This window comes from Pseudomonas beijingensis (genome assembly GCF_030687295.1).
GTDB classification, from domain to species: domain Bacteria; phylum Pseudomonadota; class Gammaproteobacteria; order Pseudomonadales; family Pseudomonadaceae; genus Aquipseudomonas; species Aquipseudomonas beijingensis.
In genome coordinates this window covers 518,037-574,603 of record NZ_CP117425.1, presented here as the reverse complement: position 1 = coordinate 574,603, position 56,567 = coordinate 518,037, and the positions used below count along the sequence as shown (strand labels likewise).

The window sequence follows — 56,567 nt, the reverse complement described above, 5'->3', positions numbered from 1 at the left end:
ATGTCTTCCAACTGCTTGGACTTGAACTCTTCGTGGACGATGCAGGCTCCGTCCCAGAGCAGCATGTCAGCGCCGGTCTTGCGCTGGATGTACGTGCCCAGGTGCTTGTCCGGCCCCCAGATGATCGTCTCGCCGTTGTCCATCAGGCTCTCGACGATTTCCAGCGCGCAACTGGACGTCACCACCCAGTCAGCCCGGGCCTTGACCGCGGCCGAGGTGTTGGCATAGACCACCACGGTGCGCTCCGGATGCTGGTCGCAGAATGCCGAGAACTCGTCCACCGGGCAGCCCAGGTCCAGGGAGCAGGTGGCTTCCAGGGTGGGCATCAACACTCGTTTTTCGGGGTTGAGGATCTTGGCGGTCTCGCCCATGAACTTGACCCCAGCCACCACCACGGTCTTGGCTGGGTGGGCATTGCCGAAGCGGGCCATTTCCAGGGAGTCGGACACGCAACCACCGGTTTCTTCGGCCAGGGCCTGGATGATCGGGTCGCAGTAGAAGTGCGCGACCAGCACCGCGTCCTGAGCCTTGAGCTCGGCGGCGATGGCGGCGCGGTACCAGGCCTCTTGCTCGGCGGTCAGCGGCTTGGGCTGCTTGGCGTCGAGGTGGGCTTGGACCAGAAGGCGTTCTGAAATTTGCGTCATGTTCGCAAGACCTGCAAGCGCGTTTAGCGCGAAAGTCGAGTATACACCCGGCTCCGGACCACTCGGGTACCGCCGGGAAAGTGGGTATCAATCAGGCACGGGACAGCGTGAAGCCGGCAAGGCTACAGAATATCCCGCCGATGCAAAAGATCATTCTGACCTGTGCCCGACTTGCCTGTTACAGGCAGTCGAGCCGAACACAAAACCTGTGGTGACCGATTATCTGTGGGAGCAAGGCTTGCCCGCGATGAACGCGATGGGATTTCTCAGAAATCGAGGCGCCTGTTTCGCGAGCAAGCTTTGCTCCCACAGGTAATCCACTCGCCACAAGCTGACTGAAATGTAATCACCCGCCCCGCCGGCTTATGTCATCTTCTTTTCAACGCGACACCGGGGAACCGGTGTTCGCTGCGAATCGACGGACGGACTTTCACCCCATGCAAACAAAAACTTCCCGGCGAACCTTCGTAAAGGGCCTGACTGCCGGCGGCATCCTCGGTGGCCTGGGCTTGTGGCGCGCGCCCGTCTGGGCTGTCACCGGCCCGGGCCAGCCCAACGTACTGAGCGGCACCGAGTTTGACCTGTTCATCGGCGAAAGCCCGGTCAATTTCACCGGCAGCCCCCGCACCGCCCAGACCATCAACGGCGGTATCCCCGGCCCGTTGCTGCGCTGGCGTGAAGGCGACACCGTGACCCTGCGGGTGCGCAATCGCTTGCAGGACAGCACCTCCATCCACTGGCACGGCATCCTGCTGCCGGCCAACATGGACGGCGTTCCAGGGCTGAGCTTCAAGGGCATCGAGCCCGGCGGCCTGTACGTGTATCAGTTCAAGGTCCGGCAAAACGGCACCTACTGGTACCACAGCCATTCCGGTTTCCAGGAACAATCCGGGGTCTACGGCCCGCTGGTGATTGACGCCAAGGAACCCGAGCCCTTCCAGTACGAACGGGACTACGTGGTGATGCTCACCGACTGGACAGATGAAGATCCCGGCGCCGTCCTGCGCAAGCTCAAGAAACAGTCGGACTACTACAACGACAACAAACGCACCGTCGGCGACTTCATCGACGACGTGGGCAAGAACGGCTGGGCCAGCACCGTGGCCGATCGCAAGATGTGGGCCGAGATGAAGATGAACCCCACCGACCTGGCCGACGTCAGTGGTGCCACCTACACCTACCTCATGAACGGCCAGGCGCCGGACATGAACTGGACGGGCCTGTTCAAGCCTGGCGAACGCCTTCGTCTGCGCTTTATCAATGGCTCGTCCATGAGCTATTTCGACGTGCGCATTCCCGGCTTGAAGATGACGGTGGTGGCGTCCGACGGCCAATACGTCAAGCCAGTGAGCGTCGATGAGCTGCGGATCGCCGTGGCCGAAACCTATGACGTCATCGTCGAACCGACCCAAGAGGCCTACACCCTGTTCGCCCAGTCCATGGACCGCACCGGGTACGCCCGCGGCACTCTCGCGACCAGGGCCGGGTTGTCGGCACCGGTACCGCCCCTGGACCCACGGCCCTTGGTGACCATGGACGACATGGGCATGGGTGGCATGGACCACGGTTCGATGCAGGGCATGACGGGAATGGACGACAGCTCGATGCAAGGCATGAATCACAGCCAGATGCAGGGCATGGGCCACATGGCCGGGATGGATCACGGGGCCATGCAGGGCATGGACAGCATGCTCACGCACCCCGACACCGAGAAAGACAACCCCCTGGTGGACATGCAGGCCATGAGCGTCAAGCCCAAGCTCGACGACCCCGGCATTGGCCTGCGCAACAACGGTCGCAAGGTCCTGACCTATTCGGACCTGCGCAGCACCTTCCCCGATCCGGACGGCCGCGAGCCCGGTCGCACGATCGAACTGCACCTGACCGGGCACATGGAGAAATTCGTCTGGTCGTTCAACGGCGTGAAATTTTCCGACGCCGCACCGCTGCTGCTCAAGTACGGCGAGCGACTGCGCATCGTGCTGATCAACGACACCATGATGACCCACCCCATCCACCTGCACGGCATGTGGAGCGACCTGGAGGATGAGAACGGCCAGTTCATGGTGCGCAAGCACACGATCGATGTGCCACCGGGCGCCAAGCGCAGCTACCGAGTCACCGCCGATGCCCTCGGGCGCTGGGCGTATCACTGCCATCTGCTGTATCACATGGAGATGGGCATGTTCCGTGAAGTTCGGGTGCAGGAATGAGGAAGCGACCATGACCCGTATCGTGAAATACCCCTTGGCCATTCTTGCCTTTGGCAGCAGCCTCTCGGCCTGGGCCGCGAGCAATGACATGCCCGGCATGGATCACAGCCAGATGCCGGGAATGGACCACAGCCAGATGCAAGGCATGGACTCGATGCAAGGCATGGAGCCCATGCAGACGGCCCCTGCCACCAGCCGCACGCCAATCCCGGCACTGACCGCCGCCGACCGCGCCGCCGTCTACGAGGATCATGGCGGACACGCGGTGCATGACAGTGCCATCCACTCGTTTTTCCTCATCGACCAGTTGGAATGGCAAGACGCCGATGATGGCAGCGCCCTGAGCTGGGATGCCTCCGGCTGGATCGGTGGCGATATCGACCGGTTGTGGCTGCGCTCCGAAGGTGAACGCCTCAACGGCAAGACCGAAGAAGCCGAATTGCAGGCCCTGTGGGGCCACGCCGTCAGCCCCTGGTGGGATGTGGTGGTCGGCGTGCGCCAGGACTTCAAGCCAGGCGATCCGCAAACCTGGGCCGCCTTCGGCGTACAAGGCATGGCGCTGTACAACCTCGAAGCCGAGGCCACCGCGTTCATCGGCGAGGGTGGCCAGAGCGCGGCGCGCCTGGAGGGCGACTACGACATCTTGCTGACCAACCGCCTGATCCTGCAGCCCACCGCCGAAGCCAACTTCTATGGCAAGAACGATCCCGCCCGTGGCGTCGGCTCGGGGTTGTCGGACACCGAGCTCGGCGTGCGGCTGCGCTATGAAATACGCCGCGAATTCGCACCCTACATTGGCGTCACCTGGAATCGGGTCTACGGCAACACCGCCGACTACGCCCGGGAAGAAGACGAAGACCGCAGCGAAGCGCGCCTGGTGCTGGGCGTACGCATGTGGTTCTGACCTGTTCACTAAAACTAAAAACCGAGCTGTAGGAGTCCTTGCATGTCATTCATCAAAACCGCCGTCGCCTTGTCCGCCGGCCTGTTGCTCAGTGGCCTGGCCCAGGCCCATCCGAAACTGCTGACCTCCACCCCCGCCGATGGCACCGAAGGGGCGGCGCCGGCCAAGATCGAGCTGCATTTTTCCGAAAACCTGATGACCCAGTTTTCCGGCGCCAAGCTGATGATGACCGCGATGCCGGGCATGGCGGCGCATTCGCCAATGCCCATGCCAGCCAAGGTGTCCGGCAGCGACGATCCGAAAACCATGCTCATCACGCCGAATGCACCGCTTACCGCCGGCACTTACCAGGTCCAATGGCGCGCAGTGTCGTCCGACACTCACCCGATCACCGGCAACGTCACGTTCAAGGTGAAGTGAGTTGATGAGCGACTCGATCAACATCGCACTACGCTTCACCCTGTACCTGGATTTGATGTTGCTGTTCGGCCTGGCTGCGTTTGGCCTTTATGGCCTGCGAGGCCAGGAGCGGATGTCGGGAGCGCAGTTGCCTTTCACGCCGCTACTGCTGATCTCGGCGGTGCTGGGCGGGTTGCTCTCCCTGGCAGCCATGGCGTGCATGGCCTGGGCCATGAGCGGTGTTTCGGCGTGGGCCGAACTGTGGCCACACATTGAAATGATGGTGATGGAGACCGAGGTCGGCGTGAGTTGGACGCTGCGCATGGCGGCGCTGCTGCTGGCCGGTGTCGCCGTGACGCTCAATCAGCGTTGGCCGACCGCCAGCCTCGTCCTGGTCGCGCTGGGCGGGGCGGTGGCTTTGGCAACCCTGGCCTGGGCAGGCCACGGCGCGATGGACGAAGGCGCCCGCCGTAACTGGCACTTCATCACTGACTTCCTGCACCTGTGGGCGGCGGGTGGCTGGGTCGGTGCCTTGGCCGCGTTTGCCCTGCTGCTTCGCCAGGCCGAACCTGCGTTGGCGGTGCTGGCCCGGACATTGACCGGGTTCGAAACCGCCGGGGCGCTGATCGTGGTGGTCATCAGCGTGACAGGGGTGGTCAATTATCTGTTCATCGTCGGCCCCAGTGTCACAGGGCTGCTGGACAGCACCTACGGTCAGTTGCTGGCGCTCAAACTCATCTTGTTCGCGGCCATGCTGGTGTTCGCCGCGCTGAACCGTTTTCATCTGACGCCACTTCTGGCTCAGGCCCGACAGACCGGCGAGCACAAGGTCGCGGTGAAAGCCCTGCGGCGCAGCATGGTGCTGGAATTCTCTGTGGCGGTGGTCATCCTGGGGTTGGTGGCTTGGCTGGGGACGTTGAGCCCGGGGATGGGCGCTTAGGAGGCGGCCAGAGGAACTCCAACCACACAAAAAACCTGTGGGAGCGAGCTTGCTCGCGATGAGGTCATGACTTCCAACATTAATATTGCCTGTTATGCCCCCATCGCGAGCAAGCTCGCTCCCACAGGGTCTGCGTTGTGACCATAATCTGTGTGCTATTTAGTTTTTCAATATACAACGCCAGTTTTCAGTTTGCCCCATCGCAGCTCCCCAGCCTAAATGATGCATTGTTTTAGCCAAGGCTCTGTTATGGAAAACGTTCGAACATCAAGCACTCACGCCGTCTGGCTGATGGTCAGCATCGTGTTGGTGGCGCTGAACCTGCGGCCCTCGATGGCCGCAGTCGGTCCGTTGCTGTCGGCCATTCGCGGCGAGGTCCCCCTGAGCTTCAGCACCGCCTCACTGCTGACCATGTTGCCGGTCATGGCCATGGGCCTGGCGATGTTCCTGGGCATGCGCATCGCCCTGCGCATCGGTGAGCACCGCACCATCGTTCTGTCGTTGTTGATCATCGGTATCGCCACGGCCTCACGCTTGTACCTGGACAGCGCCGCCGAGTTGATCATCAGCGCGGTGTTGGCCGGGCTCGGCATCGCGCTGATCCAGGCAGTGATGCCGGCGCTGATCAAGTCGCGCTATGCCGACAACGTCTCGCTGTTCATGGGGCTGTATGTCACGTCGATCATGGGCGGGGCGGCGCTTGCCGCATCGTTTTCGCCTTTTGTCCTGGCGCAAACCGGCAGTTGGCGCATCGGTCTGGCGATCTGGGCACTGTTGGCGTTGGTCGCCCTCGGTTGCTGGTACGCCCAGCGCGCAGCCGTGACGCCACTGCCCGAAGCCCAGATCCGGCAGCAAGCGTCATTCTTCAGCAATTCCCGGGCTTGGCTGCTGGCGATTTTCTTCGGCCTGGGCACCGCCTCCTACACCTGTGTACTGGCCTGGCTGGCCCCGTACTACGTGGAAAAAGGCTGGAGCGAACAACACGCGGGCCTGCTGCTGGGGTTCCTCACGGCCATGGAAGTGCTGTCCGGCCTCGTCACCCCGGCGATTACCAACCGCAGCCAGGATAAACGCCTGGTCCTCGCGGTGTTACTGGCATTGATCATGGCTGGCTTCTGCGGCCTGATCCTCAGCCCGGAACGCTTCAGCCTGTTGTGGCCCTGCCTGTTGGGACTGGGCATCGGCGGCCTGTTCCCGATGAGTTTGATCGTCTCCCTCGACCACTTGGACAACCCGCGACGGGCCGGTGGCCTGACGGCCTTCGTGCAAGGCATCGGCTACCTGATCGCAGGGCTCTCGCCCTTGATTGCCGGGATGATTCGCGATCAGTTGGGCAGCTTCGAATGGGCGTGGTGGTCGCTCACCGCCGTCATGGCGCTGATGATCCTGATAGTCCTGCGTTTCGATCCCAAGCAATACACGCGACATATTGACTAGGCAGCGCTTGTCGCGAGCCCAGCACCCTGTTTGAAGGATAAAAACCCCAGGCTCATGTATAAATGGAGACTTTCGTCAGGACAAAGAGAGACGCAGGGATGACGCCGAGAATAGCCGATGCTGGTCAGTAACCTGCTCAGAAAGCTGGACATGCAGGACCTGATGGTATTTGTGGCAGTGTACGAACAGGGCAGCGTCACCCAGGTCTCCGAGGCCTTATGCGTCAGCCAGTCAACCGTGAGCTACTGCCTGAAGAAACTGCGCACCAGTTTCGAAGACGATCTGTTTATCAATACCCGCTCCGGCATGAGCCCCACTCATAAAGCCACCGCCATGTACGGCCAGATACTGGGGGCCCTCGAGGCAATCAATAAATGCCATTCCGGTTTCCAGACATTCGATCCGAATCAGGAAGAAATCACGTTCAACCTCTGTGCGCCAGAATACTTCGAACTGCTGATCCTGCCCAAATTGCTCAAACGCTTCATCGGCAAGCGCTTTGCGGTGGTCATCAACACGACGAAATTTAATCGGGATATTCCAGCTGATGCACTGCGGGATGATCGCTTCGATCTTGTCGTCTGTTTCGGGCCGCACTTCCATGGCGATGTCAAAGGTCTGCGATCACAGGTGTTGCTCGAAGACGAGTTGGTGTGCGTCCTCGATAAAAGTTTCCCAGCGCCGCAAGGAGACTTCAGCGTGGAAGCGTTTGCCGCCCGCCAGCACGTATTTCCAACACCGTGGACGTCTGACACCAACATGATCGATGGCTGGCTCGCTCGACAAGGTTATAGCCGCAAGATAGTCGCAAGAGCCAACAGCTACGTAGCAGCGTTGAACCTGATCGCTGGAACCGACTTTATCCTGACATTGCCCCGGCGCATCCAGGCATTGATTTGCGATCAAGAACGATTCGGCGAACGCCAGCCACCAACGGGTTTACCGAACTTTACCCTGGACATGATGTGGAGCGAGAAAGCGAGCCAGGACAGCGCAAACATCTGGCTTCGCGAGCAGATCATGAAAGTATGCGCCGAGGAGGGCCTGCTCTGAGGGTCACTTCGGTTGGTGGACTTTTTCACGGACAAAAAAAATCCGGAAATCCTCACTTTCGTGGGCCTTCCAGACTTTTAAAACAGCTAAAAATGGTGGGTCGTGTGGGATTCGAACCTACGACCAATTGGTTAAAAGCCAACTGCTCTACCAACTGAGCTAACGACCCGCTGTGTGGTGGCGCGTATAATACTGATTTCTAAGGACTATTCAACACTTAATTTGAAATAAATCAAAAATAACGGGTTGGATCGCTCACACCCGCCGCCGCGAAGCCTTCTGCACGCAGGCGGCAGCTGTCACATTTGCCGCAAGCGCGGCCCTGATCGTCGGCCTGATAGCAGGAAACGGTGAGCCCGTAGTCCACGCCAAGCTTCACGCCCGCCTTGACGATGTCGGCCTTGCTGAGATTCTGCAACGGCGCCTGGATGCGGAAACCCTGCCCTTCGACGCCGGCCTTGGTCGCCAGGTTGGCCATGCGCTCGAACGCTTCGACGAACTCCGGGCGGCAGTCCGGGTAGCCGGAATAATCCACGGCATTGACGCCAATGAAAATGTCACGGGCGCCCAGCACTTCGGCCCAGCCCAATGCCAGGGACAGGAACACCGTGTTACGCGCCGGCACATAAGTCACCGGGATACCCTCGCTAGGCGCCTCGGGCACGTCGATGGAACTGTCGGTCAGGGCCGAGCCGCCGATACCGTTGAGGTTCAGGCCGATCACTTTGTGCTCCACCGCGCCCAGGTCCCGGGCAACCCGCTCAGCGGCGTGCAGCTCTGCGCGGTGGCGCTGGCCATAGTCGAAACTCATGGTGTAGCAGCGGTAGCCTTCGGCACGGGCCATGGCCACGACCGTGGCCGAATCCAGGCCACCTGACAACAGGATGACCGCACGTTTTTCAGCCATGTTCGAATGTTCAGTCATCTCAGCGCCCCGGCTCGTCGTTCCAAAGATATTTATGCAGCTGCAATTGCAGGCGCACCGGCAAGTTATCCGCCACCACCCAATCCGCCAGTTCCCGGGCGCTCAAATCGTGATGACTCGGCGACAACAACACTTCGCCAGCCCGCTGGTCGAGCCCGTACTGGATCAACTTGGACACAGCCCAGTCGTAATCCTCTCGCGAACAGATCACGAACTTGACCTGATCGTTGAACGTCAGCAGTTCGATATTCTCATAGCGGTTGCGGTGCGCTTCCTTGGAGCCTGGGGTTTTCAGGTCCACGACGCGGCTGACACGCGGGTCGACGGCCGAGATATCCAGGGCGCCGCTGGTTTCCAGCGACACCTCGTAACCGGCATCACACAACTGCTTGAGCAAAGGGATCGCGTTGGGTTGCGCCAAGGGCTCGCCGCCCGTGACACAGACATAACGCGGACGATAACTGGCCACTTGCTCCAGGATATCGTCGAGGGTACGCACGGTGCCGCCGCTGAAGGCGTAGGCGCTGTCGCAGTACTGGCAACGCAACGGACAACCGGTGAGGCGCACGAATACCGTGGGCAGCCCAGCCGTTCGCGTTTCACCCTGCAACGAGTAAAAAACTTCGGTGATTCTCAATGTGTCTTGCATAGTCGCCACGGGCGTAACAGCTAAACAGGCTGTCCGCCTCCGTCAGGCACTTCGAGGAACCCCGCCAACGCACAGATCCCAAAAAGCGTGTTTCATAAAAAGGGCGTGAATTCTAACGAAAAAACCCGCGACAGGCGCGGGTTTCTTCAAAACAGCTCAAGCCGGCTTACATGCGTTGCAGATCACGCTGGGCCAGTTGGGCGGCGGATGTGCCCGGGTATTGGGCCACCACCTGCTGCAAAATGCCTTTGACCTTGTCGGTATGACCGAGGCGGCGCTCTACGTCAGCCAGCTTGTACAGCGAATCCGGCACTTTGGCGTGCTTGGGATACAGTTGCGACACCTTGGCGAACGCCTGGCCGGCGCCTTGCAGGTCGCCCTTGGCCAGGTTCACTTCGCCCAGCCAGTATTGGGCATTACCTGCGTACTGGCTGTTTGGGTATTTGCGCAGGAAAGCGGCGAAGGCCTGGCTGGCCTTGTCGAAATCCTTGGCCTTGATCAGATCGAAGGCAGCATCGTAATAGAGCTTTTCCTTCGCCGGATCAGCCGGCTCGCCACCGGCGGCCGGTGCTGGAGCAGTAGCCCCAGCGCCTGCGGCTGCACCGGGGGCATTCAAGTCGCCACCGGCAGGAGAATTCTCAGGAGTCGCGGCAGGTGCAACACCGGTTCCTATGCGCCGATCAAGATCCTGGTATCGCTCCAGGTTTTCCTGCTTCATGCGCGAAATATCATTTTGCAGAACTTCAATCACGCCTTGCTGGCGCGACAGCTGATCCTGCATTTGTTGGAGCTGGTTGAACAGCTCGCCCTGTGCCGAGACAGGGGCCGAAACCCCTCCCCCGGCATAGGCGCCGTTCGTACCGTAACCTGCAGGCGGATAACTACTCCCGCTATTGTTATAGCCGGCATCGTTATCGACCACAGGAACCGCAGCCCACGCCGCAAGCGGCGCAAGGCTGAGAGCCAGAACAGTTACAGCACGACGGCACGTTCGCATGACGAATTACTTACGCAGTTCGACGCGACGGTTTTGAGCCCAGGACTGCTCGTCGTTGCCGGTAGCAACTGGACGCTCTTCGCCGTAGGAAACCAGTTCCAGCTGAGCTGGGGAAACACCTTGCAGTACCAGGTAGCGTTGAACGGCTTTCGCACGACGCTCGCCCAGTGCCATGTTGTACTCACGAGTACCACGTTCGTCGGTGTTGCCTTCCAGAACAACGCGAGCGCCGTTCGACTTCAGGTCTTTGGCGTGAACGTCCAGAGCGCGCATGGCTTCTGGCTTCAGGTCCGAGCTGTCGTATTCGAAGTAGAAGGTGGTGATTGCGCGCAGAGCAGCTTCTTCGCTCAGGGAGCCGTCAACTGCACCAGTGTTAGCGCCGTAACCAGCGTTTGGATCAACAGCGCCTTCACCGGCATTGTCGCCGCCTTTGGACGAGCAACCTACAGCTACAGCCATGGCCAGAGCCAGCGCAGCAAATTTACCAAACTTCAGCATTTCCATCGTGAAACTCCTAATGAACCCCAGTGTGTTAAGTAAAACGTATTGCGCCGCGTCAGTTCAGGTAAGGGGACCAGGACGGTTCTCTGACTTCGCCTTGTGCGGTAGGAAGCGGGAGCCTCACGCGTCCATTAATGGACACGAGCATCAAGACTCCCCGGCCCTGCTGGCGGGTGGCGTAGATTACCATGGTGCCGTTGGGCGCAACAGTGGGTGACTCGTCCAGAGTGCTATCAGTGAGGATTTTTACGCTACCGCGCTGCAAATCCTGGGCCGCCACCTTGAAATTGGTGAAACCGTCCTGGCGATGGATCATCACCAGAGTCTTTTCGTCCGCCGACAATTTAGGGTTGGCGTTGTAGTTACCGACGAAGGTCACGCGTTCGGCACCGCCACCACCGGCACTGGTCTTGTAGATCTGTGGCTTGCCGCCGCGGTCGGAGGTGAAGTAGATGGTCGAGCCATCCTTGCCCCAGAACGGCTCGGTGTTGATGCCCGGACCGTTGGTCACACGGGAGATCGAACGCGAGGCCAGGTTCATCACGTAGATGTCCGGGTTGCCGTCCTTGGACAGCACGAACGCCAGGCGCGAACCATCCGGTGACCAGGCTGGCGCGCCGTTCAGGCCTTCGAAGTTGGTGATTTGCTCACGACGACCGGTGTCGATGTGCTGCACGAAAATACGCGGACGCTTCTGCTCGAACGAGACATAGGCGATGCGCTTGCCATCGGGGGCGAAGCGCGGCGACAGGATCGGCTCGCGCGATTTGCAGCAAGGTCACCGCCCGCGCGCCGTCATAGTCGGAACGCTGCAGGGTGTAGCGGGTGTTGTTCTCGGAGAAACGCTCGGCCGTCACGTAGAGCATGCGGGTGGAGAACGCGCCCTTGATGCCGGTGAGTTTCTCGAACGACTGGTCGGCGATGTAGTGCGCCATGTCGCGCAACTGATCGACGCTGCCCGACACGCTGCCGGTCAGCACTTGCTGCTCGGTGGCGACGTTGAACAGGGCGTACTGCACCTGCAGGCGACCGCCGGCCGGAACGATGCTGCCGACCATGATGTACTGGGCGCCCAGGGCCTTCCAGTCACGGTAGATGACTTCGCTGGCCTGGGTTGGCAGGCTGATCATGTTCTGCTTCGGAATCGGCGCGTAGTAACCCGAGTTGCGCAGGTCGTTGCCGATGATGATTTCCGCCATGTCGTCCGGCAGGACGTTACCGCCCTGCCAGCCGAACGGTACGACGGCGATCGGGGTGGCCCGGTCGCTGCCGCTGGTGACCAGGATGTTCTTTTCCTCTGCTACCGCTATCCCTGCCAGGCAGCAGATAACGACCAGCATTGATCGAAGAAGGTTTCTCACAAGGCTAGATCCTCAGGTGTGAATGTCATCTTGAATGAACGATAGGGAGCAAAGTCGCTCGGTTTCATTCCTTGCATTTCCGTCAAACGCCCAATGTTCTTGACCGCAGCGACCGCCGAAGCGTCGAACGGACCGTCACCACTGGACTTGGCGACGCTGACCGAGGTAACCGTACCATCGGGCAACATGCCGATTTGCAATACTACCGTCATGCCTTTGCGCGCCGAAGGTGGACGAGCCCAGCCTTCTGCCGCTCGGGCGCGAATCAGATCATCGTAGCTGCCGGCGACTTCATCGCCCTGCTCATCGGCCAAGGCCTGCTGGCGCTCCGGCGTGTCGGAAAGCAAATCTGCCAAGGCCTGGGCCTTTTTGTCTTCGGCGGATTTACGCGCTGCGTCCTGGGCCTTTTTCTTGGCGGCGTCGGCGGCGGCTTTCTTCTTCGCGTCTTCGGCGACTTTCTTTTTCGCCTCGTCAGCTTCAGCTTTTTTCTTGGCGTCTTCGGCCGCTTTTTTCTTCGCGTCCTCGACGATCTTTTTCTTCGCTTCTTCAGCGGCCGCTTTCTTGGCCTCTTCTTCAGCGGCTTTCTTGGCTTCTTCTTCGGCTTTCTTCTTGGCTATATCAGCCAATTGTTTCTCTTCTGCCTTTTTGGCCTCGGCGGTTTTCTTCGCTTCGTCGGCTTTCTTGGCTTCGTCAGCCTTTTTCGCCTCGTCCGCTTTCTTCGCCTCATCGGCCTTCTTGGCTTCCTCGGCTTTTTGAGCCGCTTCCTCTTTCTTTTGTTCCGCAGCCTTTATCGCTTCCTGCTCGACCTTCTTCTGCTCCATCTGCTCGACTTCGGTCTGGCGCGCGGCGGATTTCTTCGCCTCACCGGCAAGCTTCTGGTTGGTCTGGGTGGTGGCCTGGCTTTTCGATTTGAGCTGGTACAACGTCGCCTGCACGATCGGCTTGGCCGGTGGCAGCTCCGGGGTCATGGCAAAACTGACGAACAGCATGCCGAACACCAGCACATGCAGGCCGATGGCCAGGACACTGGGCCAGAAATAGCTTTCCGAGGCGGACGGCTCTCGCTGTTGCTGCATCAGGGGGCCTCGGTGATCAAGCCAACATTACCGACCCCGGCTTTCTGCAGGCCGCCCATGGCGCCCATCACGGCACCGTAGTCGACAGTCTTGTCGCCACGAATGAACACCTGGGTGCGCTTGCCGGCGTCGTTGCCGACACGAATGATCTTGGTCACCGCATCGGTCATCTGCGGCAAGGTCATGGCCCGGTCCTGCTGCTTCTCGGTGTCCACTTCACTGCCAAGGTTCCAGTAGTAGGTCTTGTCAGCCTTGATCGAAATGGTCAGTACCTGGGTGTTGTTGTCCTGCGGCAAGGCTTCGCTGGAAACCTTGGGCAGATCGACCTTCACGCCCTGATTAAGCATGGGCGCAGTCACCATGAAGATGACCAGCAGCACCAACATCACGTCGATGTAGGGCACCACGTTCATCTCGGCAACCGGCTTGCGCTTTTTTCGGGCTCGAGCGATTAAAGCCATTGGGAAATACCTGCTTATTCTTCGCTGGTGTGCACTTTACGGTGCAGGATCGCCTGGAATTCATCGGCGAAGGTGTAGTAACGGCCGGTCAGCATTTCGCTGCGGGCAGCGAAGCGGTTGTAGGCGATAACGGCCGGGATGGCCGCGAACAGACCGATGGCGGTGGCGATCAGTGCCTCGGCGATGCCCGGGGCCACGGTGGCCAGGGTCGCTTGCTGGGCGGAAGCCAGGCCGCGGAAGGAGTTCATGATCCCCCACACGGTACCGAACAGACCGATGTACGGGCTGACCGAACCAACGGTGGCCAGGAACGACAGGCCCTGCTCGAGCTTTTCTTCCTCGCGGGAAATGGCGACGCGCATGGCGCGAGCCACACCTTCCATCACCGCCTCAGGGTCGACGCCCGGCTGCTGGCGCAAGCGGGAGAACTCCTTGAAGCCGGCACGGAAGATCTGCTCGACGCCCGAATCCGGGTCCGGGTTGCTGCCAGCCTGGCGATAGAGCTTGGACAGGTCGATACCGGACCAGAAGCGCTCCTCGAAGCTCTCCAGGGCACGGCGACCGGCGCGCAGCATGTTGCTGCGCTGAAAGATCATGATCCATGAGGTCACCGATGCGGCTACCAGGGTCAGCATTACCAGTTGCACCACGACGCTGGCATTGCTGACCAGGCTCCACATGGAGGAATGGTCGACGACGTTAGCTTCCACGCTTTATCTCCTGCTCTGAGTGTGTACCCGCGCCGCTCACGCCGGCAAAGGCCGCGCGTAGAGCTTCGGGAATGGCCCGGGGTTTCAAACTATGGGTGCGCACACAGGCCACCAAAAACTGCCCTTCGCAGAGCAGCACATTATCCGTAGCCCGCCTGACCTGCTGCTTGAAACGCAGGCTGACACGGTTCAATTCGATGACATCGGCACTTACCACCAGTTCGTCGTCCAGTCGCGCCGGCGCGTGGTAACGCGCTTCGCTGGAATGCACGACGAATAACAGGTCCTCCCCTGCGAGTGCGGATTGGGCAAAACCCAGTTCCCGCAGCCGTTCGGTTCGAGCCCGTTCCATAAACTTGAGGTAATTGACGTAGTAGACGATGCCGCCAGCATCGGTGTCCTCGTAATAAACGCGACAGCGATGTGCGAACGACTCCAGCCCGTTTTGCGCGCGCATACTCTAGTGCTTACTCCTCAGGTTGCCAATCGGCCTGGCAACTGTTTTTTCATTCTCGAACGCATTGACGCTCCAGACGTCGTCTGGGACAGCACGAACCGGAAAAAAGTCGGCGAACAGAGCTCGTTCAATCGTCCACGGCATCGAGGAATTCGTCTACCACCGGCATCTCGCCCATTCGTGTCGGGATGTTTAAGCCAAAGTGCAGATAAGCATGGCGGGTCACCACTCGTCCACGGGGGGTGCGCATGATGTAGCCCTGTTGGATCAGATACGGTTCCAGCACATCTTCAATGGTGTGACGCTCTTCGCTGATGGCCGCCGCCAGGCTGTCCACGCCCACCGGGCCACCGTCGAACTTCTCGATCATGGTCAGCAGCAGACGCCGGTCCTGGTGATCGAAACCACGCTCGTCGATGTCCAGAGCAGGTTCAACGCCAGGTCGGCAATCGGTTTGGTGATGTGGCCTTTGGCCCGAACTTCGGCAAAATCCCGGACCCGGCGCAGCAGACGGTTGGCGATCCGCGGCGTACCCCGGGCACGCCGGGCGATCTCATACGCACCGTCCGGGTCCAGCGGCAACCCGAGGATGCCCGCCGAGCGGCTGACAATCGTCGCCAGGTCGGCGTTGTTGTAGAACTCCAGGCGCTGGACGATACCGAAACGGTCGCGCAACGGGTTGGTCAGCATGCCGGCACGGGTGGTGGCGCCCACCAGGGTGAACGGCGGCAGGTCGAGCTTGATGGAGCGCGCCGCCGGCCCTTCGCCGATCATGATGTCGAGCTGAAAATCTTCCATGGCTGGGTACAGCACTTCCTCGACGATCGGCGACAAACGATGGATTTCGTCGATGAAGAGCACGTCATGGGGCTCAAGGTTGGTCAGCAGCGCCGCCAGGTCGCCCGGCCGTTCAAGCACCGGCCCCGACGTGCTTTTGATCGAAACACCCATTTCCTGGGCGATGATGTTGGCCAGGGTAGTCTTGCCCAGGCCCGGCGGGCCGAAGATCAAGGTGTGGTCCAGGGACTCGCTACGCCCACGGGCCGCCTGGATGAACAGCTCCATCTGCTCGCGCACGGTCGGTTGGCCGATGTAGTCGGCCAGGCTGACAGGACGAATCGCGCGGTCCTGGATTTCCTCGCGGTCACGGGGCGCGCCCGTGGCAGCGATCAGACGGTCAGCTTCAATCACTTAAATCATTCCCTTCAGGGCACGGCGAATCATGTCTTCGGTGCTCAGGCCTTTTTCCTTGATGGCGGAAATCGCCTTGCTGGCCTCCTGCGGCTTGTAGCCCAGGGAGATCAGCGCAGTGACCGCATCGTTTTCGGCGCTGACCGCAGGCACCGGCGCGTCCGGCTGGTTCGGCACCAGGGCGAACATCGCCGGCACCGCCTCCCAGGCCTTGAAGCGGTCCTTGAGTTCGACCAGCAGGCGCTCGGCGGTTTTCTTGCCCACCCCCGGCACCTTGGTCAGGGCCGAGGTGTCCTGGGACTGCACGCAACGCACCAATTCGTCGACTTCCAGGCTCGACATCAAGGCCAGGGCCAGTTTCGGGCCGACGCCATTGAGACGGATCAACTCGCGGAAGAAATCCCGCTCGCGCTTGCCGACGAAACCATAGAGTAACTGCGCATCCTCGCGCACGACCAAATGGGTGTGCAGGGTCAGCGGCTCGCCGACCGACGGCAAGCGATACAGCGTGGTCATGGGCACTTCCAGCTCATAGCCCAGGCCATTTACATCCAGAATCAGGTGCGGCGGCTGTTTTTCAGCCAGGGTGCCGCGCAAGCGTCCAATCACGTTTCAGATCCTTGGGTGTTGGCCAGCCCGCGGGCTGGCGAATAACAGCCCGGGCATGAAGGCCGACGACACAGGCGCAACTTACTCGGGTTCATGAATGAAGCGCTGATGCTATCAGAGACGCAGGCGCCCGCCACGACTGCGTGCAGTCCCCAGACCATGAGGCAACAGGCTGGAACGGGTATGGGCATGGCAAATAGCGATGGCCAGGGCGTCGGAGGCGTCGATTTGCGGCTTGCTGACCAGTTTCAACAGGTGCATCACCATCATTTGCACCTGCTCCTTGTTCGCCGCCCCGGTGCCGACGACTGCCTGCTTGACCTGGGTCGCGGTGTACTCGGCGATCTCCAGGTTTTCCTCGGCGCCCGCCACAATGGCCGCGCCCCGGGCCTGCCCCAGCTTCAGGGCCGAATCGGCGTTGCGCGCCATGAAGACCCGTTCAATGCCCCTGGTCACCGGGCCGTAGGTCTGGATGACTTCGCGCACGCCGCGATAAACGATCTGCAAGCGCTCATGCAGCTCACCGGCACCGGTGCGGATGCAACCAGAGGCGACGTATACACAGCCGCGCCCGGTATCGCGAACCACGCCGTAGCCGGTGATGCGCGAACCAGGGTCGATACCAAGGATTAAAGTCATAACGCCTGCGGTTTAAGGGGAGTTATTCAGACCCGTGGGAGCGAGCTTGCTCGCGATGGCGTCGGATCAGCAAGCAAAGCATTGACTGAAGTACCGCTATCGCGAGCAAGCTCACTCCCACATTTTGGTCATTCGCAATCGTCAATATTTGAACAAGCCTTCTCAGCCAAGCTGTTCAGCCACCGACTCCGGAATATCGGCGTTGGAATAAACGTTCTGCACGTCATCCAGGTCTTCCAGCATGTCGATCAGCTTGAGCACCTTCTCGGCGCCTTCCAGATCCAGTTCGGCGCTGGTGGTCGGCTGCATGACGATTTCCGCGTCGGCGGGCTTGAAACCGGCCGCCTCCAGGGCGTTGCGCACGGCATAGAAGCTGGCGAACGAGGTGAACACGTCGAACGACCCGTCTTCATGGCTGACCACGTCATCGGCGTCGGCCTCCAGGGCCGCTTCCGTCAGGGCATCTTCATCGAGGCCCGGGGCGAAGCTGATTTGCCCCTTGCGCTCGAACAGATAGGCCACCGAGCCGTCGGTGCCGAGGTTGCCACCGCATTTGCTGAACGCGTGACGCACGGCGGCAGCGGTACGGTTGCGGTTGTCGGTCATGCATTCGACCATCACCGCCACGCCGCCCGGGCCATAACCTTCGTAGGTCAGCTCTTCAACGTTGTCGGCCTCGGTCGCACCCGCGCCACGGGCGATGGCCCGGTCGATGATGTCGCGGCTCATGTTGGCACCCAAAGCCTTGTCCAGGGCCAGGCGCAGGCGCGGGTTGGAACCCGGATCGCCGCCGCCCTGGCGGGCCGCGACCGTCAGCTCACGGATCCACTTGGTGAAGATCTTGCCTCTCTTGGCATCCTGACGTTCTTTGCGGTGCTTGATGTTCGCCCACTTGGAATGACCTGCCATAACTCGCTCCGTTTCTCTTTGGAACATTGCCCGCCCCGCGCGTGCGCAGTGGCCGGCAATCAGAAATATCGACCCCAATGAAAAGGCGCATCCGAAGATGCGCCCTCTCAGGTGCCAGCCTTACTCAGCCTTTGGCTGTTCACGCAGACGGATGTGCAACTCGCGCAGCGCCTTGGCGTCCACTACGCCCGGCGCCTGGGTCATGACATCGGCCGCGCTCTGGGTTTTCGGGAACGCGATCACTTCACGGATCGACTGGGCGCCGGTCATCAGCATCACCAGGCGGTCCAGGCCGAAGGCCAGGCCACCGTGGGGCGGTGCACCGTACTTCAGCGCATCGAGCAGGAAGCCGAATTTCTCTTCCTGCTCCGCTTCGTTGATGCCCAGCAGACGGAACACCGCCTGTTGCATTTCCTTGCGATGGATACGGATCGAACCGCCACCCAGCTCGGTGCCGTTCAGGACCATGTCGTAGGCGCGCGACAGGGCGGTGGCCGGGTTGGCCTCCAATTCTTCAGGCGAGCACTTCGGCGCGGTGAACGGGTGGTGCAGCGCAGAGAAGCTGCCGTCGTCGTTTTCTTCGAACATCGGGAAGTCGACGACCCACATCGGCGCCCACTCGCAGGTCAGCAGCTTCAGGTCGTGGCCCAGCTTGATGCGCAGCGCGCCCAGGGCTTCGCTGACGATCTTGGCCTTGTCGGCGCCGAAGAACACGATGTCGCCGTCAACCGCACCCACGCGATCGAGGATCACGTTGAGATTGGCTTCAGGGATGTTTTTCACGATCGGCGATTGCAGGCCGTCGACACCGGCGGCGCGCTCGTTGACCTTGATGTACGCCAGGCCCTTGGCACCGTAGATGCCGACGAACTTGGTGTAGTCGTCGATCTGCTTGCGCGGCATGCTGGCGCCGCCTGGAACACGCAGGGCCGCGATACGGCATTTCGGATCGTTGGCCGGGCCGCTGAACACTTTGAAATCGACTTCCTTGAGCTGGTCGGCCACGTCAACCAGTTCCAACGGGTTACGCAGGTCCGGCTTGTCGGAACCGTAGCGGCGCATGGCCTCTTCGAAGGTCATGTGCGGGAACTCGCCGAATTCCAGGCCCAGCACTTCCTTGAACAGGTTGCGGATCATGCCTTCGGTCAGGCCCATGATGTCTTTTTCGTCGAGGAAACTGGTCTCGATGTCGATCTGAGTGAACTCAGGCTGACGGTCGGCACGCAGGTCTTCGTCGCGGAAGCACTTGGCGATCTGGTAGTAGCGATCGAACCCGGCCACCATCAGCAGTTGCTTGAACAGCTGTGGCGATTGCGGCAGGGCGAAGAAGCTGCCGGGGTGGGTACGGCTCGGCACCAGGTAGTCGCGGGCGCCTTCCGGCGTGGCGCGGGTCAGGATCGGCGTCTCGACGTCGAGGAAGCCGTTCTCGTCCAGGTAGCGACGGATGCTGGTGGTCATGCGCGAACGCAGGCGCAGCTTCTCGGCCATTTCCGGGCGACGCAGGTCGATGAAGCGGTAGCGCAGGCGGGTTTCCTCGCCCACGTCGGAGTATTCGTTGAGTGGGAACGGCGGGGTTTCCGACTCGTTGAGCACTTCCAGCTCGTAGCCCAGCACTTCGATCATGCCCGACGCCATGTTGGCGTTACCGGCGCCGGCCGGGCGCAGGCGTACCTTGCCGGTGATCTTGACGACGTATTCACTGCGCACGCGGTCGGCAGTGGCGAAGGTTTCAGCGCGGTCCGGATCGAACACCACCTGGGCCAGGCCTTCACGATCACGGATATCGAGGAAAATCACCCCGCCATGGTCACGGCGACGATGGACCCATCCGCAAAGAGTAACTTCCTGACCTTCCAGGCTTTCGTTCAGTTGGCCGCAATAATGGCTGCGCATCATGGTAGTGGTTTCACTTCTCGTAATTCGTCATTCGGTTGGAGGCCCTGCCCGTGCAAGAACTCGCGCGTATTCAACTCAATCAGCTTTGTCGCCACCGGCCAGGTTTTTCTTGGCGCCGGTCTTGAAGTCGGTTTCATACCAGCCCGTGCCGCCGAGGCGGAAACCAGGCATGGACAGCATCTTTTTCAGTTCCGGCGCCTGGCAGGCAGGGCAGTCGACCAGCGGTGCCGCGCTGATCTTTTGAATGGCTTCCATCTGATGACCACAGGAAGCACATTGATAGTCGTACATCGGCATGGGGTTGTCTCGGCGATCAGGTTACTCGCGCAAAGGCGGGGCTTTGCGGCAAAGAGCGGGATTATATCCATTAAATGCAGCCTGTGCAGCCGTAAGACCGCACAGTCATTGCCGACTATGTTGTTCATTCAAGGCTTGTGTGACTCATTGTGGCGAGGGAGCTTGCTCCCGCTTGAGTGCGAAGCGCTCACAAAGAGGGCTGCTACGCAGCCCAGCGGGAGCAAGCTCCCTCGCCACGGAATTTGCAGTCATTGATGGGCTAGACGCCACAATGATCCATCCCGGCGTCCTTCAAACTGTGCACCACGCAGACCACGCGCACCAACCCGCTGAAATTGCGCACCCCGCCATGGCGCAGGTGCACTTCCCTGTCCACATGGGACAGCAACGTGCTGATGGAGCAGCGGTTGAGCTCAGCCATGTCACCGAGGATCTCCCAATAGACCTGCTCCAGCCGCAAACAGGTGGCGAACCCGTTCAGACGAATGGAACGGGCCAGGGGCCGGGCCAGTTGCATATCGAACCCCCGGATGAACGGGTCGACGCTGATGGGCTGAAAACGCCCCCGTCCCCCTTCCCCGGGTTCTTTTCCTTGAATCATACCGTTGACACTCCTTTGCCATACGAGCCTCTGGGTTGGAACAACCCATCTGTGGCTCTATGGAAGCTCAACGGCATCGCCAGTTCCAGACGACTTTATGACCATGGACGTAGGACAAGCCAACAGCAGGCCGGCGACGAATTACGCCGTCCTACACGGCCCGTGCAGGCAATGCGCCCCACGCCACGTCATCACCTACTCGATTATTAGCCTTCGAGCAGCGCGCGCAGCATCCACGCGGTCTTTTCGTGAACCTGCATGCGCTGGGTCAGCAGGTCGGCCGTGGGCTCGTCGCTGACCTTGTCCAATAAAGGAAAGATGCCACGGGCCGTACGCGTCACCGCTTCCTGGCCCTCGACCAGTTGCCGGATCATGTCCTCGGCAGCAGGCACGCCTTCCTCTTCTTTAATAGAAGACAGGCGCGCATACACCGAGTAGGCACCCGGGGCCGGGAAGCCAAGGGCGCGGATTCGTTCGGCAATCAGGTCCACCGCCAGGGCCAGCTCGTTGTATTGCTCCTCGAACATCAGGTGCAGGGTCCGAAACATCGGCCCTGTGACATTCCAGTGGAAATTGTGGGTCTTGAGATACAGCACGTAGGTGTCCGACAGCAGGCGCGAGAGCCCGTCGACGATGGACTTGCGGTCTTCCTCACTGATACCGATATCAATTGCCATGGGGTTGATCTCCTGAGGTGATGAATTCGACAACGGCCCTACCCACTCTAGTGGTTCTGGCCGCCTGCGGCCTGCGACAGATCGCCAGCCCTCCAGAACCAGAACGACAAGCCAGGACAGCCGACGGTTCCGACGCCCAGGGAAATTCAACGCCGCTTGCCTGGCGCGTTCAAGCAGCCGCGGGGCTTTTCTGGCCGACGAACAGCGCGGTGCGCGCCCGTAACGGGTTTGAGAAGGCCCGAGCTTTGCTGTTAAATAGGCAGTGTGTCGCTACGCTTATTTTCCCGGGCGTAACGCATAGGCTGATTCGGATACGTGTCCAACGCCTCTCATTGTTTCGAAGCGAACCGTGCCCGACCCGCTCTTCCTTGTGATCTGTCTTAACCGTGAGCCAATCAAAATGTTGAAAATCGTCCACTTGCTAATGGGCGCAGCTGCCCTGCTGCTGTCCTTCATCCCTAGCCTGGGTTCCGAAGCCACACCTTACCTGCAACACCCCGATGCACTGTACCTGGCCTTTTTCGGCCTGCTCAACCTGACCCTTGCCCCCGTCATCCCTTACTGGAACAAAGGTCCACGTCATCAACTGCAAAACCTTGTCAGCGTCATGCTGGTGCTGGCCGTTGCCTTGCAAACCCTGGCCCTGCTGGCGCCCATGCCGGAAATCGGCGGTCAACCGGCCATTCTGTTCAGCCTCGGCGCGGCACTGCTCGCCGTGGCACTGCACCTGGCCGTCAGCTTCTACAAGAAGTCGTCGCCGGCCGCCGCTGCGCAGAACTACGACATGTCCAACCGCGATACCGGCACGGTGAAGTGGTTCAACACGTCCAAAGGGTTCGGCTTCATCTCCCGCGACTCCGGCGATGACATTTTCGTGCATTTCCGGGCCATTCGTGGCGAAGGCCATCGCGTCCTGGTGGAAGGCCAGCGCGTGGAATTCTCCGTGATGAACCGCGACAAGGGCCTGCAGGCCGAAGATGTGATCGCCGCGCTGCCGCGCCGCTGATCCAAGCGTAAAAAAACCGCGATGCAGCCTGGCTGCTCGCGGTTTTTTATTGCCCGGCAAACGGGAATCGGGGCACGTCAGTAGTGAGGGGGCGGCGCCTCTTCTTCAAATGTTTCGAATTGCCCGGCCATTTCTTCCTGGCGCTTGAGCAACGCCGCCATCTGCAGCTGCAAGCGCTCGACAACCCGCTGCTGCGCCACCAGCACATCATTCAATGCCTGGATGGTGTCATCCTGAAACGCCAGGCGGCTTTCCAGATCGGTTACGCGTTCTTCAAGGTTCATGGTTCAGCCCTCCAGAAACTTGAAATCATCGGCCAGGGCCATTCGCAACCGTTCGCGAATGGCCGCGACCTGCCCTGCATTATAAGGCTGGGCCGGGTGCTTGCCCCAGACCGGCGCCGGCCAGGCCGCATCATCACGCTTGCGCACGATGACATGCATGTGCAGTTGACTGACGACATTACCCAAGGTTGCAACGTTCATCTTGTCGGCATCGAACGAATCCTTGAGGGTTTCGGCCAGCGCCGTGGTTTCTTTCCACAGCTGCAATTGATCAATGTCATCCAACTGAAACAATTCGCTGATATTTTCTCGCCGCGGCACGAGGATGAACCACGGGTAGTTGGCGTCGTTGGACAAGAGCAACCGGCACAACGGGAAATCGCCGATGGGCAATGTGTCTTGTTGCAGTCGTGGATCTAAGGCAAACACCGCGCGTACTCCTCGTTATCGATTCTGCCCGGCTCAGCGACCCGCAGGCCTGCATCGGACACAGATGCGCAGCATACTCGCGAACGCCGGATCGATCACTGCGTAGCGTTTCGACACCGTTTCTTCGAACGACTTTTCAATACCCCGGCATCAACCCGTGCAAGCTGACGCACCAACACAGCGCAGGCGGCACGACGAGCTCCTGGCAGGGCCGTACCAGGGCCCAGGCAAGACCTTGGAGCTGTAAGATTTTCGTACAACCTGAAAATTTTTTTGCACCAAAACAGCACAGTGCGTCTACGCTCAGTGCACAAAGCATCCGTGATTTACTCACTGGGTAGGGTGAACCGGTAACGTTTTTGGTTGTCTCGCCACGTTTTTCGATGTCCAACACGAGACCCACACACGAGTCAACCCTATTTAAAACAAGGCCTTTGGGGCCCGGTTTCATGAGGTTTCACCGCGTCAACCGGTCAAATGTGAAAAAAATGTAAACGAAATTCGGGTTTGAGCATGCTTGTTGCATTCATACCCGCACTGTCCAAGGGCCTCGCCGGAAGCGAGAACCTGCCGACATACAAATTAAAGTGGCAAGGCTGCCCACAGGAGCTTCAAGCGCGGTAATGACGGACTCTTTACACCGATGCCGGAAAAGAAAAAACAACATTAAAGTTGTGAATACGGTTGCGTCGGAACAGCTGAAATGCGACATGGATCGAGCCATTGGCGACATGGTCGTAAAGAAGCTGAAAGGTTGAATGGGCAAGTATCGCCAAAGAATGTCGACGTGATATAAGTTTGCGCCGACACAAAAAGAAAGAGCCGCCCAGATAAAAAAACAGGTGGGACGGCAGTACTCTTCTAAAAACCAAAGGAGCAAATCACGATGCGCGTGATGAAGTGGAGCATGATCGCACTGGCTGTATCGGCCAGTACCTCGCAGTTCGCAATGGCCTCTTCCCAGGAAGAATCCAAGGGTTTTCTTGAAGATCAGAGCTTGACTGTTCTGACCCGTGCGCTGTACATGAACCGTGATTTCAAGAACGAACCAAACACTCGTCAAAGTTATCGTGAAGAAGCCGGCGTTGGCGTTCGCGCTATCTACGAATCGGGCTTCACCCAAGGTACCGTTGGTGTAGGCGCTGACGCCTTCGCATTCGGCTCCGCCCGTTTCGACGGTGGCACTGGTCGCGCTGGTAACGGCCTGTTCGCTCAGGACAGTGATGGCAACCTAGAAGAAACACAATCGAAGATTGGCGGCGCGGTTAAGTTCCGTCTGTCCGACACAGTTCTGAAATACGGCAACCAGTTCACTACCAGCCCGGTTTTCTCTACTGACGACAGCCGTCTGCTGCCAGAAGTTGCCACCGGTACCCTGATTACCAGCAAAGAAATCAAAGGCCTGGAGCTGACCGCAGGTCGTTTCAACGCCGTCAGCTCGCAAACTGGCATGGGCGATGACGGCCTTGGCCTGAAGTCTGCCGACATTGCCGGTGCAACCTACCAGTTCACCGACAATTTCGTTGCTGGCGTAGCAGCTTCCGATGTTGAAGATCACTACAAAAAGAAATACCTGAACCTGAACTACACCCTGCCGATCAACGAAGATCAGTCCCTGAACTTCGACTTCAACGGTTATGACAGCCAAGACCAAGGCCAGAAGCTCAGCGGCGACGTTGACAACCGTATCTGGTCCCTTGCAGCTGCCTATGCCATCGGTGCCCACAAGTTCACCCTGGCTCACCAGCGCTCCACCGGTGACACCGGCTACGTGTATGGCGTTGACGGCGGCGGCACCATTTTCCTCGCCAACTCCATCCAGTACTCCGACTTCAACGGTCAGGACGAGCGTTCCTGGCAGGCGCGCTACGACCTGAACATGAAAACTTACGGCGTTCCTGGCCTGAGCTTCATGACTCGTTACGTTACCGGTGACAACATCGAGACTGGCGGCGCAGAAGGCAAAGAGCACGAGTGGGACTTCGAAACCAAGTACGTTCTGCAAAGCGGTCCAGCCAAAGACCTGTCGTTCCGTGTTCGTAGCGCTTTCTACCGCACCAACACCTCTTACACCACCGCAAGTGGCAACCGAGACAACAACGACTTCCGTCTGATCGTCGAATACCCACTGAGCATCTTGTAATTCAGTGCTAGTTCGATAGCTTCACCCGCTACAAACAAAAACCGCTCACCTGATTCAGGTGAGCGGTTTTTTTATGCCCATTACAACGCCCGCTTTAACACAACTTATTAAATAGCAAGCTAACTAAATATAACCTGACCCCAGCGCCAAGTTACATTCAAATAGTTATTGCGCCGCCCCTTCCTGAACGACCCGAATCACTCGCTGTGGAAACGGAATATCAATGCCCGCGTCCTTCAAACGATCCCGCGCCAGTTCATTGAGCATGAACATCACACTCCAATAATCCGCGGTCTTGACCCAAATACGCAGCGACACGGTGATGGAACTGTCGCCCAAGGTGGAAATCACCGCTTCAGGCGCCGGATCCGCCAGCACGCGTTCGTCCTTGGCCAGCTCCAGCAACACTTCCCGGGCCTTTTGCAGGTCGGCCTGGTAATCCACGCCGACATCGAACACGACTTTGCGGGTCGGCTGGCGGTTGGTGTTGGTGATGATCCCGTTCGACAGATTGCCGTTGGGCACGATGACGGTCTTGTTGTCACCGGTGCGCAACACCGTGTGGAAGATCTGGATGCTGTCGACCGTACCGGCCACACCCTGGGCTTCGATCCAGTCACCAATGCGGAACGGACGGAACAGCAGGATCAGCACGCCACCGGCGAAGTTCGCCAGGCTGCCTTGCAAGGCCAAGCCAATCGCCAGGCCGGCAGCACCGATGGCGGCGACGAAGGAAGTGGTTTCCACACCGATCATCGAAGCGACGCTGACGATCAGCAATATCTTCAGAATGATGTTGGCCAGGGTACTGATAAACCCTTGCAGGGCCAGGTCGGCATTACGCAAGGCCAGCAAAGCACCCAGCTTGCGCGTCACTTTGTTGATCAACCACCAGCCGACGGCCAGGGTGATAACGGCCAGCAGCACGCGGCTGCCGTATTCCATGATCATGGGGACCCAGGTCTGGGAAACCTTGACCAGGTTGTCCACTTCAGCGTTCAAATCCATCGTTCTCTCCTATTCCTGTTGCACGCGGCATCTTGTGGCGAGGGAGCTTGCCCCCGCTGGGCTGCGTAGCGGCCCTTTGATGGGGGCTGCGCCCCCAAGCGGGAGCAAGCTCCCTCGCCACAGTGTTTCCCTATAACTGAAGGGATCAGTCGCGGAAGTTATTGAACTGCAGGGGCATGCCGAATTCCTTGCCGCGCAACGCCGCAATGGCTTCCTGCAAGTCGTCACGTTTCTTGCCGGTGACCCGCACCTGCTCGCCCTGGATGGCGGCTTGTACCTTGAGCTTGGCGTCCTTGATATGGGCGACGATCTTCTTCGCCAGCTCCTTGTCGATGCCTTCCTTGAGCACGGCTTCCTGTTTCATCAGCTTGCCCGAGGCATAGGCGTCCTTGACCTCAAGGCACTGCACGTCGATCTTGCGCTTGACCAGCGCCAGCTTGAGGATCTCGATCATCGCCTCGAGCTGGAAGTCGGCCTCGGCGGTCAGGTTCACGGTCAGGTCTTTTTCCTTGAACTCGAAACTGCCCTTGCCCTTGAGGTCATAACGACGGTCGAGTTCCTTGACGGCGTTTTCAACCGCGTTGGTGACTTCGTGCTTGTCCAGTTCGGATACCACGTCGAATGACGGCATGTAGTGTTCTCCAAATAAAAAGGCGCGCCAGTATCAACGGCGCGCGCTTGGCTTGTGGTTAAAATCGGGCTCATTATAACGGCTCTTTTCCTGCCGACACTGCGAGCCCTCCGATGCCTGCGCCAATCCGAGTAAAAAACTGATGTCGACCACCTGGCATGTCCTCGGGGCCGGCAGTCTCGGCACGTTGTGGGCCACGCGCCTGGCCCGGGCCGGGTTGCCGGTGCGGCTGGTGCTGCGCAACGAAGCGCGTTTGCAGGCCTACCGCAGCGTTGGTGGCCTGACACTGGTGGAACAGGGCCAGGCGCAGTGTTACCCGGTGCCGGGCGAAACGGCGGACAGCTCGGAACCGATCAAGCGCCTGCTGCTGGCCTGCAAGGCCTACGATGCGGAAGCGGCAGTGGCGTCGGTGGCCCATCGCCTGGACGCGGAGTCGGAACTGATCCTGTTGCAGAACGGCCTCGGCAGCCAGGACGCTGTGGCCAATTGTGTGCCCCAGGCCCGTTGCATCAGCGCCTCCAGCACCGAAGGCGCGTTCCGCGACGGTGACTGGCGCGTGGTATTCGCCGGCCATGGCTACACCTGGTTGGGCGACCCGGCTCACCCGGTAGCGCCGTTCTGGCTGGACGACTTGGCCGCCGCCGGCATTCCCCACGAATGGAGCGCCGACATCCTCACCCGCCTCTGGCGCAAGCTGGCGCTCAATTGCGCAATCAATCCGTTGACGGTGCTGCATCACTGCAAGAACGGCGGCCTGCAGGAACACCACTGCGAAGTGGCGACCCTGTGCGCGGAACTCACGGATTTGCTCGAACGGTGCGGCCAGCCCGCGGCGGCCGAGGATTTGCAGCCGGAAGTCGAACGGGTGATCCAGGCCACGGCCGCCAATTACTCCTCGATGTACCAGGACGTCGCCAATCGGCGTCGCACCGAAATCAGCTACTTGCTCGATTACGCCTGCAAGGTCGCCCAGCGCCATGAGCTGAGCGTGCCGCACCTGGAACAACTGCGCCAGCGACTGATTGCCCACTTGGACAACCTCGGATTGCCCAGCGACTGAGCAGCGGCTACGCTGGCCCTCGTGTTCCTTTCTTAACGACGAGTCTGATGCCATTGCGCCAGCGCCTTGAAAACCTCCCGGTCGGCCAAAAACTGCTGGCCGCCCTGTTGGTGTTGTTGACCACTGTCCTGTTGGTGGCCAACCTGACCTTTATCAGCGCCGCCTATTACATTTCCCAGGAAAGCATGGCGCCCCAGGCCCTGCAGACCATCGGCCGGCTGGTGGCCAACCCAAGCCTGATTTCCGATGCCCTGCAATCGCCACAAAGCGCCAAACGCCTGCTCGATGAGCTCAACAGCTATGCACCGCTACGGGCAGCAGCGCTGTACGACGGCCAGGGCGAACGCCTGGCGCAACTGCAACATGCCGAAAAACTCAAGCTGCCGGACCATTACCGCAATATGCAGGCTTGGCAGGCCAGTGAATTCCGCAGCAACCAGGTCATCACCCTGCCCCGCCCCGGCACGGAGCCAGGTCACCTGCTACTGGTGGCCAGCAGCGAACTGCCAACGGCGTTCTACACCGGCACGCTGACCGCCAGCCTCGGCATCCTGATTTTCAGCGTGCTGCTGTGGCTGATCATCGCCCAGCAGATCAAACGCCTGATCACCCAGCCGATTCATCAACTCGAAGAGCTGTCCCGCCAGGTCACCCGCGAAGAGAACTATGCCCTGCGCGCCGCACGGGGCAACCACGATGAGATCGGCAGCCTGGCCGAGGCGTTCAATACCATGCTCTCGCGCATCGAAGCCCGGGAGCAGCAACTCAAGCGCGCGCGGGACGACTCCCAGGCCGCCTACGACCAGGCCCAAGGCCTGGCGGAAGAAACCCGCCATACCAATCGCAAGCTGGAGCTGGAAGTCCAGGTGCGCAGCAAGATCGAGAAAAAACTCACCGGTTTCCAGAATTACCTCAACAGCATCATCGACTCCATGCCGTCGGCGCTGATCGCCCTCGACGAACAACTCTACGTCACCCAATGGAACCAGGAAGCCAGCGCCCTCTCCGGCACGCGGCTGGACGAGGCCCTGAACCAACCGATCTTCCTCGCTTTCGAACCGCTCAAGCCGTACCTGCCCCAGCTCAAGCAGACCGTCGAGCAACATACGGTGGCCAAGATCGAACGCGTCACCTGGACCAAGGACGACGAAGCCCGGCATTACGCCCTGACGTTCTATCCACTGATGGGCGGCGCCGGGCGGGGCGTGGTGATCCGCATCGACGACATCACCCAGCGCCTGTCGCTGGAGGAAATGATGGTGCAATCGGAAAAAATGCTCTCGGTCGGCGGCCTCGCGGCAGGCATGGCCCATGAGATCAACAACCCGCTTGGGGCGATCCTGCACAACGTGCAGAACATCCGCCGACGCCTGTCACCGGAACTGCCGAAGAACCTCGAACAGGCCGAGCAATTGGGTATCGAGTTACAGGAGGTCAATCGTTACCTCCAGGGCCGGGAAATCCCGCAGTTGCTCGACGGCATCCAGCAAGCCGGTGCCCGGGCGGCGAAAATCGTCACCCACATGCTCAGTTTCAGCCGGCGCAGCACCCGGCAGATGGCGCCGTGCGACCTGCCAGCGCTGATCGACCAGGCGGTGGAAATCGCCGGGAACGACTTCGACCTGGCGATCGGGTTCGACTTCAAGGGCCAGGCGATCATCCGTCAGTTCGACCCGAACCTGGGCCCGGTACCCGGCACTGCCAACGAACTGGAACAGGTGCTGCTCAACCTGCTGAAAAATGCCGCCCAGGCGATCCACCAACGCCAGGACGACAGCGAACCCGGGCGCATCATCCTGCGCACGCGATTGAATCCGCCGTGGGCGGAAATCCAGGTCGAGGACAACGGCATCGGCATGAGCGAGAACGTGCGCAAGCGCACCTTCGAGCCCTTCTTCACCACCAAGGAGATCGGCCAGGGCACCGGCCTTGGGCTGTCGGTCTCGTATTTCATCATCACCAACAACCACAAGGGCCAGATGGAAGTGCAGTCGGCGCCGGGCCAAGGCACCTGCTTCACCTTGCGCCTGCCGCTGGCAGGCACGTCGATGGTGCCGCAGGAAAACACACAACTGGAGCGCTGAGCATGGGCTTTCGCCTGTCGAAGATTTACACCCGCACCGGCGACAAGGGTGAAACCGGGTTGGGCGATGGTCGCCGCGTGGCAAAGGATCACCCACGGGTCGAGGCCATCGGCGAAGTGGATACGCTGAACAGCCAGTTGGGCTTGTTGTTGGCCGGTCTTGCCGCTGAAATAGGTCAATACCCGGCACTGAAGGAGGTTATCGACGTGCTGACGCCCTGTCAGCATCGGTTGTTCGACCTCGGCGGTGAACTGGCGATGCCGGCCTATCAGGCGCTGAACATGGCGGAAGTCGAGCGCCTGGAAGCGGCGATTGATGTGTGGAACGAGGAACTGGGACCGCTGGAAAACTTCATCCTGCCCGGTGGCTCGACGCTGATCGCCCAAGCCCACGTCTGCCGCAGCCTGGCCCGCAGCGCCGAGCGTCGTTGCCAGCAATTGAACGCGGTGGAGCCGTTGGCCGGGCCGGGGCTGGCCTATATCAATCGGTTGTCGGACTTGTTGTTCGTCGCGGCGCGGGTCATTGCCCGGCGGCAAGGCGTGGCAGAAGTGCTGTGGGAGGCGGCGGCCAAGCCTGGAATTTGAGTGGTTTTTGAGGCCGCCATCGCGAGCAAGCTCGCTCCCACAGGGGTTCTGTGAACACCGCAGATCCAGTGTGGGAGCGAGCTTGCTCGCGATAGCGTCAGTTGCTGCACCACATTCTCAAGCTCAAGATTCAGGCCAAAACGCCCGAATCCCCGCCACACCCTGCGCCCCGGCTTCCCAAGCTTTTTGCCGTTCGCCGGGCCCTACCCAACCCAACAGATAGACCGGCCGGTTGAAGCCCTCGATCAACCGCGTCGCCTCTTCCCAGCCCAACGGCTGCGCATCGGGATGGGTCTGGGTCGGCTGCACCGGCGAAAGCGTCACGAAATCCACGTCCATCTGCTGCGCCAGGGACAGTTCCTCGGCGTTATGGCAGGAGGCCGCCAGCCAGCGGTCCTTGCCGAACGGTCGACCGGCCGCAGCATGCTTGCGCAGTTGCGCGGCGGTAATGTGCCAACCAGCGGAAGGAAAATCCCCCAGCCATTCGAACGGCCCCTTGAGCATCAGTTGGGCCTTGCCGGCACACAACCCCGCCGCATCCACCGCCAGGTCGCGGTATTGCGGGTCGTAGCCGTTGGGGGCACGGAGCTGGACCAACTTGATCCCGCCAGCAATCGCCTTCTGCATGCCGCGCAGCAAGGCCGGCGTCTCAAGGCCTTCAGGGGTAATCAGGTATTCACCCGGCAAACGGGCCGCGGCGACGATCGGCTGATTGGCCGCCGGAAACTCATGGTTCGTCAGGTCGCGGGCCGTCACCCAGGCCAACGGCTGCCCTTCGGCGCCGTGGGGCTCGCCGGTGAACGCCGAGACTTCCCAGACATCCAGCAACACCTGTTTGTCCGGGTAATCGTGACGCACCTTGATCAACGGCCGGGCGGCATCGACGACAATGCCCAGCTCTTCATGAAGTTCGCGGGCCAGGGCGGTTTCGACGGATTCGTCGGCCTCGACCTTGCCGCCAGGAAATTCCCACAAGCCGCCCTGGTGCTGGGTATCGGCCCGTCGGGCGATCAGGATTTTACCGGCGGCATCGCGAATGACCGCTGCCGCCACATGGACTCGTTTCACCGCGCAGTGTCCTCCAGGCCAGCCTGTTGCCACGCCTTGAACGCTGGCCATTGATATAGGGTTTCGACGTAGGCCGCATCGACTTCCGGCAGCTCTATTTGATAGGTACGCAAGCGCACGGCAACAGGAGCAAAAAAAGCATCGGCCAGGCTCAGGGTACCGAACAGATAAGGACCGGTTTCGGAGGCCGCCGCACGGCACTCCGCCCATAGCGCCAGCATCCGCTGGATTTCCGCCTGCACGTCAGATGGCATCGGCGACAGCGGCGCATCGTGCAGCAGATCCATGGGCATGTGGTTACGGAGGGCGAAAAAACCGCTGTGCATTTGCGCACAGGCCGAGCGCGCCTGGGCCCGGGCAGCCACATCCTTGGGCCAGAGATTGGCCTCGGGAAACTGTTCGGCCAGATATTCGGCAATCGCCAGGGAATCGGCGATCACGCCGAAGTCGGTCTTGAGCAACGGGACCTTGGCCGTGGCCGAATACTTGAGCAGCTTTTCGCGGGTGTCGGGCTGGTCGAGCCTGACCAGCTCTTCGGTGTACTTCGCGCCGGTCAGCGCCAGGGCCAACGCGCCGCGCAGGGACCAGGAGGATAGATCTTTATCGCCGATGATCAGGTGCAGGCTCATTTGGATTCCTTTCTTATGGTTCTGAGGTGGCTGTACTGGCGCCATCGCGAGCAAGCTCGCTCCCACAGGGTATCGGTGGTGTGAACACTTTCTCAGTCACCCCGCAAATCCCTGTGGGAGCGAGCTTGCTCGCGATGGCAACAACTCGGTCCCGAACGGTTTAAGTCCGGTACTCAGCGTTGATCTTGACGTACTCGTGGGACAGATCAGTGGTCCAGATGGTTTCGCTGCAATCACCCCGTCCCAACTCGATACGAATGGTGATCTCTTCCTGCTGCATCACCGCTGCCCCTTGGGCTTCGGTGTAGGTCGAAGCACGGGCACCTTGGCTGGCGATACAGACTTCACCGAGGAACACGTCGATCTTGCTCACGTCCAGCTCCGGTACGCCAGCCCGGCCGACGGCGGCAAGGATACGGCCCCAGTTCGGATCGGAGGCGAACAGCGCGGTCTTGATCAGCGGCGAGTGGGCCACGGTGTAGCCGACATCCAGGCATTCCTGATGGTTGCCACCACCGTTAACCTGCACGGTCACGAACTTGGTCGCGCCTTCACCATCACGGACGATGGCCTGGGCCACTTCCATGCACACTTCGAATACCGCCTGCTTCAAGGCGGCGAACAGCGGGCCGCTGGCCTCGGTGATCTCCGGCAGGTTGGCCTGGCCGGTGGCGATCAGCATGCAGCAGTCGTTGGTGGAGGTGTCGCCATCGATGGTGATGCGGTTGAACGACTTGTTGGCGCCGTCGAGCATCAGGTCTTGCAGCACCTGGCGCGAGACTTTGGCGTCGGTGGCGATGTAGCCGAGCATGGTCGCCATGTTTGGGCGGATCATGCCGGCGCCTTTGCTGATGCCGGTGACAGTGATGGTCACGCCATCATGCTCGAACTGGCGGCTCGCGCCCTTGGGCAAGGTGTCGGTGGTCATGATGCCGGTGGCGGCCGCGGCCCAGTTGTTTTCCGAGAGATCATCAAGGGCGGCTTGCAGTGCGCCTTCGATCTTCTCGACCGGCAGCGGTTCGCCGATCACACCGGTGGAATACGGCAGCACTTGGCTGGCGTTGATGCCGGTCAATTCCGCCAGCTTGGCGCAGGTGCGCTCGGCGGCGGCCAAACCAGGCGCGCCGGTGCCGGCGTTGGCGTTACCGGTGTTGGTCAGCAGGTAACGTACCGGCCCCTGAACGCGTTGCTTGGCCAGGATGACCGGCGCGGCACAGAAGGCGTTGAGGGTGAACACACCCGCCACCGTCGAGCCTTCGGCGCAACGCATGACCACGACGTCCTTGCGCCCGGGGCGCTTGATGCCCGCCGAGGCAATACCGAGTTCAAAACCGGCAACCGGGTGCAACGTTGGCAACGGACCAAGACCAACAGCCATGAATGCGCTCCTAAATTAGATGTCTATCGACGCCGTCCTTATCGAGACGGCGAATCAAAATGGCAAAACGCCGCGACGGATAAAATCCGGTCGCGGCGTGGGTCGTTCAGCGTTGAAACGGGTTTATTGGATCTGCCCGTGGCAATGCTTGTATTTCTTGCCCGAACCGCAATAGCACAGTTCGTTACGGCCCAGCTTCTGCTCGTTGCGCACCGGTGCGGTCGCCAGGGCGACATCCACATCGACGCCCTCTTCGGCGACCACTTCCAGGCCAGGGGCTTCGGCGTGTTCGAACTGCATGCGCGCGGCCAGGGCTTCGGCTTCCTGGCGCAGGCGTGCTTCTTCTTCGGCCGGGTCTTCGCGGCGAACCTGAACGTGGGACAACACACGGATCGAGTCGCGCTTGATCGAGTCGAGCAACTCGGAGAACAGCGTGTAGGACTCGCGCTTGTACTCCTGCTTCGGGTTCTTCTGGGCGTAGCCACGCAAATGGATACCGTGGCGCAGGTGATCCATGGTCGACAGGTGGTCTTTCCACAAATCGTCCAGTACCCGCAGCACAATCTGCTTCTCGAAGGAGCGCAGTGCTTCGGCGCCCGCCTGGTCTTCCTTCTCGTTGTAGGCAGCGATCAGCTCGGCCAGCAGTTTTTCGCGCAGGGTTTCTTCGTACAGGTGATCGTCTTCGTCGAGCCATTGCTGGATCGGCAAGGCCACGCCGAAGTCGCTCTGCAAGGCGGCTTCCAGGCCAGCGACATCCCACTGTTCCGGCAGCGACTGCGGCGGGATGTGAGCGCTGACGGTTGCGTTGAGCACGTCCTGGCGGAAATCGGCGATGGTTTCGCCAATGTTGTCGGCGGCCAACAAACTGTTACGCATGTGATAGATCACTTTACGCTGTTCGTTGTTGACGTCGTCGAACTCGAGCAATTGCTTGCGGATATCGAAGTTGCGTCCTTCGACCTTGCGCTGGGCCTTCTCGATGGCGTTGGTCACCATGCGGTGCTCGATCGCCTCGCCGGGCTGCATGCCAAGGGCCTTCATGAAGTTCTTCACCCGGTCAGAGGCGAAGATGCGCATCAGGCTGTCTTCCAGGGACAGGTAGAAACGGCTGGAACCGGCGTCACCCTGGCGACCGGCACGGCCACGCAGTTGGTTGTCGATACGACGCGATTCGTGACGCTCGGACGCGATCACCTGCAAACCGCCGGACTCGAGCACCTGCTGGTGACGCTTCTGCCAGTCGGCCTTGATCTGCGCGATCTGCTCGGGGGTCGGGTTTTCCAGGCTGGCGACTTCCACTTCCCAGTTGCCGCCCAGCAGGATGTCGGTACCACGGCCCGCCATGTTGGTGGCGATGGTCAGCGCACCCGGGCGACCGGCCTGGGCGATGATCTCGGCTTCCTTCTCGTGGAACTTGGCGTTGAGGACCTTGTGCTCGATGCCTTCCTTTTCGAGCAGGGCGGACATGTGCTCGGAGGTCTCGATGGTGGCGGTCCCCACCAGGATCGGACGGCCCTGGGCCATGCCTTCCTTGATGTCGTTGATGATCGCCGCGTACTTCTCTTCGGCGGTCAGGAACACCAGGTCGTTGTAGTCCTTGCGAGCCAGCGGCTTGTTCGGCGGAATCACCACCACTTGCAGGCCGTAGATCTGGTGGAATTCGAACGCTTCGGTGTCCGCGGTACCGGTCATGCCGGACAGCTTGTTGTACAGGCGGAAATAGTTCTGGAAGGTGGTCGAGGCCAGGGTCTGGCTCTCGGCCTGGATGTTCAGGCCTTCCTTGGCTTCGATGGCCTGGTGCAGGCCTTCGGACAGGCGACGACCCGGCATGGTACGGCCGGTGTGTTCGTCCACCAGCACGACCTGGCCGTCCTGCACGATGTATTCGACGTTGCGATTGAACAGCTTGTGGGCACGCAAGCCGGCATAGACGTGGGTCAGCAAGCCCAGGTTGTGGGCCGAGTACAGGCTCTCGCCTTCGGCCAGCAAACCAACGCGGGTGAGCATTTCCTCGACGAACTGGTGACCGGCCTCGTTGAGTTCGACCTGGCGGGTCTTCTCGTCGACCGAGTAGTGCCCGGCCTGGGTCACTTCGCCTTCGACTTCCTCGACGTGCAACTTGAGCTGCGGGATCAGTTTGTTGATCTCGATGTACAGCTTGGAGCTGTCCTCGGCCTGACCGGAGATGATCAGCGGGGTACGGGCTTCGTCGATGAGGATGGAGTCGACTTCGTCGATCACGGCAAAGTTGAGTTCACGCTGGAATTTTTCTTCCATGCTGAACGCCATGTTGTCGCGCAGGTAGTCGAACCCGAATTCGTTGTTGGTGCCGTAGGTGATGTCGGCAGCGTAGGCGGCGCGCTTCTCTTCCGGCGGCTGGAACGGCGTGACGACGCCGACGGTCAGGCCGAGGAATTCGTAGAGCGGGCGCATCCAGTTGGCGTCGCGGCGGGCCAGGTAGTCGTTGACCGTCACCACGTGCACGCCCTTGCCGGACAGCGCGTTGAGGTATACGCCCAGGGTCGCCACGAGGGTCTTGCCCTCACCGGTACGCATTTCGGCGATCTTGCCTTCGTGCAAGGTCATGCCGCCGATCAACTGAACGTCGAAGTGGCGCATGCCCATGATCCGCTTGCCGGCTTCACGGGCAACCGCAAAGGCTTCGGGCAGGAGCTGGTCAAGGGTTTCCCCCTTGGCGATGCGGTCCTTGAATTCGGCAGTCTTGGCGCGTAACTGATCGTCCGAAAGGGCCACCATTTGCTCTTCGAAGGCATTGACAGTCTGTACCGTCTTGAGCATGCGCTTGACTTCACGCTCGTTCTTGCTTCCAAAAAGTTTCTTTAACAAAGGCGCAAACATATCGGCAGGATCTTCCACACTAAAGGGATGGAGGGCGGCCCCATGAGTCGCCCGTGCAGCCCTCATGGCCGCATGCGAACGAGCATTCTACCCGGAAACGATGGAGAGGAAAGTGGCGTTATTCCACGATGCTGGCACAGCGCTGTGACGGGGCCACCCTAAAATAAGGGCTTTTGCGCGAACTTCAACCCACAAAGCGCAGAAGTTACTCACTGATTGTGTAGCCAAAAGCCGCTGGGCGAGAGGGTCGAAGCGCATCCGGCGCTTTCTGCTACCATGGCGCCTCTGTCACTTGCGGTATTCATTCATGGCCTTCCGCCCTCTTCCAGCCAAGGCACCCGCCGTTCTGCTGCGCGAAGCCAAGCCGCTGAAAGCCATCTTTGGCCACGCCAGACGCCTGGGTCACCTGCAACGCCTGCTGGACAGCCAGCTGCAACCGGCCGCGCGCGAGCATTGTCACGTGGCGTCCTGGCGCGAAGGCAGTTTGTTGCTGATCGTCACCGACGGCCACTGGGCCACGCGTTTGCGTTACCAGCAAAAGCGCCTGCTGCGTCAATTGCAGGCGTTCGAAGAGTTCACCAACCTGACGCGGATCCTGTTCAAGGTACAACCGCCCACCGTCCAGGTCGGCGCCAAGGGACATACGCTGGATTTGTCCACCGACGCCGCGGCGACCATCCAGGCCACGGCGGACGGCATCACCGATCCCAACCTGCGGGCGGCGCTGGAGCGGTTGGCGGCACATGCGCGGCCCAAGGGTTGAGATTTTCGGCGCCTGTTAGATAGCTATCGCGAGCAAGCTCGCTCCCACAGGGGATCTGCGGCAGACACTTATTTTTTGCACAACGCCAATCCCTTGTGGGAGCGAGCTTGCTCGCGATAGCGGCAGATCAACCGGCACATGCTTCGCCTGCTAAACCGCCTTCGCGAGCAAGCCCGCTCCCACAGGGGATCTGCGGCGGACACTTATTTTTTGCACAACGCCAATCCCTTGTGGGGGCGAGCTTGCTCGCGATAGCGGCAGATCAGCCGGCACATGCTTCGCCTGCTAAACCGCCTTCGCGAGCAAGCCCGCTCCCACAGTAGATTTCTGCCGGGCGCAACATGTGTGCCTGCCGCAGATCCATTGTGGGAGCGGGCTTGCTCGCGAAAGGGGCGACTCGGTCCTGGCTATCGGCGCCGCTTACTGCCCCCCAGCAACGACCCCATCAACCCGCGCACCAATTGCCGGCCCAATTGATTGGCCGCCTGGCGCATCGCCGATTTAAGCGCCTGGCCGGCTGCCGTGCCGAGGAACTCGCCGGCCTTTTCGGTGAAGCTCGATTCTTCGGCCGTGGGCTTGCCCGGTACCGCTTCGGCCTGGGGCTCCAACCCCTTGCGCCCCATCAGCACTTCATAGGCCGATTCACGATCAATGGGTTTGTCGTAGCGCCCTTGCAGCGACGAACTGTTGATCAAGCCGGCGCGCTCGGTCTCGGTCAGCGGCCCGATGCGCGATTGTGGTGGAGCCACCAACACCCGCTGGACCATTTCCGGCGTGCCTTTTTCCTGCAAGGTGCCCACCAAGGCCTCACCAATGCCCAGTTCAGTGAGCACCGCCAAAGCATCGAACTGCGGGTTGGGCCGGAAACCGTCGGCCACCGCCCGCAGGGATTTCTGTTCCTTGGCCGTAAAGGCCCGCAACCCGTGCTGGATGCGCAACCCCAACTGCGCCAGCACATCGTCCGGCAAGTCGCCCGGCGACTGGGTCACGAAATACACCCCCACGCCCTTGGAGCGGATCAACCGCACCACTTGCTCCAAGCGTTCCTGCAAGGCCTTGGGCGTACCGGCAAAGAGCAAGTGTGCCTCATCGAAGAACAGCGCCAGCAGCGGTTTGTCCGCATCGCCGCGCTCGGGCAATTGCTCGAACAGCTCGGCCAGCAGCCACAGCAGGAACGTCGCATAGACCTTCGGCGCTTCGTGGACCAGGCGGCTGGCGTCGAGCAAGTGGATGCGGCCACGGCCATCGCTGGCCGGTTGCAGGATGTCTTCGAGTTGCAAGGCTGGTTCGCCGAACAACGCGTCCGCGCCCTGCTGTTCCAGGGTGGACAGGCGCCGCAGCAGCGCCTGGCTGGAGCCGGTGGTCATCAGCGCCGCGTCGTCCCCCAGCAGCTCGGGGTTGTCCTTGAGGTGATTGAGCAGCGCTTTCAGGTCCTTGAGGTCCAGCAGCAACAGGCCCTCGCGGTCGGCCACCTTGAACGCGGCGTAGAGCGCCGACTGCTGGCTGTCCGTTAGCTCCAGCAGACTGCCGATCAACAACGGGCCCATTTCACTCAAAGTGGTGCGCAGCGGATGACCGGACTGACCGTGGATATCCCACAAGGTCACCGGATAAGCCTGGGGCTTGTGGTTGAGCCAGGGCATGCCAGCGATGCGCTCGGCGATCTTGCCCTGGGGGTTGCCGGCCGCGCCCAGGCCGCACAGGTCCCCCTTGATGTCCGCCGCGAACACCGCCACGCCGGCATCGCTGAACATTTCCGCCAGGCGCTGCAAGGTGACGGTCTTACCGGTACCGGTGGCGCCCGCCACCAGACCATGACGGTTCGCCAGGCGCATGGCCTGGGCGATGGGCTGGCCGCTGAGGTCGGCGCCGATAACGAGTTGCGATGAGTCAGGCATGTGGTCACCCGTGGTGTTTGCGATATGACGCCATTTTGCACGCTTATATAAAAGCATGCCTGGCGCGTTAAGGCCCTGGCGTCAGGAAATAATAGTCTGCGCCTGGGGTGGCCCTATCGCGAGCAAGCTCGCTCCCACATTGGATCTGTGCCCGACCCAAATCCCTGTGGGGGCGAGCTTGCTCGCGATGAGGCCCCGTCAAACCCAGCAATACCCACTGGCAACGCTCCCGCCCCACAACCCCAACCGAACATCTATTCTTACTAAAGGTCAACACAGGAGAACACAGACCGGAGGGACGTTCATCGTGCATATAGCGGACATAACTATGTTCTACGCCCCCGCCAGCGGAGGCGTGCGCACTTATCTGGATGCCAAGCACCGGCGCCTGGGCGATCGGCCCGGCATTCGCCACAGCCTGTTGATCCCGGGCGCGCATTTGAGCGAGCACGACGGCATCTACAAGGTTCCAGCCCCGGCGCTGCCGTTCGGCAAGGGCTATCGTTTCCCCCTTCGCCTGGCGCCGTGGCGCAACGTCCTGCGCGATCTGCAACCGGATCTGATCGAGGTCGGTGATCCGTACCTCACCGCCTGGGCCGCATTGGATGCCCGCCGTCAGCTCGACGTGCCCGTCATCGGTTTCTATCACTCCGACCTGCCGCTGCTGGTGAGCAACCGCATGGGCAACTGGTTCACTCCCAACATCGAAGCCTATGTCAGCAAGTTGTACGGCAATTTCGACCGGGTCCTGGCGCCGAGCCAGGTCATGGCCGACAAACTGACCGGGCTGGGGGTCAAGAACGTCTTCGTGCAACCGTTGGGCGTCGACCTGCAAACCTTCACCCCCGCCGCCCGCGACCCGGAACTGCGGGCCGAACTGGGTATCGCCGAAGACACGCGCCTGCTGATTTTCGCCGGTCGTGGTTCCAAGGAAAAAAACCTGCCGGTGTTGCTCAAGTGCATGAAACGCCTGGGCGAACGCTATCACCTGTTGTTGGTGGGCTCGTCGATGCCCGCCGTAGTGCCGGACAACGTCACGGTGGTCGACGAATTCTGCCCGGCGCCGCAAGTTGCCCGGCTCATGGCCAGCGCCGATGCCCTGCTGCACGCCGGCGACCAGGAAACCTTCGGCCTGGTGATCCTCGAAGCCATGGCCAGCGGTATTCCCGTGGTGGCGGTGGCGGCCGGGGCTTTCACCGAAATCGTCCATGAGGACTGTGGCCTGCTGTGCACACCCAACAATCCCCAGGCCATGGCCAATGCCGTGCGGCAACTGTTTGCCGAAGGCTGCCAGCGCCGGGGCCTGCTGGCGCGCCGGCATGTGGAGCGTCATTACGCCTGGGACACCGTGGTCAATAGCTTGCTGGGGCATTACTACGCCGTGCTCGGCGAACAGATGCCGATGCTGGCCAATGGGTGAGGCGAGGTCCGTGTCGATGAATCATTCGCCCAGTGTCCTGTTTCGCAAATACGTTTCTTTCTTGGCGAGTGGCTGTTGTCGTCAGGCAAGGCGCCGCGACGAGTCATAGCCCGCTATAGCGAGGAGCGGCAACGCAGCATGACGACAACAGACACCGTCAAAAAGGAACAGTATTTGTGATACAGGACACTAGCGTGCTCTTGGTGCTGCATGACGTGGCACCGCAAACCTGGCCCGACTACCAGCCCTTCGTCGAAGCCGTGGATGCCCTCGGCCAGGTGCCGATGACCTGGCTGGTGGTACCGGACTTTCACCGCACCAATGCGCTGGAGGCTCATCCCGGCTTTCGCCGCCTGCTCGACAGCCGGGTCGAGCGCGGCGACGAACTGGTGTTGCATGGTTACTACCATTGCGACGACGGCCCTGCCGCCCGCCACCCCAAGGATTGGTTCATGCGCCGGGTCTATACCCATGAGGGCGAGTTCTACCACCTGTCCGAGGCCGCCGCCCTCGCCCGCCTGCGCGCCGGGATCGAAACCTTTGAGCGTTACCGCTGGCCGTTGGAAGGTTTCGTCGCTCCGGCCTGGCTGATGAGCGAAGGCACGCGCCGGGCCTTGCGCCAGTTGCCGCTGAGCTACACCAGCGATACCCAACACCTCTATCGCCTGCCCGACTTCACCGCCATCGACGCGCCAGGGCTGGTCTGGAGCGCCCGCAGTGCCTGGCGCCGTGGCCTGTCTAAAGTCATCAGCGACCAGCGTGAACAGCGCTGGCGCCAGGCCCCGGTGATTCGCCTGGGCCTGCACCCGGTGGACATGCGCCACGGGTTTTCCCGCAACTATTGGCTGCGTACCCTCGAACGCTTGCTCAACGACGGTCGCGTGCCGATGACCAAGGTCGGCTGGCTGGCGACCCAGGGGCTGCGGGCCCGCAGCGCCGCATGAAACGGCTAATCTGGCTGGGCGTCGCCTTGCTCACGGCGCTGTTGGTGCCGTTGCTGGTCGGTGGCGGGGAAATGTGGTCGCGGGTGCAGCGCTTTCCCCTGCCACTGCTGCTAACCATGCTCGGCATGATCGTGCTGTGCTGGGGTTTGAATTCCGTGCGCTTGCGCCTGTTACTGGGTGAATACCGTGGGCGCATCGGCCGATGGAAAAGCATGGGCGTGGTGATGTCCACCGAGTTCGCCATGTGTGCGACACCCGGTGGCAGTGGTGGCCCGCTGACGCTGATGGCCCTGCTGGCGCGCAACGGCGTACGCCCAGCCCATGGCAGCGCGGTGTTTGCCATGGATCAACTGAGCGACTTGCTGTTCTTCCTCTGCGCCTTGGTGGGCATTCTGTTCTACGCGCTGTTCCAGAACCTCAGCCAGCGCCTGGAATGGATGCTGGCGTTGAGCGCGATTTCATTGTTTAGCGGGCTGTGCGGCTGCGTGCTGGTGGCCCGTTATCACCGCCGGCTGATCCTGCTGGGCGCTCGTGTGCTGCGGCACTTACGGGTAAAGACCGCCACCCGCCAACGCTGGGGCCGCAAGATCCTGAACTTCCTCGCGGCGTTCACCGACACGTTGAAACTGCCGCGACAGACGCTGTTCCAAGTCTTCGGCCTGACCTGCCTGCATTGGGCGCTGCGCTACAGCGTGTTGTACCTGGCCTTGAAGGGGCTGGGGGCGGATTTGCAGTGGGCCTGGAGTTTCCTGATCCAGATGCTGTCCTTGAGCGCGGGACAGTTCAGCCTGCTGCCGGGCGGTGCCGGGGCGGCCGAATTGACCTCAGCGGCGCTGTTGGCCCCCATGGTGGGCAAGTCCACCGCAGCGGCGGCGATCCTGATCTGGCGGGCGGTGACCTATTACTTTTACCTGGTGGCCGGCGGGCCGGTGTTCTTTCTGATGGTCGGGCGGCCATTGATCAAGAAGCTGGTCCGGCTCAGGCAGGCCTGACCGGTCACGGCGCCTGTTCGGGCTCGTCCTGGGGATGCAGTTGCTCCCACAATTGTGCGGCATCGGGAAACTCGGTGCCGTCCTCCGGGCTCAACGCGTCGGGGTCATAGCGGCTCAGACAGCCCTCGCCCAGGGTGGCTGGCGCCTTGGAGGTGGCTTTGTCCAATGGATCGGTCATGGCGCGTTCCTCCCTTTGAGGTTGCATGTACCGTGGCGAGGGAGCTTGCTCCCTCGCCACAGGGACATCGTTGTTCTTTAGTAAACAAAAAGGCCTGGCGATCGCTCGTCCAGGCCCCTTGCAGTGTAGTCAGAAGACCACGGTCTTGTTGCCATGCACCAGCACCCGGTCTTCCAGGTGATAACGCAGGCCTCGGGCCAACACCATCTTCTCTACGTCACGGCCGAAACGCACCATGTCTTCGATGCTGTCGCTGTGGCTGACACGCACCACGTCCTGCTCGATGATCGGGCCGGCATCCAGCTCTTCGGTCACGTAGTGACAGGTGGCGCCAATCAGCTTCACACCGCGCATCGACGCCTGGTGGTACGGCTTGGCCCCGACGAACGATGGCAGGAAACTGTGGTGGATGTTGATGACCTTATGGGCGTATTCGCTGCACAAGGCCGGTGGCAGGATCTGCATGTAGCGGGCCAGCACCACCACCTCGGCGTCGTGGTGCTTGACCAGCCGCGAGACTTCGGCGAACGCCGGGTGCTTGTCCTGCGGGTTGACCGGTACGTGGTAATACGGGATGCCGTGCCATTCCACCATGCTGCGCAAATCGTCATGGTTGGAAATCACACAGGCGATGTCGCAATCGAGCTCATCGCTGTGCCAGCGGTGCAACAGGTCAGCCAGGCAATGAGACTCGCGGCTGGCCATCAGCACCACGCGTTTTTTCTGCGCGGTGTCGGTGATGCGCCAGTCCATCGAGAACTCTTCGGCAATGGGTGCGAACGCTTCACGAAAGGCTTCAATGCCGAAGGGCAGCGAGTCGGCACGAATCTCGTGACGCATGAAAAACCAACCGCTTTGATTGTCCGAGTGATGGCTCGCTTCGGTGATCCAGCCGTTATGGGACGCCAGAAAGTTACTGACTTTAGCAACGATGCCGACGCGGTCCGGGCAAGCAATCACCAGACGAAAAGTGCGCATTAGGGAAACTCCAGAACTTCGCAAAGGCGGCCATTCTAGCCATTGCGCGGCAAAACTGCAGTATCGATGACACGCCGAATCACGGGGGACAGCCCAGGCCATGGCCTGCGAAGCCCGGGAAGGCGGGTTATATGAGGGACAGATGTGAAAACATCTGTCGCGGTATTTAACTGCAAGAGGCATTTTTGTGGTGCAGCACTAATTAATTAAATAAAACATCGGTTAAATGTTTACTTGATGAAACTGTCTGATTACTATTGCCGCACTGTCTCCTTGTCACCCGCGTCCTACATAAGGTAGTCCACATGTCCTTGATCAATGAATACCGCGCCACAGAAGAAGCCATCAAAGAACTGCAAGCTCGCCTGAAAAACCTGTCGCAAGACGACAAACTGCAAACCGAGCTGGAATTCGAAGGCAAACTGCGCACGCTGATGGGCGAATACTCCAAGTCGCTGCGTGACATCATTGCCCTGCTGGATCCAGAAGCCAAGTCGAGCAAAGCGCCACGTGGCGCCGTCAAAACTACTGGCACCAAGCGCGCTCGCAAAGTTAAGCAATACAAGAACCCGCACAACGGCGAAGTCATCGAAACCAAAGGTGGCAACCACAAGACTCTGAAAGAGTGGAAAGCCAAGTGGGGCGGTGACGTGGTAGAAGGTTGGGCAACCCTGCTGGGCTAAGCCCGCCGCGGCGCAAGCTTCTTTGCGAACAAAAAACGCCAGTGATGACTGGCGTTTTTTTATGCCTGTTATCTTTTCATTTCATTGCGATTCCAGGCTTAAACGTTTGCGCAATTGCTGGCTGTAGCCCTGCCACTGCGCGAGTACTTCTTGCTGCATTGGCGTAGACAGGGCCATCCACTCTCCCATCGCCTCGTCAAAACTTTGCAGGGTATTAGGCGCTCCCCATTCCGGGGCGGCCAGACGTTGTTGACAGAAAATTCTCCAACGCCCCTGCTCTTCGGGATTCAAGGTCTCTGGAAAGTTGCGTGCACGATATCGGAACAATAGTTCCGGCAGACGCTCATCATCGAAAGGCCAGTGCTCTTGAGCCAACTGCGCCGGATCCGCCAGGCGCACTTGTTCACATAAACGCCGATCACGATCGCCCAAGAAGCCCGCGTATAACTGTTGCTCGGGATCCTCGCTGGCGGTGAAATCCTCACGGCCATAAATAGCCTGAAGTTTATCCTGCCAAACTTTCTGTGCGTCAGTTAGCCGCAATGCACGCTGTTGATAGCTTTCCATGTCCAGTGCCAGCCGCTGCTGGTCCTCGACGCGCAGTACCGACAACGGCGCGACCACCGGGCATTTGTTGATGTGGATAAGCTTGAGCGGCACCGGCAACTCACCTTCGAGCAGTTCTTCACGGCGAGTATATAAACGCTGGCGCAGGGTTTCGGCGTCGTGATCCAACAAGCCCTGGGGGTCCAGGTGCAGATCGCAGACAATCAGGGCGTTGCGGTTTTTCGGGTGCCAGGCCAGCGGCAATACCACGCCGATGTAGTTGCGCGCCGCCGAGAAGCGACCGGAAATATGCACCATCGGCTGCAATAGGCGGATCTGGTCCATCACCTTCTGTTTGCTGCGTAGCTGGAACAACCAGTCGTAGAGCCGGGGTTGCCGCTGACGGATCAGACGGGCCAGGGCGATGGTTGCGCGCACGTCCGATAACGCATCGTGGGCCTGGCCATGATCGATGCCATTGGCGGCGGTCAGGCGTTCGAGCTTGAGGGTGACGCGTCCATCCTCTTGCGGCCAGACAATGCCTTGCGGGCGCAGCGCATAGGCCGCGCGCACCAGGTCGATCAAGTCCCAGCGACTGTTACCGCCCTGCCATTCCCGCGCGTACGGGTCGAAGAAATTCCGATAGAGGCTGTAGCGAGTCATTTCATCGTCGAAGCGCAGCGTGTTGTAGCCGGCGCCACAGGTACCGGGCGCGGCCAACTGCGCGTGGACGCGGGTCATGAAATCGGCTTCGCTCAAGCCTTTTTCGGCCAGGCACGTCGGGGTGATGCCGGTAATCGCACAGGCTGCCGGATGCGGCAGGATGTCATCGCTGGGGCGGCAATACAGGTTCACCGGTTCGTCGATTTCATTGAGCTCGAAATCGGTACGGATACCCGCCACCTGCAAGGGCCGGTCGCAACGCGGGTTGATGCCGGTGGTTTCGTAGTCGTACCAGAAGATGGAAGTCACGGGTTGTTCCTGAACTGAAGACTGGCGAAGTCTAGGCGCTTGAACCTGCCTGAGACCAGCAGTGCCGTAACTTTTGAATGCCAGCACGGGCGCCACCCCCCATCCAGTGGGAGCGAGCTTGCTCGCGATAGCGGTGACTCAGCTTGCATCAATGCTGAATGTTCCGACGCCTTCGCGGGCAAGCCCGCTCCCACAATGGTTTTTCGGGCGATTGCAGGATTTGTATTCACCCTAAATCCCCTGTGGGAGCGGGCTTGCTCGCGAAAGCGGTGACTCAGCTTGCATCAATGCTGGATGTTCCGACGCCTTCGCGGGCAAGCCCGCTCCCACAGTTGAACGCCGGTGCTCACGGCTGCGATGTTCAATCCCACAAGATGATGCAGACAGTGTTCGCCCTCTCAATCCTGTTGCAAACCATGAAATGCCCCACACTGTTCTATCGTTTGCCCGCGCGAAGACTGCTAGCATCTGGGCCGAGATTGAACATTCGGTCTGGCCCATCACAGGTTGCCCATGCTCGAGACACCAGCACTGCAAAGGAACGCGACGCTGCCCGCGCCCCTGGACACGCGTTATCAGGTGGAAACGCCGGAGGGCATCGACCTGCCGCTGCGTCCGGCGGGGTTGATGCCGCGTGCAATCGCCTTCGCCATCGATTTGGGCATACGCGGGTTGGTCCTGGGTGTTTTTTTCCTGGTCCTGGCGTTTTTCGGCGAGCTGGGGCTCGGCCTGGGCTCCATCCTGCTGTTTGTCGTCAGCTGGTGGTACATGGTGTTGTTCGAGGTACTCAACCAGGGGCGCTCTCCCGGCAAGCAGATCATGGGGCTGCGCGTGGTGCAGGACGATGGCCGGCCCATCGGCTGGTCGGCATCGTTGATCCGCAACCTGCTGCGTTTCGTCGACATGCTGCCCTTCGGCTACACCTTCGGCGCCATCTGCTGCCTGCAGCATCCGGCGTTCAAGCGCCTGGGCGACCTCGCTGCCGGCACGCTGGTGGTGTATCGCGAACAACCGGTCAAACGCCCCGCATTGCCCATGGCCTCGCCGATACGCACGCCTTTCCCCCTGAACCTGCATGAGCAACGCGCCGTGCTGGGCTTCGCCGAACGCCAGGCAGAATTGTCCCAGGCGCGGGTCAACGAACTGGCGGCGATCCTGGCCGCACCACTGAACGTCCAGGGGCCGAATGCCACCGCCGAACTCAATGGCATCGCCCGCGGCCTGCTGGGGCCGACATGAAGCAAAGCCTGTTCGAAAGTCGCCACCAAGGAGAATGGGAGCATCTGTCCCGGCAACTCGATCAATTGGAGCGCAGCCGCAACGTGCCCCAGAGCGGTGACTTCCCCGCCGCCTACCGACGGCTCTGTCATCACCTGGCGCTGGCCCAGGCCCGGGGCTACAGCAGCTTGCTGGTCGACACCCTGCAACAACTGGCGCTGCGCGGTCACCAGCAACTCTACCGGGATCGCAGCCGCCCCTCGGCCAGCCTTTCGACCTTTATCCTGGTCGGTTTTCCCCGCCTGGTACGTGAACAATGGCGCTTCGTGCTGGCCGCCAGTCTGATGTTCCTGGGCAGCCTGGTGGGCATCGGGCTGCTGGTCTACCTGTTCCCGGAACTGGTCTACAGCGTGCTGGGCGCCGACGAAATCAGCCAGATCCGCAGCATGTATGACCCGGCCTCCGGGCACTTGGGGCGTTCGGTCGAACGGGCCGCCAGCGAGGACTGGGTCATGTTCGGCTACTACATCATGCACAACATCGGCATTGCCTTTCAGACGTTCGCCAGTGGCTTGATGTTTGGGCTGGGCAGCGCGTTCTTCCTGTTTTTCAATGGCCTGACCATTGGCGCGGTGGCCGGGCACCTGACCCAGATCGGCTCCGGGGGAACGTTCTGGTCGTTCGTGATCGGCCACGGTGCCTTTGAACTCACCGCCATCGCCCTGGCCGGTGCCGCGGGCCTGCAACTGGGCTGGGCCTTGATCGCCCCGGGGCGCCTGACCCGGGGCGAGGCCTTGCGGCTTGCGGCGGGTAAAAGCGTGCTGATGATCGGCGGGGTGATGCTGTTCCTGCTCATTGCCGCGTTCATCGAGGCCTACTGGTCCTCCAGCGCGGTGACACCCGCCACCAAATACACGGTGGGCGCCTTGCTATGGCTGTTGGTCATCAGCTATCTGTCGCTTGCCGGACGGGTCCGCCATGCGCCTGAGTGATGCCACCGTCGTCATCCGTCCACGCACCACCTGGGAAGCCATGGACCTTGGCATATTGATGAGCCAGCAGCATCGACGCCTGCTGATGACCAGTTGGGCGATCATCACGCTGCCGGTGTACCTGTTGCTGACCCTGCTGCTGTGGGATTCACCGTCCCTGGTGGTAATGCTGTTCTGGTGGTTGAAACCGGCCTTTGACCGTTTGCCCCTGTACATCCTGTCCAAGGCGCTGTTTGGCGAAACCCCCACCTTGAGGCAGGCCCTGCGCCAATGGCCGGCGCTGCTCAAGCCCCAGTTGCTGGCCAGCCTGACCTGGCGCCGGCTGAGCCTGAGTCGCAGCTTCCTGCTGCCGGTGGTGCAACTCGAAGGGCTCGCCGGTGAGGCGCGGGCGCAACGCATACAGGTGTTGCTGCAACGCAACCGCGGCGCGGCGCAATGGTTGACCATTATCGGTATGCACCTGGAAACCGCCCTGTGGTTCGGCCTGATGGCCCTGTTCTACCTGTTCGTGCCGCAACAAGTCGAACTGCAATGGGACTGGGAAATGCTGGTGTCAGCGGCCGAGCAGGACTGGTTGTGGTTCGAGCACCTGGTCAACTTCCTCTACCCGCTGCTGCTGATCTTGTGGGAGCCGGTGTACGTCGCCTGCGGCTTTAGCCTCTACCTGAACCGGCGCACGATCCTCGAGGCGTGGGACATCGAGCTGGTGTTCCGGCGCCTGCGCCAGCGCCTGAGCGGCGTGGCCCCGGCATTGTTGCTGCTGGCCCTGGTGATGCTGCCACTGGCGCCCCCGGCGTTTGCCGCTGAAGACAACAGCGACCCCGACAGCCCGCGGCTGCTCAACCAACCCCTTACCAGCGAAGCTTCCCGGGACAGCATCAAGGCGATCCTCGACGCCCCGCCATTCAAGAACCCCGAGACCGTCACCCGTTATCGTTTCGGTGAAGAAACCGCCGAATCCGCCGACGAAACCGAGGCCAAACCGAGCTGGCTCAAGGCGCTGTTCAAATGGCTCGGCGGCCAACGCTTCGACATCGCCGCCGCGCTGATCCAGGTCGCGCTGTGGGCCTGCCTGGTGGGCGCGATCGTCTGGCTGGCCTGGCACTACCGGGAACGGCTCAAAGCCCTGGTCAATCGCCGACCGACGCAACGCCTGCCCGTGGAACGCGCAGCGCCGGCCCACATGTTCGGCCTGGATATTCGTGAAGAAAGCCTGCCGACCGACGTCGCCGCCAGCGTCGAACAGCTGTGGGCCACGCAACCCCGTGAAGCCTTGGGCCTGCTGTACCGGGCACTGCTCAGCCGGTTGCACCATGACTTCAAGATCCCCTTGAAACCGTCCGACACCGAAGGCCAGGTGCTGCAACGCGTCGAACAGCTCAAACAGGACAACCTGCTGGGCTTCAGCCAAAGCCTGACCGTGCATTGGCAGAACATTGCCTATGGGCATCGCCCACCGCCGACCCACCTGCAACAGGAACTGTGTGACGGCTGGCGCGGGCTGTTCGGTCCGGGAGCGTCTCGATGAGCCGGCATGCGGGGTGGCTGATCGGCGCCGTGCTGGCCGCCGTGGTGTGCGTATTCGGTTTCTATCTCTACACCAAGGCCGTGCCTTATGAGGAGGTCGTCGAACACGGCCCCTCCCCGCAAGCCCAGGCCAACCCTTACCTGGCCGCCGAACTGTTCCTGCGCCAGCGGGGGATCAACGTCGAGCACGCCAACAGCCTGGAAGTGCTGCCCACACTGGAGCCACGCCAGCACAGCCTGCTGTGGCTGGGCGAGCGCACCCACATGACGCCACGGGAAGTCGAACAGTTGATGAACTGGACCCGGGCCGGCGGACGCCTGGTCTTTGTGGCCGAAGCCTTGTGGGACAAGAGCACCGGCAGCAGCGGCGACCTGCTGCTCGACCGCGTGCGCCTGCGCCAACTCCTGAGCGAAGACCTCAAGGAGCCCGCGCCCGAACTGATCAAGGACCGTTACCCGGAACTGACCAAGCTCTACCTGGAAGACGAAGAGGCGCCAGCGTATGCCGGCTTCGACACCGACTTCCACCTAGAAGACCCGCACAACCTGGCCCAGGCCTGGGCCAACAGCGCGGCCTCGACCCACATGATGCAATTGAACCTTGGCCTGGGCTCGATCACCGTGATCACCGACGCCGAGCTGTGGAAGAACGACGCCATCGACCAGTACGACAACGCCTGGCTGCTCTGGTATTTGAGCGCCGACACGGACGTCACCCTGCTGTTCAACACCGACCACGACACCCTGCTGACCCTGTTGCTGCGCTATTTCCCCCAGGCGCTGGTGGCACTGCTGGCCTTGGTTGCCCTGTGGTTCTGGCGCTCGGCGGTGCGCCACGGCCCGCTGCAACCCCCGGCCTCCCAGGCGCGGCGTCAGTTGGAAGAACACGTGCAGGCCAGCGCCGGTTTCCACCTGCGCCACAACGGCCAGCAGCACCTGTTGCACGCCTTGCAACAAGACGTGCTGCGCCGGGCACGCCATCTTCACCCAGGCTTCGAACAACTGGCCGTCGCCGAACAATGGCAGGTACTCGCCCGCCTGACCCGGCAACCCACACGGGCCATCAGCCAGGCCTTGAGCCCACGGCCGAAACAGCGGATGTCCAGCGCCGAGTTCTGCCGCCAGGTCGCCCATTTGCAAACCCTCAGGAATGCTCTATAAATTTTCCGCAAAAAAATCCGCAAAATTACTGGGAATCATCTATCTTACGGCTTCGATAAAGCTAGAAATTACGGGCTTTACAGACCATTTTATTTTCCGCATAAATTTCCGCAGGAATTACCCAAAAAAAGTCGTTTGCGCTCGCCGGAAGCAAATAATGATCACTTCAAAAACGTACCTTGACCCCGTACTGCCAGAAAACCTGCCCGACTCGATCATTCAGGCCGCGGATCAGTTGCCGCGCAAGGCAGCCTTTCTTGCCGGACGGCTGGCCGATGAGACATCCAGGCAACTGGCGGGCCTGCTGCGCATCACCAATACCTACTACTCGAATCTGATCGAAGGGCATCGAACCGAGATCGCCGACCTCCAGATTGCTCGCACGACACCAAAACGGGAAAGAAAAGAGCTCAAAGAGCTTGCCGTGCAACACATGACGCAGCAGGAGGTGATGGAGCGGCTGCTTCGCATGCGGCCAGCGGACAATTTCTCTGCCATGTTCGATCCCAAGTTGATCGCCGCCATCCATCGTCGACTGTTCAAGGATGCTTCCACGCAGGAACTGACCTTGGGCGATGGTCGCATGATGGAACCCGGCAGACTGCGGGCCGAAGAGAACGAACAGGTTCAAGTCGGCGCGCATATCGCTCCTGCGGCTGCCGCTGTATTGCCCATGCTTGAGCATCTGCAGTTGCACTACGGACGAATCAGGGATCCGCGACGGCAATTGATCGCTGCCCTGGCAGGCCATCACCGAGTGGCGCTTGTTCACCCCTTCCTTGACGGCAATGGTCGGGTGATTCGGATGCTCACCCACCTGCAACTGGTTCACCTCGGGCTAAAACCTTTCCTCTGGTCACTGTCTCGTGGCCTGGCGCGCAGGCAAGATGAGTACTATCGCTTCCTGGCTCTGGCTGATCGCCCTCGCGAGGGTGACTATGACGGGCGCGGCCAACTCTCACAGCGTCACTACTTCAACTTCATCGAATTCATGCTCGATGTCTGCCACGACCAGATTGAATACATGACGACCTCGCTAAACCCAGCCAAGCTGCGCGAGCAGGTTGTTCATGTGTTTTCAACCGATCCCGACCTTCGCCGTGCCGGCATCAGGCCCACCAGCGCGGCTGCCGTGCTGGCGCTTCTCACCCAAGGTGCGATGCCGCGTGCGGAGTTCAAGGTGTTCACAGGTTTGAAGGATCGGCTTGCGACGGAGGAACTGAGCCGCTTGATCGAAGCGGGGATCGTGGTAAGCAGTACCCCCAGATCCCGTACAGTGGAAGCGGGTTTGCCCGCACGCTTCGCCGGGCTGATCTTTCCCAACCTGCATTTCCAAATGGGCTAAGGTGTGCCGGCGACTCAGTTGTCACTGCCCGGCACTGAAGGATGAAAGAGTTAGATCACGCGTAATAGGATTTAACCGTTAGGAGAACGCAAGAATTGACGACTGAACAGAACGAACCTACCGACGGCCAGGCCCATGCCGCCCAACAGCGCCAGCGCGCCAGTCAGTTGGCCCAGGCCATCCGCACCGAGCTGCGCAAGGCGGTGGTCGGCCAGGCCAGCGTGATCGACGATGTGCTCACGGCGCTGATCGCCGGCGGCCACGTGCTGCTCGAAGGCGTTCCCGGGCTGGGCAAGACTTTGCTGGTGCGAGCCCTGGCCCGCTGTTTCAACGGCGAGTTCGCGCGCATCCAGTTCACCCCCGACCTGATGCCCAGCGACGTCACCGGGCACGCGGTGTATGACTTGCAGACCGAGCAGTTCAAGTTGCGCAAGGGGCCGGTGTTCACCAACCTGCTGCTGGCCGACGAGATCAACCGCGCACCGGCCAAGACCCAGGCCGCACTGCTCGAAGCCATGCAGGAGCGCCAGGTCACCCTCGAAGGCCGTGCCCTGCCCATCAGCCAGCCGTTCATGGTGCTCGCCACCCAGAACCCCATCGAACAGGAAGGCACCTACCCGCTGCCGGAAGCCGAGCTCGACCGCTTCATGCTCAAGGTGCGCATGGACTACCCGGACGCCGACCAGGAGCTGGACATGGTGCGCCAGGTCAGCCGCTCGACCCGCGCCGACATGCTCGACGTGCAACCGCTGCGCATGGTGCTGCAGGCCAAGGACGTGCAAGCGTTGCAACGCATCGCCAGCGACCTGCCGATGGACGACCAGGTGCTCGACTACGCCGTGCGCCTGGCTCGCACCACCCGCAGTTGGCCGGGCTTGACCCTCGGCGCCGGGCCTCGCGCGTCGATTGCACTGGTCCGTTGCGCCCGGGCGCGGGCGTTGTTGCGCGGCGGCGAGTTCGTGGTGCCGGACGACATCAAGGGCTGCGCCCTGGCCGTGCTGCGCCATCGCGTACGCCTGGCGCCGGAACTGGACATCGAAGGGCTGTCGGTGGACCAGGTGCTGGGGCAACTGCTCGATCAAGTGCCGGCGCCGCGGTTGTGAATAACACCAGCATGATAAGGGAATTTATGTGGGAGCAAGGCTTGCCCGCGATGGAAGCGACGCGGTCTCGCAGAAATCGAGGTGCCTGTTTCGCGAGCAAGCTTTGCTCCCACATGAGTCCCCTCTGCACAAAAGCTCGCTCTGCATTTCTTCCAAAGGGCATGCACCGATGAAACCCTCCCGCCTGCTGCTGACCTGGCTCGCCCTGTTGCTGGCCGTGAGTATCGTGCTCGGTGCACTGCGGGCATTGGGTATCGCGGTGCCATCGACGCTGCTGTCGATCAACTGGGGGTTACTGCTGGCCTTGCTGGCCCTGGCACTGCTCGACGCGGTGCGCGTCAGGCGCCTGCCCTCGCCCCGGGTGCAACGGCAGATGCCCGGGAGCCTGGCCCTGGGCCGCTGGAGCGACGTGCGGTTGGACATCAGCCATGACGTTGCACAACCGTTGCACGTGCAGCTTTTCGATCATGTACCCGATGGCCTGGACTTCGAAAACCTGCCGCTGTCGGTCGAGCTGCAACCCGGCCAGCGCAGCCAGGTCGGCTACCGCCTGCGCCCGCTCAAGCGCGGTCACTTCACTTTCACCCTGTGCGAAACCAACCTGCCAAGCCCACTGGGCCTGTGGACCGACAAGCGCCTGCTGGACGCCGTCGACCACACCCGCGTCTACCCGGATTTCGCCCGGCTCTACGACGGTCAACTGCTGGCGGTAGACAATTGGCTCAGCCAGCTCGGCATTCGCCAGCGTCAACGCCGCGGCCAGGGACAGGAATTCCATCAACTGCGCGAATTTCGCGAGGGCGACAGTCTGCGCCAGATCGACTGGAAGGCCACGGCCCGCCATCGCACGCCGATTGCCCGGGAATACGAAGACGAGCGCGACCAGCAGATCATTTTCATGCTCGACTGCGGCCGGCGCATGCGCAGCCAGGACGGCGAGCTGGCGCATTTCGACCACGCCCTCAACGCGTGCCTGCTGCTCAGCTACACCGCCCTGCGCCAGGGCGATGCCGTGGGCCTGAGCACCTTCGCCAGCGAACAGTCGCGCTACCTCGCCCCAGTCAAAGGCACCGGCCAGCTCAACGTGCTGCTCAACACCGTGTACGACCTCGACAGCAGCCAACGCCCCGCCGACTACCAGGCGGCCGTCACCGAGCTATTGGCCCGGCAAAAGCGCCGGGCCCTGGTGGTGCTGGTGACCAACCTGCGGGATGAGGACGACGCGGACCTGCTCGCGGCCGTGAAACGGCTGGGGCAACAACATCGGGTGCTGGTGGCCAGCCTGCGGGAAGAAGCCCTTGATCGGTTGCGCCAGGCACCGGTGCAAACCCTGCCGCAGGCCTTGGCCTATTGCGGGACGGTGGACTATTTGAATGCCCGGGCCGAGCTGCACAAGCAGCTGGCGGCCCACGGCGTCCCGGCCCTGGATTCACGCCCCAGTGAGTTGGGCGCGGACCTGGTGACCCAATACCTGGCCTGGAAAAAGGCCGGGACGGCCTAGAGCTGATCACTTAATAAAAGCGATGAACCCGTGGCGAGGGAGCTTGCTCCCGCTGGGCTGCGCAGCAGCCCCTTTTGGGGAGCGCTTCGCACTGGAGCGACACCCCGGTCATGCGGGACCGTCTAGGACCTACAGCGAGCCGGCAAAACTCCGGCTGACTACAGCGCCTTGCGCAACGGACTACAGATCCGCCAGAATCCGCCGGCTTGTGCGCTTTGACGTCGCCCCGTAACTTGATTCGCGTCGCTGATATCCAGCGATCGGGTTTAGTCGCCCGGTGGTAAAAACGATGTGCACACGCGTCCTTCAGTCGGGTTCCCCTATCCCCGCACTTGATGGTGGCTGTGCGCAGGGCGCCCTCGGGCGCGCCGGGCTTCGTTTTTCCACCGGTCGACTAACCTGCGTCCAGCCGCCACCCCTCGTTTAGTCGCGAACAGAGTGGCTGCTCCAATCACGGAAAAACGACTATGTTCAAGCAAACACCAAATCCTCCGCACACAGCCCCAGAAACCCTCGACCCCGAAAAGCTCGACGAAGCTGCTCAAAGAGCCCTCGACTACTACCTCAAGCCCAACCACGGCCAACCCGATAAAAAACCATACAAACAACCGGACTACTTCATCGTCGCCCCCGACGCCGACCCCGAAGGCATGCTCGCGCACACTTACGAAACCTTCTGCTCGGTGAGCACGCTGATCCTGGATTTATCGGAAGACCTCGAAGGCGCCCCACGCAACCTGGCCCTGGCGATTCACCAGATGGGCGAGATGGGGGTGTTGTTGCTGGAGAAGATGCTGGATAACGAAACGAGGGTTCAGCGCTGAAGGCCGAATGATCTGTAAGAAATGGGATAAATGACAACCCTGTGGGAGCGAGCTTGCTCGCGATAGCGGTGGGTCAGCTTGCAGCAATGCTGAATCTACCGCCGCCATCGCGAGCAAGCTCGCTCCCACAAAGTCAGTGCCCCGCCATGCTCAAGCCGACGCGGGCAACGGATAAAAACAGAAATACTGCCGCAACGCGCTCACCAACTCCCCATAGTCCGGTGGCGCCCACAACAAGCTGAACCCGGCGTCGAAATGCTGAGGGGTCACGTCTTCATGACACCACAGGCACCTGGCTTTCAGCTTGATGTTTTGCTGCGGCCCTTCGTCGGCGGGAATTTTCAGGTGCAGGTCAAATTCCGCACCGACCATCAACGGCAGAGGGCTGATCAGCATCAGCCCATTGTCAGAAACATTGCCCAAAAAGCCGATAGGCCTGTCGTTGATTCCGTTGAACACTTTGAGGAAATACGGCAACTGATGCCGTTCGATCCGACGCTCTTTGTACATGTCTTGTATCGCTTTTCTAGCGGCCACGTACAGGGCCTACCGATCACTTCGGAACGAACCCAAGCGAGCCCGCTCTCCCCAATCCCGGTGCCAGACGCTATCAACCGTCTTGAGCCTACTTCTGCCGGTCTCAGGTGCTTCTATAAAGTAGAGATCTTGCTCTAACTACGACTTGTACAAATATAGCCCAAGGTGGGATGACAACCAGTCTCATGTATTGATTTTCATAAACATGACAGGCAGAGGTGGCCAGGATTGCGCCTGGCCACCGTAGAGCGGGTCAAGACGAAGGGCGGATCGCCG

54 protein-coding genes, 1 tRNA gene and 2 pseudogenes (2 of these 57 cut by a window edge) are annotated in these 56,567 nt (G+C 60.9%); 24 read left to right on the top strand and 33 right to left on the bottom strand.

The annotated features are described in order from the left end of the window. Positions 1 to 644 carry the 5' portion of a quinolinate synthase NadA gene (nadA, locus tag PSH84_RS02635; protein WP_122569375.1) on the bottom strand. 415 nt of this gene lie to the left of the window's left edge, so only the first 644 of its 1,059 coding nucleotides appear in the window; the start codon lies at positions 642 to 644; its stop codon lies beyond the left edge, outside the window. 437 nt (positions 645 to 1,081) lie between these two features. Here nadA and PSH84_RS02630 point away from each other — a divergent pair, with 437 nt between their 5' ends. From PSH84_RS02630 to PSH84_RS02605, 6 genes are all read left to right on the top strand, one after another. After that, positions 1,082 to 2,857 (top strand): copper resistance system multicopper oxidase, encoded by a 1,776-nt coding sequence (locus PSH84_RS02630; RefSeq protein WP_305468225.1) that lies wholly within the window; start codon positions 1,082 to 1,084, stop codon positions 2,855 to 2,857. A gap of 10 nt (positions 2,858 to 2,867) precedes the next feature. Next, the gene (locus PSH84_RS02625; RefSeq protein ID WP_305468226.1) at positions 2,868 to 3,761 is read left to right on the top strand and encodes a copper resistance protein B; all 894 of its coding nucleotides are present in this window, start codon (positions 2,868 to 2,870) and stop codon (positions 3,759 to 3,761) included. A gap of 42 nt (positions 3,762 to 3,803) precedes the next feature. After that, a complete protein-coding gene (gene copC, locus PSH84_RS02620; RefSeq protein WP_122569378.1) occupies positions 3,804 to 4,181 on the top strand; it encodes a copper homeostasis periplasmic binding protein CopC in 378 nt (125 codons plus the stop codon). A 4-nt stretch (positions 4,182 to 4,185) separates the two neighbouring features. Continuing rightward, the gene (copD, locus tag PSH84_RS02615) at positions 4,186 to 5,100 is read left to right on the top strand and encodes a copper homeostasis membrane protein CopD (RefSeq protein WP_305468228.1); all 915 of its coding nucleotides are present in this window, start codon (positions 4,186 to 4,188) and stop codon (positions 5,098 to 5,100) included. A 249-nt stretch (positions 5,101 to 5,349) separates the two neighbouring features. Then, on the top strand, positions 5,350 to 6,537 hold the full coding sequence (locus tag PSH84_RS02610) for a cyanate transporter (RefSeq protein ID WP_305468229.1): 1,188 nt from the start codon (positions 5,350 to 5,352) through the stop codon (positions 6,535 to 6,537). A 117-nt stretch (positions 6,538 to 6,654) separates the two neighbouring features. Further along, the gene (locus tag PSH84_RS02605) at positions 6,655 to 7,590 is read left to right on the top strand and encodes a LysR family transcriptional regulator (protein WP_305468230.1); all 936 of its coding nucleotides are present in this window, start codon (positions 6,655 to 6,657) and stop codon (positions 7,588 to 7,590) included. A gap of 93 nt (positions 7,591 to 7,683) precedes the next feature. On the opposite strand, the gene PSH84_RS02600 is transcribed toward PSH84_RS02605, so the two are convergent. From PSH84_RS02600 to PSH84_RS02515, 18 genes and pseudogenes are all read right to left on the bottom strand, one after another. Beyond that, positions 7,684 to 7,759, bottom strand: a tRNA-Lys gene (locus PSH84_RS02600). Positions 7,760 to 7,822: 63 nt separating this feature from the next. Beyond that, positions 7,823 to 8,497, bottom strand: coding sequence for a 7-cyano-7-deazaguanine synthase QueC (queC, locus tag PSH84_RS02595; protein ID WP_163006903.1), 675 nt, complete (start codon positions 8,495 to 8,497; stop codon positions 7,823 to 7,825). Positions 8,498 to 8,516: 19 nt separating this feature from the next. Continuing rightward, positions 8,517 to 9,164, bottom strand: coding sequence for a 7-carboxy-7-deazaguanine synthase QueE (gene queE, locus PSH84_RS02590; RefSeq protein WP_305468232.1), 648 nt, complete (start codon positions 9,162 to 9,164; stop codon positions 8,517 to 8,519). A gap of 166 nt (positions 9,165 to 9,330) precedes the next feature. Continuing rightward, the gene (gene ybgF / locus PSH84_RS02585) at positions 9,331 to 10,161 is read right to left on the bottom strand and encodes a tol-pal system protein YbgF (RefSeq protein WP_305468234.1); all 831 of its coding nucleotides are present in this window, start codon (positions 10,159 to 10,161) and stop codon (positions 9,331 to 9,333) included. Between the two features lie 6 nt (positions 10,162 to 10,167). After that, a complete protein-coding gene (gene pal / locus PSH84_RS02580; RefSeq protein WP_003205029.1) occupies positions 10,168 to 10,665 on the bottom strand; it encodes a peptidoglycan-associated lipoprotein Pal in 498 nt (165 codons plus the stop codon). 52 nt (positions 10,666 to 10,717) lie between these two features. Continuing rightward, positions 10,718 to 12,023: pseudogene (tolB, locus tag PSH84_RS02575) on the bottom strand (Tol-Pal system beta propeller repeat protein TolB). Beyond that, positions 12,020 to 13,099 carry a cell envelope integrity protein TolA gene (gene tolA, locus PSH84_RS02570; RefSeq protein WP_122569385.1) on the bottom strand — a complete coding sequence of 360 codons (1,080 nt, stop codon included), beginning with the start codon at positions 13,097 to 13,099 and terminating at the stop codon, positions 12,020 to 12,022. The pseudogene tolB and the gene tolA overlap by 4 nt, the downstream one beginning before the upstream one ends. Continuing rightward, complete coding sequence (gene tolR / locus PSH84_RS02565) at positions 13,099 to 13,551, bottom strand: protein TolR (RefSeq protein ID WP_161798348.1); 453 nt, start codon at positions 13,549 to 13,551, stop codon at positions 13,099 to 13,101. The genes tolA and tolR overlap by 1 nt, the downstream gene beginning before the upstream one ends. 23 nt (positions 13,552 to 13,574) lie before the next feature. Further along, positions 13,575 to 14,270: a protein TolQ gene (gene tolQ / locus PSH84_RS02560; RefSeq protein ID WP_014339916.1), complete on the bottom strand. Its 696-nt coding sequence runs from the start codon at positions 14,268 to 14,270 to the stop codon at positions 13,575 to 13,577. Continuing rightward, positions 14,260 to 14,727: a tol-pal system-associated acyl-CoA thioesterase gene (gene ybgC / locus PSH84_RS02555; RefSeq protein ID WP_003205037.1), complete on the bottom strand. Its 468-nt coding sequence runs from the start codon at positions 14,725 to 14,727 to the stop codon at positions 14,260 to 14,262. The genes tolQ and ybgC overlap by 11 nt, the downstream gene beginning before the upstream one ends. A 127-nt stretch (positions 14,728 to 14,854) precedes the next feature. Next, a pseudogene (ruvB, locus tag PSH84_RS02550) lies at positions 14,855 to 15,918 on the bottom strand (Holliday junction branch migration DNA helicase RuvB). Further along, positions 15,919 to 16,527 (bottom strand): Holliday junction branch migration protein RuvA, encoded by a 609-nt coding sequence (gene ruvA, locus PSH84_RS02545; RefSeq protein ID WP_053124616.1) that lies wholly within the window; start codon positions 16,525 to 16,527, stop codon positions 15,919 to 15,921. A 114-nt stretch (positions 16,528 to 16,641) separates the two neighbouring features. Then, positions 16,642 to 17,166, bottom strand: a complete 525-nt coding sequence (ruvC, locus tag PSH84_RS02540; protein ID WP_305482250.1) for a crossover junction endodeoxyribonuclease RuvC — start codon at positions 17,164 to 17,166, stop codon at positions 16,642 to 16,644. A gap of 162 nt (positions 17,167 to 17,328) precedes the next feature. Then, positions 17,329 to 18,075: a YebC/PmpR family DNA-binding transcriptional regulator gene (locus tag PSH84_RS02535; RefSeq protein ID WP_018614256.1), complete on the bottom strand. Its 747-nt coding sequence runs from the start codon at positions 18,073 to 18,075 to the stop codon at positions 17,329 to 17,331. 120 nt (positions 18,076 to 18,195) lie between these two features. Continuing rightward, positions 18,196 to 19,971, bottom strand: coding sequence for an aspartate--tRNA ligase (gene aspS / locus PSH84_RS02530; protein WP_122569386.1), 1,776 nt, complete (start codon positions 19,969 to 19,971; stop codon positions 18,196 to 18,198). A 75-nt stretch (positions 19,972 to 20,046) separates the two neighbouring features. Next, positions 20,047 to 20,268: an FmdB family zinc ribbon protein gene (locus PSH84_RS02525; protein ID WP_003178589.1), complete on the bottom strand. Its 222-nt coding sequence runs from the start codon at positions 20,266 to 20,268 to the stop codon at positions 20,047 to 20,049. A gap of 259 nt (positions 20,269 to 20,527) precedes the next feature. Next, a complete protein-coding gene (locus tag PSH84_RS02520; RefSeq protein ID WP_305468238.1) occupies positions 20,528 to 20,869 on the bottom strand; it encodes a ribbon-helix-helix domain-containing protein in 342 nt (113 codons plus the stop codon). A gap of 206 nt (positions 20,870 to 21,075) precedes the next feature. After that, complete coding sequence (locus tag PSH84_RS02515; protein WP_122569388.1) at positions 21,076 to 21,546, bottom strand: Dps family protein; 471 nt, start codon at positions 21,544 to 21,546, stop codon at positions 21,076 to 21,078. 400 nt (positions 21,547 to 21,946) lie between these two features. Here PSH84_RS02515 and PSH84_RS02510 point away from each other — a divergent pair, with 400 nt between their 5' ends. Next, entirely contained in the window at positions 21,947 to 22,552 is a 606-nt protein-coding gene (locus tag PSH84_RS02510) for a cold-shock protein (protein WP_122569389.1), read from the top strand. Positions 22,553 to 22,629: 77 nt separating this feature from the next. Here PSH84_RS02510 and PSH84_RS02505 read toward each other — a convergent pair whose 3' ends face one another. Next, positions 22,630 to 22,836: a SlyX family protein gene (locus PSH84_RS02505; protein WP_025215235.1), complete on the bottom strand. Its 207-nt coding sequence runs from the start codon at positions 22,834 to 22,836 to the stop codon at positions 22,630 to 22,632. Positions 22,837 to 22,839: 3 nt separating this feature from the next. Further along, entirely contained in the window at positions 22,840 to 23,265 is a 426-nt protein-coding gene (locus tag PSH84_RS02500) for an HIT domain-containing protein (protein WP_122569390.1), read from the bottom strand. Between the two features lie 886 nt (positions 23,266 to 24,151). Between PSH84_RS02500 and PSH84_RS02495 the strand changes: the two genes are divergently transcribed. Beyond that, the gene (locus tag PSH84_RS02495; protein ID WP_305468241.1) at positions 24,152 to 25,408 is read left to right on the top strand and encodes an OprD family porin; all 1,257 of its coding nucleotides are present in this window, start codon (positions 24,152 to 24,154) and stop codon (positions 25,406 to 25,408) included. Positions 25,409 to 25,573: 165 nt separating this feature from the next. Here PSH84_RS02495 and PSH84_RS02490 read toward each other — a convergent pair whose 3' ends face one another. Together PSH84_RS02490 and PSH84_RS02485 are read right to left on the bottom strand one after the other, a co-directional pair. After that, positions 25,574 to 26,416, bottom strand: coding sequence for a mechanosensitive ion channel family protein (locus tag PSH84_RS02490; protein WP_305468243.1), 843 nt, complete (start codon positions 26,414 to 26,416; stop codon positions 25,574 to 25,576). 145 nt (positions 26,417 to 26,561) lie between these two features. After that, positions 26,562 to 27,047 carry a YajQ family cyclic di-GMP-binding protein gene (locus tag PSH84_RS02485; RefSeq protein WP_003205057.1) on the bottom strand — a complete coding sequence of 162 codons (486 nt, stop codon included), beginning with the start codon at positions 27,045 to 27,047 and terminating at the stop codon, positions 26,562 to 26,564. A gap of 142 nt (positions 27,048 to 27,189) precedes the next feature. On the opposite strand from PSH84_RS02485, the gene PSH84_RS02480 reads away from it, so the two are divergent. The 3 genes from PSH84_RS02480 to PSH84_RS02470 are packed head-to-tail and all read left to right on the top strand — an operon-like array spanning position 27,190 to position 30,775. Further along, the gene (locus PSH84_RS02480) at positions 27,190 to 28,107 is read left to right on the top strand and encodes a putative 2-dehydropantoate 2-reductase (RefSeq protein WP_305468244.1); all 918 of its coding nucleotides are present in this window, start codon (positions 27,190 to 27,192) and stop codon (positions 28,105 to 28,107) included. A gap of 47 nt (positions 28,108 to 28,154) precedes the next feature. Continuing rightward, complete coding sequence (locus tag PSH84_RS02475; protein ID WP_122569394.1) at positions 28,155 to 30,191, top strand: ATP-binding protein; 2,037 nt, start codon at positions 28,155 to 28,157, stop codon at positions 30,189 to 30,191. Between the two features lie 2 nt (positions 30,192 to 30,193). Beyond that, a complete protein-coding gene (locus tag PSH84_RS02470; RefSeq protein WP_122569395.1) occupies positions 30,194 to 30,775 on the top strand; it encodes a cob(I)yrinic acid a,c-diamide adenosyltransferase in 582 nt (193 codons plus the stop codon). Positions 30,776 to 30,898: 123 nt separating this feature from the next. Here PSH84_RS02470 and PSH84_RS02465 read toward each other — a convergent pair whose 3' ends face one another. The 4 genes from PSH84_RS02465 to secA form a co-directional block, all read right to left on the bottom strand. Beyond that, entirely contained in the window at positions 30,899 to 31,843 is a 945-nt protein-coding gene (locus tag PSH84_RS02465; RefSeq protein ID WP_305482249.1) for a Nudix family hydrolase, read from the bottom strand. Beyond that, positions 31,840 to 32,472, bottom strand: coding sequence for a glutathione S-transferase family protein (locus PSH84_RS02460; protein WP_122569397.1), 633 nt, complete (start codon positions 32,470 to 32,472; stop codon positions 31,840 to 31,842). The genes PSH84_RS02465 and PSH84_RS02460 overlap by 4 nt, the downstream gene beginning before the upstream one ends. 160 nt (positions 32,473 to 32,632) lie before the next feature. After that, entirely contained in the window at positions 32,633 to 33,850 is a 1,218-nt protein-coding gene (gene argJ / locus PSH84_RS02455) for a bifunctional glutamate N-acetyltransferase/amino-acid acetyltransferase ArgJ (RefSeq protein WP_305482248.1), read from the bottom strand. A gap of 123 nt (positions 33,851 to 33,973) precedes the next feature. Then, entirely contained in the window at positions 33,974 to 36,709 is a 2,736-nt protein-coding gene (gene secA, locus PSH84_RS02450; protein WP_122569399.1) for a preprotein translocase subunit SecA, read from the bottom strand. 307 nt (positions 36,710 to 37,016) lie between these two features. Between secA and PSH84_RS02445 the strand changes: the two genes are divergently transcribed. After that, the gene (locus PSH84_RS02445) at positions 37,017 to 37,472 is read left to right on the top strand and encodes a DUF721 domain-containing protein (RefSeq protein WP_305468249.1); all 456 of its coding nucleotides are present in this window, start codon (positions 37,017 to 37,019) and stop codon (positions 37,470 to 37,472) included. A 407-nt stretch (positions 37,473 to 37,879) separates the two neighbouring features. Here the strand turns inward: PSH84_RS02445 and PSH84_RS02440 are convergent, their stop codons facing one another. Next, positions 37,880 to 39,370: a helicase HerA-like domain-containing protein gene (locus PSH84_RS02440; RefSeq protein WP_305468250.1), complete on the bottom strand. Its 1,491-nt coding sequence runs from the start codon at positions 39,368 to 39,370 to the stop codon at positions 37,880 to 37,882. A 328-nt stretch (positions 39,371 to 39,698) separates the two neighbouring features. Here PSH84_RS02440 and gpgS point away from each other — a divergent pair, with 328 nt between their 5' ends. The 3 genes from gpgS to gpgF all read left to right on the top strand — a co-directional run bounded on the left by gpgS (position 39,699) and on the right by gpgF (position 42,726). Next, a complete protein-coding gene (gene gpgS, locus PSH84_RS02435) occupies positions 39,699 to 40,790 on the top strand; it encodes an N-acetylglucosaminyl phosphatidylglycerol synthase (RefSeq protein WP_305468252.1) in 1,092 nt (363 codons plus the stop codon). A 179-nt stretch (positions 40,791 to 40,969) separates the two neighbouring features. After that, positions 40,970 to 41,734, top strand: a complete 765-nt coding sequence (gene gpgD, locus PSH84_RS02430) for an N-acetylglucosaminyl phosphatidylglycerol deacetylase (RefSeq protein WP_122569407.1) — start codon at positions 40,970 to 40,972, stop codon at positions 41,732 to 41,734. After that, positions 41,731 to 42,726 carry a glucosaminyl phosphatidylglycerol flippase gene (gene gpgF, locus PSH84_RS02425; RefSeq protein ID WP_122569402.1) on the top strand — a complete coding sequence of 332 codons (996 nt, stop codon included), beginning with the start codon at positions 41,731 to 41,733 and terminating at the stop codon, positions 42,724 to 42,726. Before gpgD ends, gpgF begins: the two co-directional genes overlap by 4 nt. Before the next feature lie 4 nt (positions 42,727 to 42,730). Here gpgF and PSH84_RS02420 read toward each other — a convergent pair whose 3' ends face one another. Next, positions 42,731 to 42,904, bottom strand: a complete 174-nt coding sequence (locus PSH84_RS02420; protein WP_163006898.1) for a hypothetical protein — start codon at positions 42,902 to 42,904, stop codon at positions 42,731 to 42,733. 129 nt (positions 42,905 to 43,033) lie between these two features. Continuing rightward, positions 43,034 to 43,882 carry a formyltetrahydrofolate deformylase gene (gene purU / locus PSH84_RS02415; RefSeq protein WP_122569403.1) on the bottom strand — a complete coding sequence of 283 codons (849 nt, stop codon included), beginning with the start codon at positions 43,880 to 43,882 and terminating at the stop codon, positions 43,034 to 43,036. Between the two features lie 305 nt (positions 43,883 to 44,187). On the opposite strand from purU, the gene mvaT reads away from it, so the two are divergent. Further along, positions 44,188 to 44,565 carry a histone-like nucleoid-structuring protein MvaT gene (gene mvaT / locus PSH84_RS02410; protein WP_003205091.1) on the top strand — a complete coding sequence of 126 codons (378 nt, stop codon included), beginning with the start codon at positions 44,188 to 44,190 and terminating at the stop codon, positions 44,563 to 44,565. A gap of 81 nt (positions 44,566 to 44,646) precedes the next feature. On the opposite strand, the gene sbcB is transcribed toward mvaT, so the two are convergent. Next, complete coding sequence (gene sbcB, locus PSH84_RS02405; RefSeq protein ID WP_305468254.1) at positions 44,647 to 46,083, bottom strand: exodeoxyribonuclease I; 1,437 nt, start codon at positions 46,081 to 46,083, stop codon at positions 44,647 to 44,649. Positions 46,084 to 46,596: 513 nt separating this feature from the next. Here sbcB and PSH84_RS02400 point away from each other — a divergent pair. The 8 genes from PSH84_RS02400 to PSH84_RS02365 all read left to right on the top strand — a co-directional run bounded on the left by PSH84_RS02400 (position 46,597) and on the right by PSH84_RS02365 (position 55,754). Then, positions 46,597 to 47,322 (top strand): RDD family protein, encoded by a 726-nt coding sequence (locus PSH84_RS02400; protein WP_305468256.1) that lies wholly within the window; start codon positions 46,597 to 46,599, stop codon positions 47,320 to 47,322. Beyond that, positions 47,319 to 48,293: a stage II sporulation protein M gene (locus tag PSH84_RS02395; protein WP_305468258.1), complete on the top strand. Its 975-nt coding sequence runs from the start codon at positions 47,319 to 47,321 to the stop codon at positions 48,291 to 48,293. The genes PSH84_RS02400 and PSH84_RS02395 overlap by 4 nt, the downstream gene beginning before the upstream one ends. Continuing rightward, positions 48,280 to 49,821, top strand: coding sequence for a DUF4129 domain-containing protein (locus PSH84_RS02390; RefSeq protein ID WP_305468259.1), 1,542 nt, complete (start codon positions 48,280 to 48,282; stop codon positions 49,819 to 49,821). The genes PSH84_RS02395 and PSH84_RS02390 overlap by 14 nt, the downstream gene beginning before the upstream one ends. Continuing rightward, positions 49,818 to 50,981: a DUF4350 domain-containing protein gene (locus PSH84_RS02385; RefSeq protein WP_305482247.1), complete on the top strand. Its 1,164-nt coding sequence runs from the start codon at positions 49,818 to 49,820 to the stop codon at positions 50,979 to 50,981. Before PSH84_RS02390 ends, PSH84_RS02385 begins: the two co-directional genes overlap by 4 nt. A gap of 157 nt (positions 50,982 to 51,138) precedes the next feature. Next, positions 51,139 to 52,326: a Fic family protein gene (locus tag PSH84_RS02380; RefSeq protein ID WP_305468262.1), complete on the top strand. Its 1,188-nt coding sequence runs from the start codon at positions 51,139 to 51,141 to the stop codon at positions 52,324 to 52,326. 95 nt (positions 52,327 to 52,421) lie between these two features. Beyond that, positions 52,422 to 53,429 (top strand): AAA family ATPase, encoded by a 1,008-nt coding sequence (locus tag PSH84_RS02375; RefSeq protein ID WP_092473074.1) that lies wholly within the window; start codon positions 52,422 to 52,424, stop codon positions 53,427 to 53,429. A 169-nt stretch (positions 53,430 to 53,598) separates the two neighbouring features. Then, positions 53,599 to 54,930: a DUF58 domain-containing protein gene (locus PSH84_RS02370; RefSeq protein WP_122567099.1), complete on the top strand. Its 1,332-nt coding sequence runs from the start codon at positions 53,599 to 53,601 to the stop codon at positions 54,928 to 54,930. Between the two features lie 467 nt (positions 54,931 to 55,397). After that, positions 55,398 to 55,754 (top strand): DUF6124 family protein, encoded by a 357-nt coding sequence (locus tag PSH84_RS02365; protein ID WP_122567100.1) that lies wholly within the window; start codon positions 55,398 to 55,400, stop codon positions 55,752 to 55,754. 150 nt (positions 55,755 to 55,904) lie between these two features. On the opposite strand, the gene PSH84_RS02360 is transcribed toward PSH84_RS02365, so the two are convergent. Both PSH84_RS02360 and PSH84_RS02355 read right to left on the bottom strand, forming a co-directional pair. Beyond that, on the bottom strand, positions 55,905 to 56,264 hold the full coding sequence (locus PSH84_RS02360; protein ID WP_122567102.1) for a PilZ domain-containing protein: 360 nt from the start codon (positions 56,262 to 56,264) through the stop codon (positions 55,905 to 55,907). Positions 56,265 to 56,544: 280 nt separating this feature from the next. Continuing rightward, positions 56,545 to 56,567: the final stretch of a tetratricopeptide repeat protein gene (locus tag PSH84_RS02355; RefSeq protein ID WP_122567103.1), read on the bottom strand. 349 nt of this gene lie beyond the right edge of the window; only the last 23 of its 372 coding nucleotides appear in the window; the start codon falls outside the window, past its right edge; the stop codon is at positions 56,545 to 56,547.

Bases quoted from the DNA above. Each gene is read 5' to 3' on its own strand.
- PSH84_RS02630 (WP_305468225.1), top strand. From the start codon at position 1,082: ATGCAAACAAAAACTTCCCGGCGAACCTTCGTAAAGGGCCTGACTGCC.
- PSH84_RS02625 (WP_305468226.1), top strand. From the start codon at position 2,868: ATGACCCGTATCGTGAAATACCCCTTGGCCATTCTTGCCTTTGGCAGC.
- copC (WP_122569378.1), top strand. From the start codon at position 3,804: ATGTCATTCATCAAAACCGCCGTCGCCTTGTCCGCCGGCCTGTTGCTC.
- copD (WP_305468228.1), top strand. From the start codon at position 4,186: ATGAGCGACTCGATCAACATCGCACTACGCTTCACCCTGTACCTGGAT.
- PSH84_RS02610 (WP_305468229.1), top strand. From the start codon at position 5,350: ATGGAAAACGTTCGAACATCAAGCACTCACGCCGTCTGGCTGATGGTC.
- PSH84_RS02605 (WP_305468230.1), top strand. From the start codon at position 6,655: ATGCTGGTCAGTAACCTGCTCAGAAAGCTGGACATGCAGGACCTGATG.
- queC (WP_163006903.1), bottom strand. From the start codon at position 8,497: ATGGCTGAAAAACGTGCGGTCATCCTGTTGTCAGGTGGCCTGGATTCG.
- queE (WP_305468232.1), bottom strand. From the start codon at position 9,164: ATGCAAGACACATTGAGAATCACCGAAGTTTTTTACTCGTTGCAGGGT.
- ybgF (WP_305468234.1), bottom strand. From the start codon at position 10,161: ATGCGAACGTGCCGTCGTGCTGTAACTGTTCTGGCTCTCAGCCTTGCG.
- pal (WP_003205029.1), bottom strand. From the start codon at position 10,665: ATGGAAATGCTGAAGTTTGGTAAATTTGCTGCGCTGGCTCTGGCCATG.
- tolA (WP_122569385.1), bottom strand. From the start codon at position 13,099: ATGCAGCAACAGCGAGAGCCGTCCGCCTCGGAAAGCTATTTCTGGCCC.
- ybgC (WP_003205037.1), bottom strand. From the start codon at position 14,727: ATGCGCGCGCAAAACGGGCTGGAGTCGTTCGCACATCGCTGTCGCGTT.
- ruvC (WP_305482250.1), bottom strand. From the start codon at position 17,166: ATGACTTTAATCCTTGGTATCGACCCTGGTTCGCGCATCACCGGCTAC.
- PSH84_RS02535 (WP_018614256.1), bottom strand. From the start codon at position 18,075: ATGGCAGGTCATTCCAAGTGGGCGAACATCAAGCACCGCAAAGAACGT.
- aspS (WP_122569386.1), bottom strand. From the start codon at position 19,971: ATGATGCGCAGCCATTATTGCGGCCAACTGAACGAAAGCCTGGAAGGT.
- PSH84_RS02525 (WP_003178589.1), bottom strand. From the start codon at position 20,268: ATGCCGATGTACGACTATCAATGTGCTTCCTGTGGTCATCAGATGGAA.
- PSH84_RS02520 (WP_305468238.1), bottom strand. From the start codon at position 20,869: ATGATTCAAGGAAAAGAACCCGGGGAAGGGGGACGGGGGCGTTTTCAG.
- PSH84_RS02515 (WP_122569388.1), bottom strand. From the start codon at position 21,546: ATGGCAATTGATATCGGTATCAGTGAGGAAGACCGCAAGTCCATCGTC.
- PSH84_RS02510 (WP_122569389.1), top strand. From the start codon at position 21,947: ATGTTGAAAATCGTCCACTTGCTAATGGGCGCAGCTGCCCTGCTGCTG.
- PSH84_RS02505 (WP_025215235.1), bottom strand. From the start codon at position 22,836: ATGAACCTTGAAGAACGCGTAACCGATCTGGAAAGCCGCCTGGCGTTT.
- PSH84_RS02495 (WP_305468241.1), top strand. From the start codon at position 24,152: ATGCGCGTGATGAAGTGGAGCATGATCGCACTGGCTGTATCGGCCAGT.
- PSH84_RS02490 (WP_305468243.1), bottom strand. From the start codon at position 26,416: ATGGATTTGAACGCTGAAGTGGACAACCTGGTCAAGGTTTCCCAGACC.
- PSH84_RS02485 (WP_003205057.1), bottom strand. From the start codon at position 27,047: ATGCCGTCATTCGACGTGGTATCCGAACTGGACAAGCACGAAGTCACC.
- PSH84_RS02480 (WP_305468244.1), top strand. From the start codon at position 27,190: ATGTCGACCACCTGGCATGTCCTCGGGGCCGGCAGTCTCGGCACGTTG.
- PSH84_RS02475 (WP_122569394.1), top strand. From the start codon at position 28,155: ATGCCATTGCGCCAGCGCCTTGAAAACCTCCCGGTCGGCCAAAAACTG.
- PSH84_RS02470 (WP_122569395.1), top strand. From the start codon at position 30,194: ATGGGCTTTCGCCTGTCGAAGATTTACACCCGCACCGGCGACAAGGGT.
- PSH84_RS02460 (WP_122569397.1), bottom strand. From the start codon at position 32,472: ATGAGCCTGCACCTGATCATCGGCGATAAAGATCTATCCTCCTGGTCC.
- argJ (WP_305482248.1), bottom strand. From the start codon at position 33,850: ATGGCTGTTGGTCTTGGTCCGTTGCCAACGTTGCACCCGGTTGCCGGT.
- secA (WP_122569399.1), bottom strand. From the start codon at position 36,709: ATGTTTGCGCCTTTGTTAAAGAAACTTTTTGGAAGCAAGAACGAGCGT.
- PSH84_RS02445 (WP_305468249.1), top strand. From the start codon at position 37,017: ATGGCCTTCCGCCCTCTTCCAGCCAAGGCACCCGCCGTTCTGCTGCGC.
- PSH84_RS02440 (WP_305468250.1), bottom strand. From the start codon at position 39,370: ATGCCTGACTCATCGCAACTCGTTATCGGCGCCGACCTCAGCGGCCAG.
- gpgS (WP_305468252.1), top strand. From the start codon at position 39,699: ATGTTCTACGCCCCCGCCAGCGGAGGCGTGCGCACTTATCTGGATGCC.
- gpgF (WP_122569402.1), top strand. From the start codon at position 41,731: ATGAAACGGCTAATCTGGCTGGGCGTCGCCTTGCTCACGGCGCTGTTG.
- PSH84_RS02420 (WP_163006898.1), bottom strand. From the start codon at position 42,904: ATGACCGATCCATTGGACAAAGCCACCTCCAAGGCGCCAGCCACCCTG.
- purU (WP_122569403.1), bottom strand. From the start codon at position 43,882: ATGCGCACTTTTCGTCTGGTGATTGCTTGCCCGGACCGCGTCGGCATC.
- mvaT (WP_003205091.1), top strand. From the start codon at position 44,188: ATGTCCTTGATCAATGAATACCGCGCCACAGAAGAAGCCATCAAAGAA.
- PSH84_RS02400 (WP_305468256.1), top strand. From the start codon at position 46,597: ATGCTCGAGACACCAGCACTGCAAAGGAACGCGACGCTGCCCGCGCCC.
- PSH84_RS02395 (WP_305468258.1), top strand. From the start codon at position 47,319: ATGAAGCAAAGCCTGTTCGAAAGTCGCCACCAAGGAGAATGGGAGCAT.
- PSH84_RS02390 (WP_305468259.1), top strand. From the start codon at position 48,280: ATGCGCCTGAGTGATGCCACCGTCGTCATCCGTCCACGCACCACCTGG.
- PSH84_RS02385 (WP_305482247.1), top strand. From the start codon at position 49,818: ATGAGCCGGCATGCGGGGTGGCTGATCGGCGCCGTGCTGGCCGCCGTG.
- PSH84_RS02380 (WP_305468262.1), top strand. From the start codon at position 51,139: ATGATCACTTCAAAAACGTACCTTGACCCCGTACTGCCAGAAAACCTG.
- PSH84_RS02370 (WP_122567099.1), top strand. From the start codon at position 53,599: ATGAAACCCTCCCGCCTGCTGCTGACCTGGCTCGCCCTGTTGCTGGCC.
- PSH84_RS02365 (WP_122567100.1), top strand. From the start codon at position 55,398: ATGTTCAAGCAAACACCAAATCCTCCGCACACAGCCCCAGAAACCCTC.
- PSH84_RS02360 (WP_122567102.1), bottom strand. From the start codon at position 56,264: ATGTACAAAGAGCGTCGGATCGAACGGCATCAGTTGCCGTATTTCCTC.